The sequence below is a fragment of the Bartonella sp. W8151 genome, assembly GCF_016100385.1.
In the GTDB taxonomy this organism is placed as follows: Bacteria; Pseudomonadota; Alphaproteobacteria; order Rhizobiales; family Rhizobiaceae; genus Bartonella; species Bartonella apis.
In genome coordinates, this window is record NZ_JACFSO010000002.1 from 288358 (window position 1) to 346028 (window position 57671).

The following is a 57671-nucleotide window of genomic DNA, read 5'->3' on the forward strand; positions in this document are numbered from 1 at the left end:
ACGAGAATCTGAAAAGATAGAAGGCAGCGTATCCAAGAAGGCGCTGCCTTTAAATCGGGTTTGTCTATAAATCCTATTTTTCTTTTCCGTCACATTTTACTTTCATTTGTGACATCCCGCTCACGCCTACATCCCGTTTTGTCCAATAAGCCTTTTGCGATATTTCATTTTGTCGATATATTGGCCTATCTGGCAGATCGGCTTTCCGGTTGCGTTTCGCGAATTTGCAATCATGCTTTACAAAGTTAACTCATTCTGCCTTTGAAAGAGTCACGTGATAGTGCAATGAACAAGGATGACTTTTGCCAAAGCTGTTTCCCGCGAGGGCTTTTTCCCGTTTTTAGGTTAGGCAAAAAATGGTCTGCAAATGGCCGACGGTCGTGATCGGCGTATATTTTTAAAATTCCGGTTTTGAAAAACTCCGGTTCAGAGAAAACTTGAAAGCCATGTGAACAAATCTCGCCCAAAGAGCGGTATTTTTGTTTTGTCACATTTCGATGCAGCGGGGTTTAAGTAAAGGAAAAATAGAAAAGTGTTTTTCCGATAATCTCTTTTTTGATGGCAAAGCCGAAAACTAAGGGGCACTCAAAAAAAGTGTCGAGTGAAACAGCCGGAAACGGGGGGGATGGCAAAAAAAGGGAAATGGGGTGATTGCTTTGCTTTTTAAAAAGCGCGACGATTTTTATAAGCCAGTATGATTTTTAAAAAGCGTAGTAATTTATCTATAGAGTAGGGGGGATTGTTTTGAAGTTGGAAATTTTGATGGCGTGGCACATTTGTTTTTAAGGGCAGGGGCGCAAGGGTTAAAGGCACTTCATCCCATAAGTTGTCGGGAATCTTTCCGGAAAGATTTTGTCTGGCTTAGAATCAATCTTGTACCAAGTGCATTAAGATCGAAATTTTTTGCCGAATTCAACCATTCATGAAGGATGCCGCCCACCACACACACAAGCACACGCGCGCCATCTTCCGGTTCCCAGTCTTCGGAAAGCATGTCGCGGCTTCGCGCCACGTAGAGCATGCGCGTAAAAAGATCAAGCATGCTGTCATGGGCTTCCCTCAAGCGTAATATCATTTGCGAAAAATCATCGACATATTCGCAACGCAAAGTAATAATTGTCATGACACGCTGCTGGTGCTCGTCTTCAGCAAAACGGCTGAGCGAAGCACAAGCCGATTTTTCCAATACATCAATCGGATTGATCGAATCATTGCGGCTTACTTCATCAATAAGGTCTTCTTGCGGAAATTTGATGCGGTCGATAATTGCATTGTAAATGGCCGGTTTGTCGCGAAAATGGAAATAGATTGCGCCGCGCGTGACGCCAGCCCGTTCGGCAATTTCATTGAGCGAAGTTTTGGAAACACCTTTGGTTAAAAAAGCCATTTCTGCCGCATCAAGGATCGATTCACGTGTTTCGCTCGCTTCGGCTTTTGTCCGGCGCATATTATTTCCCCTTTTTGTCCCGTCATCACACTTTAAACATAAAATTCTGTTTTAAAAAAACAGGAAATCCTGTCTTGAAAAACGCGAAATCTTGATTGAAAAATGTTCAATTAAGTGTTTTCTGCCGGTTGTGACGCCTTATTATTGCTGCTATTAAGTGGTTATTAGCTGATTGGCTATTTACAAACATCCATGTATGTATATTTTACCGGACACGAAAAAAATATCAAGGTCTGACATCCTATGACACTATTAAGGAAATTATCGGCCGCTCTTGTTGTCGGCGTGCTGTCTTTTGGACTCGTTGCCTGTGGCAAACAGGAAAAGCATATGCCGCCTCCATCGCAGGCAAGCGGCAAGGTTATTCATCAGGCAGAGGTTCCGTTAAATTACGAATATGCAGCCCGTGTTGTTGCCTATCGTGAAACCGAAGTTCGTGCCCGTGTTGGTGGTATTCTCTTGCACCGCAACTTTGTTGAAGGCTCGGAAGTCAAGCAGGGCGAAATATTGTTCGAGATTGATCCGGACAAATACGAGGCTGCTGTTGCTTCGGCACGCGCACAGGTCGCGCAGGCGCAAGCCAATTACGACCAGTCGGTTCGTGATGCCGACCGTGCCGAGGAACTGGTCAAGCAAAAAGTCCAGTCAACTTCATTGCGCGATCAGGCTTTTGCCAAGCGCGATGCCGACGAAGCAACATTGATGCAGACGAAAGCCGAGTTGCGCACCGCCGAACTTAACCTCGAATATACAAAAGTGGCAGCGCCAATCAGTGGACTGACCAGTCGCGAGGCTGTTTCGGAAGGTTCTCTTATCGGAACCGACCCGTCATCGAGCCTGCTCACCACAATCACTCAGTTTGACCCGATCTATGTCAACTTCTCGTTTGCCGATGGTGAATATGACCAGATTCGCCATTTGATGGACGAAATGCAGCAACGCGGCGAAAAGATTGATAATCTGAAAGTTACCGTCCGTCTTGGTGAAGGGGTTGATTATCCCGAACAAGGTACGGTCGATTTTACCTCACCGACAATTGACAAGCAGACAGGAACCTTGGGTGCCCGTGCGGTTATCGCCAATCCCGATCGTCGTCTGCTTCCGGGTATGTTTGTACGCGTAACGGTTACCGGTATCAAAATGGCCAATGCCATGACCATTCCGGAATCGGCTCTGGTCCAAAACAGTGGTGGCCAGTTTGTCTATCTGTTGAAAAAGCCCGAGGCACCGAAAGCCGGCGAGAATGCTCCGCAAGGTGCACAACCTGCCGCACCGGCCGCCGCCAATGGACAGCCGCAAAAGGCGGCTGGCCGTTTGATGGTTGTCGAGCAACGTCCGGTCAAAGCCGTGCGCAAAATGCAAAACGGCGACTGGCTGATTGACAGTGTCAAATTCGATGAAAAAGACAAAAACAAGGTTGTTCAGGGGCTTCGTGACGGAGAGGAAGTTGTCACCGAAGGCCAGGTTTATATCGAACAGGGTCTGATGCGTATTCCTCAGGGGCAAAGCCTGATGGTCAATGTCACCGACGATGCGCCACAACAGGCACCTGACGGGGGCAATGCAAAAGCTTCGGGGCCCGCACAATGAGCTATAGTTTCTTCATTAACCGGCCGGTTTTCGCGTCGGTTATATCCATTATCATCGTATTGGCCGGCTTTATGTGTATGCGCATATTGCCGATTGCCCAATATCCTGACCTGCTGCCACCGCAGGTGGTCGTTTCGGCGCAGTACCCCGGTGCCAGTGCCGAAACAGTTGCCCAGACCGTGGCTGTTCCTCTCGAACAGCAGATCAACGGCGTTGAAGACATGATCTATATGCAATCGATCAGCAACGCGTCCGGTACATTGCAGATCACTGTTACTTTTGCGCTCGGAACCGATCCTGATCAGGCAACCATTAACGTCAACAACCGCGTTCAGCGTGCTTTGACAACTTTGCCGCAAGAAGTGCAACGTCTTGGTGTTGTTGCCGATAAACGGTCTTCATCCATCCTTGGCCTTGTTGCCATGCGTTCGACAACAAGCGCTTATGACCGGATTTATGTCGGCAACTACGCATTGCTTAACGTTGTTGACGATTTGAAACGTATTCCCGGTGTCGGCGATGCGCAGGTTCTCGGACACGTCGATTATTCGATGCGTATCTGGTTGCGGCCTGACAAGCTTGCCCAATATAATATGACGCCGACCGATGTTATCAATGCGGTCAAGGAACAGAATAACCAATATCCTGTTGGTCGTATTGGTGAACAGCCGGATATCAATGGTGCTTTCACCTATTCGGCAACGACGCAAGGTCGTCTTGTAACAAAAGAAGAATTCGGCGAAATTATTCTGCGCTCGGATGACACAGGTGCTTCTCTGCGTTTGAAAGATGTTGCGCGTATCGAACTCGGTACCCAGCAATATTTCATTGAATCCAATTTGAACGGCAACCCGATGGTGCCGATCCTGATCTTCCTGCAACCTGGTGCCAACGCGCTTGCCACCATGCAGTCGATCAAGAAACGTATGGATGAATTGAAAGTTGCCTTCCCTCCGGGGATCGAATATTCGGTACCTTACGATACCACCAAGTTCATTCAGGTTTCCGTCGAGGAAGTTGTCCACACCTTTATCGAAGCTATTCTGCTTGTTATCGTTGTTGTGTTCATCTTCCTGCAGAACTGGCGAGCGACGCTTATTCCGATTATCGCGGTGCCAATATCTATTATCGGAACGTTTGCGGGCATTTACGTGCTCGGCTTCTCGATCAATATGTTGACACTGTTCGGGCTGGTGCTTGCCATCGGTATTGTGGTTGATGACGCGATTGTGGTGTTGGAAAACGTCGAACGCGTTATGTCGGAAGAAAAGCTTTCGCCTCATGATGCTGCTATCAAGTCGATGAGCGAGGTTACAGGGCCGGTTGTCGCTATTGTGCTCGTTCTGTGCGCCGTGTTCATTCCTGTGTCATTCATGGGCGGCATGGCCGGTGTTATGTATCAGCAATTTGCTGTTACTATTGCGATTTCAGTCGTTATTTCCGGTACTGTTGCTTTGACACTGACACCGGCTTTGTGCTCGCTGTTGTTGAAGCCGCGCCATAGCGAACCGATTGCACCGTTCCGCTGGTTTAACGAGACATTCCAGAAGATCACCAATCTTTATGTTTCGGGCGTCAGCTTTTTCGTCCATAAATTCTGGTACGGCATTGTCTGTTTTGTGCTGGTTTGTGTTTTTGCTGTCTTCATGTTCGAGAAGGTTCCTTCCTCCCTCGTTCCGGATGAAGATCAGGGCTATGTGCTTGCGGTTTCGTTCCTGCCTTCGGCTTCTTCGCTTGAAAGAACACAAGGTGTGGTTGACAAGGCCTATAAAATTCTCAAGCAGAACCCTGCGGTCGAAAACATTGCAGAGCTTGCCGGTTATGACCTGCTTTCAGGTGGTTTGAAGACAAGTTCGGGCGCCATGTTTGTCATGTTCAAGGATTGGAAAGACAGACCCGATCCGAAGGATGATGCGCGTGTAATTGCCCCGCAAGTGATCGGCATGACGTCAGGCATCAAGGACGGTGTGACCATTGCTTTCAACCCGCCTCCGATTACCGGCCTTTCGACAACCGGTGGCTTTGAAATGTATCTGCAGGACCGTGCCGGTGGCTCGATTGATGACCTCTATAAGATGACGATGAAACTCGTTCAGGCTGCCAACCAGCGTCCGGAATTGAAGAATGTCCGCACAACCTTTGACCCGAATGTGCCGAAGTATGACTTCCATGTCGACCGTGTCAAAGCCCGTGCGATGGATGTGCCGATCAACTCGATTTACGATGCCCTTTCGGCAACATTCGGTAACATCTATATCAATGACTTCACCCTTTATGGACGTAACTATCAGGTTAAAATCCAGTCTGAAGGCGAGTTCCGTAAAAGTGCGGAAGACATCAAGCAGGTCTTTGTGCGGTCGAATTCCGGCGGCATGATCCCGTTGAACACGCTTGTCCAAACAACGCGTATTACCGGTTCGGATCAGCTTGAACGCTTCAACGCTTTCTATGCCACCAAGATCATGGGTGATCCGGGTACCGGCTTTACCTCCGGTGATGCGATCAAGGCCATGACGGATATTGCCGGCAAGGTTTTGCCGAATACCTACCAGATCGCCTGGACAGGTTCGGCCTATCAGGAAGTTGTGGCCGGTGGTGCCGGTTCAACTGCTATGATCTTCGGTATCATTATGGTGTTCCTGATTTTGGCTGCGCAATATGAACGCTGGAGCCTGCCTTTCGCAGTTGTGACGGCTGTGCCATTTGCGATTGCCGGCGCGTTGACATTCACCTATTTAAGGGGCTTGAGCAACGACGTCTATTTCCAGATCGGCCTCGTTACACTTGTGGGGCTTGCTGCGAAAAACGCTATTTTGATTGTCGAATTTGCTGTGCTCGAGCGTGAAAGCGGCAAATCGGCTATTGATGCGGCGATTTCTGCAGCACGTCTTCGCTTCCGTCCGATTGTGATGACATCTTTGGCGTTTATCCTTGGTGTTGTCCCCTTGGCAAGATCCACCGGTGCCGGTTCCGCTAGCCGTCACGCAATTGGTACCGGTGTTATCGGCGGTATGTTGGCTGCAACATGTATTGCAACCTTCTTTATCCCGATGTTCTACAGGCTGTTTAGCGGAAACCGTGCCGGAAGAACTGCTGGTGGAGAGCCGACAAATGGCGGCGATGCACCGGAAGCTCAATCCGCACCCGACAAACAGTCCGGCGATAATGTTCAGCAAGCCTGATTGCTTGTTGACAAAGCCAAAAACAAAACCCCGGTCTCCAACCGGGGTTTTTTATTGTCCGGTTAAAGTGTTGCAATCATTCCCATGGTCTAAAAACAGCAAACGGAACAAAGAAAAGCGCAGGACAAAGGCAAGGATCTGCGGGTAAAATTTGAAAGTGTCAAACAGAAGGGGAGACAGGAAAAGGCAAAAGCCGTTCGGGCCAGGCACGGTTTGATAGGCAAGGGATAGAGAGGCGAAGGAACAAATGAATGAAGGGACAGTAAGGAAAAGAGATAAAGAGACCAAGGAATAGAAGGGTGGCAGAACAGCTAGGCGTGGAAAAGGCACAAGCCATTCAGGACAGGCGCGCCTTGATAGGGGAGAAACGAAGGCGAAAAACAGACAGATGAAGGAACGGGAAGGAGAACGAATAGAAAAGCGAAGGAACAGAAGAATAAAACACGGGGAATGGCAACGCCATGAGAGCCGCGCGATGGCGTTTATAGAAGCTATTGAAGGCAAAGGCAGCCGAAAAAAAGCAAAACCTGAACGTTTTGCGTTGAAATGAGGAAAGGCAGCCTGAAATCAGGTAAATCCAAAAAATCTAAAGCATTTGAGCGTTATAAAGCCTTGCGCATTCGGGCGTTTTAAAGCCTTGAGCAATCGAGTTCTATAAAGATTCGAAAACCGTCAGCCAAACATTTAAGCCGATGGTTTGAAAGTTTTTATGAAAATGGTTGTGGGGGTTATGAAAGACCTTCAATATTCCCGTTTTCATCAAGATGGATTTTTTCGGCCATAGGGTGGCGGGGAAGCCCCGGCATGGTCATGATATCACCGCAAATCACCACAACAAATCCGGCACCGGCACAGAGTTTGACCTCGCGTACAGGAATAGTGAAATTTTCCGGTGCGCCCAACAATTTCGGGTCGGCAGAAAATGAATATTGCGTTTTTGCCATGCAGACCGGTAAAGTTCCATAGCCTTCCTCGTCCCAGGCCTTCAATTGGTTCAGAATATTCGTCGGAATATCGGCACCGCGCCCGCCATAAATCTCGCGCACAATGGTGTTGATCTTTTCTTCCAATGGCAAGTCGTCGGCATAGAGCGGGTGAAAGTTGCTTTTGTTTTCGGAAATCATCTGCACGACAGTGCGCGCCAGTTCCTCGGCACCTTCACCACCTTTTTCCCAATGGCGGCAAATAATGGCCTGATGTCCGGTTTCGGCAACAGCTTTCTTTAAAACGTCTATTTCCGCATCGGTATCGGAATTGAAATGATTAATTGCCACAATGGCCGGCACACCATATTTTTCCATATTGGAAATATGGCGCAACAAATTGGCGGTGCCTTTTTTCAATGCCGCAACGTTTTCATGGGCAAGATCTCCTTTTGCAACGCCGCCATTCATTTTCAGCGCACGGATTGTAGCAACAATCACAGTTGCGTCGGGCTTCAATCCGGCTTTGCGGCATTTGATGTCGAAAAACTTTTCAGCTCCGAGATCAGCACCGAAGCCCGCTTCCGTGACCACATAATCGGCAAGCTTCAATGCCGTTTTGGTGGCAATGACCGAGTTGCAGCCATGGGCAATATTGGCAAAAGGACCACCATGGATAAAAGCGGGATTGTGTTCGATTGTCTGCACCAGATTGGGCGCCAATGCATCGCGCAACAAAACCGCCATTGCGCCTTCTGCATGAATATCGGAAGCGGTGACCGGCGTTTTATCGTAACGGTAACCGATAATAATTTTACCGAGACGCTTTGTGAGATCGGCGAGGTTTTCGGAAAGGCAGAAGATTGCCATGATTTCGGACGCCACCGTAATATCGAAACCGCTTTGGCGGCAAAACCCGTTTTTTACCCCGCCAAGGGAAAGAACAATGTCACGAAGCGCACGGTCATTCATGTCGACCACGCGTTTCCATGTAATCCGGCGGGAGTCGATATTCTGTTCATTGCCCCAATAAATGTGGTTATCCACCATTGCAGCAAGAAGATTATTGGCTGATGTGATCGCATGAAAGTCACCGGTAAAATGCAAATTGATGTCTTCCATCGGAATGACTTGCGAACGTCCTCCACCGGCTGCTCCACCTTTTTGTCCGAAATTCGGCCCGAGAGATGGTTCGCGTAACGATGCGACAGCCTTTTTGCCGATATGGTTGAGTGCATCGGTAAGACCGATTGTTGTTGTGGTTTTTCCTTCGCCCGCCGGTGTCGGGTTGATGGCAGTCACCAGAATAAGTTTGCCGCTTTTATTGTTTTTGAGCGTCTCGATGTATTTTGCGCTGATTTTTGCTTTGTCATGACCATAAGGAACAATATCCTCGTAAGGAATATCAAGCTTGGCGGCAATGTCACGAATAGGCAGTTTGGTTGCTTGACGGGCTATTTCAATATCTGAAAGATTCATCAATATTCTCTATTATCAGGCGCAACAGGTAAAAATTGCGGTCATTCTTTTCGCCTTGGCAAAATGATCGCCATTTTGTCAATCAATGGGGGCTTTTTACCCCACATTTAACAATAATGCCATTTTTAACCGGCAATAAACATGACACTCCAATAAAAATTGTCTTTTCTCTTGGGCTTTAATCAAGACAAATTGCCTTTACAGGGCTTGATCGGCCGTACCAAGCTTAATTCGGCAAAACTATTGAATGGAAATAATTTTAAACAAAAACCGCAAGAAAACGGCCAAATGGCGCGAAAACCGCTTTGATATTTCGTATGCCAAAAATTTAACTCCGCCGTGGCACCGTTCTTTCCTGACAATTTATTTTTGAAGAAAACCGCTCTCTGGAAGAATCATATGTCAGACGGAAACAGGTCAAAAAATAGCTAGAAATCGGTGGAGAGAGAAAATCGGGAAAATAAGGGGATAGGGGAGAAAATGAAAGGTCAAAGGTTTTTCTCCCGAAGCGCATATTTTTGACGACAAACGAGGAAAACAAACCGAATCACAATCCGTCACATGGGGGGTGGGCAGAAAATGAGAGCAGCAGAAACAGAACAATAAGGCCATCCCGATTGGTTCATTCATTTTGCCGGTTTTTTATAAAAGATAATCTCAAGAATCTCGAAATTTAAGGTTTCAAGCTCAACACGCGCCTTTTTTTCAAGAAAACCGGATGAGCTGATTTAAAAGCTTAACAAAAGTAACGATAGACAGAAGGGAAACAAGCCGGAAATCGCATAATTGCAAGAAAGGTAGTGAATAGCGCCTCAATGCACAAATGGCGGAAAGCTTCAAACGGGAAATATCAAAACCAGTTGATTTGCCCCATAATGATACAAAGATTACTTAAAATTGATGAGGAAAGAAAATATCGGCAATTTTTCCATTCAAAAAAGAATACCGCTTTTTTGAATAGTTGAACGGATTTTTTAAGAGAGTTTTTAAAAGGACGTTTTAGCCGGATTTAATAGACTTCTCGTGCGGGAGACAAATAATCGCTCTGCTTTTTCGCTTAATGTTCAGATTTTTCGCTTAACACGCTACTTCTTCAATAACTGCGCCACTTTTTTGCTAAACGCGCTGCTTTCCCCATAAAGCGGATGAAATCTTGATGTGCCTCGGCTACCGGTTTTGTGCTTTCAACCGGCAAAAAGTACGGTGGCGCGGCATTTTTTAAGTTGAAACAGCAAGCATTGGAGGCAGCACCTCGGGACCAAATTTTTTAAAAAATCAAAAAAAACTGTTTCCCGAAACGAAAGCCGTCACCAGAGACTTTATCGTTATGAAGGAAGCGATCAAGCGGATAGCTATTAAAAGCGATTAAGCGGAAAGCGATCAAAAAAGGGGAAAAACGGCGGCTTTGGTAGCGGAGGAGGGATTTGAACCCCCGACACAAGGATTATGATTCCTCTGCTCTGACCTACTGAGCTACTCCGCCACAAAAAATGTCTTTTTAAAAAACATTTAGCCGTGGCGGCGATATAAGGGGTTCAATCCCACTCTGTCAAGCATCGTTTTTGAGCTTTTCTCTTGTCAATGGCGTTCATGACCGATATTGAACAGATAAGATATTGCTTTTTAGTTCAGCAATAAGGATAAGGCATAGACAATGGCTCCACGCGTAGCAGTTTTGGGATGTGGTTATTGGGGGAGCAATCACATACGTACCTTGAAAAGTCTGGGAGCGCTCGCAGCCGTTTCCGACGTGAATGTTCATCGTGCGGAAGGGTTTGCAGCAGAACACGATGTCGAGGCAATCCCCGTTGACGAGATTTTTACCCGTAAAGACATAGATGCAATGGTTCTGGCACTGCCGCCGCAGTTTCACGCGGAAAACGCTATCAGAGCGATAGAAGGCGGCAAGGATGTGCTGGTTGAAAAACCGATTGCGCTCAATGTCGAGGATGCAGAGCGTGAAGTGCGCATTGCAAAGGAACATAAGCGTATTTTTATGGTGGGGCATGTTTTGCGCTACCATCCGGCATTTGAAAAATTGCTTGAACTTGTCAATGAAGGGGCATTGGGCGAAGTGCGCTATATTCATGCCCACCGTCTCGGGCTTGGCAAATTCCATACCGAAAGTGATGCACTTTGGGATCTCGCGCCTCACGACCTTTCAATGATTCTGGCTATAACAAAATGCGAACCGTCGGAAATTCACGGCGAGGGCGCGGCGATTATCGACAACTTGTCCGATTTTGCCCATGTCCATATGAAGTTTCCCAATGGCATGCGTAGCCACCTTTTTGCTTCCCGCCTCAATCCCTATCGCGAACGTCGTTTGACGGTGGTTGGTACCAAAGCCATGGCCGTGTTTGATGATGTCGAGCCGTGGGGAAGAAAGCTTGCCATTTACCGTTTCGAGGTTTGGCAGGATAATAATCAATGGGCATTTACCGCAGACGAGCCGGAATATATTCCGGTTGAGGAAGCAATGCCGCTCACCCGCGAATTGCAGCATTTCCTGCACTGCATCGAAACCCGCGAAGAACCCCGCACCAATGGCGACGAGGCCATTGCCGTTCTGCGTATTTTGACTGCCGGCAGTGTCCATCATAAAGCAAAGGAAATTGCTGGTAAAACGCAGGCAAAAAATAAAGATACGGCAAAGAAATAATGTAAAAAGCTGTTACATGCGTCATAGAACTTTGATTACATATTGTTCGTCTAAGGCGTTATGTTAGGCAAGCCGTGCCAATGAATGATTCGGCCAGCTAAACAATTATAGCAACGGAGTGAATATGCAATTTATAGATCTTGGAGCGCAAAGGGCGCGTATTAAAGATAAAATCAATACGGCTATTGCCCATGTGATTGAAAGTGGCAAATATATTCTCGGGCCGGAAGTCGAAGAATTCGAAAAACGTATGGCCGATTATATCGGCGTCAAACATGTGATCGGCTGCTCGAACGGCACTGACGCATTGTTAATGCCGCTTATGGCTGAAAATATCGGACCGGGAGATGCTGTTTTCTGCCCAAGCTTTACATTTGCTGCAACCGCCGAAGTTGTTGCATTGACCGGTGCAGAACCGGTTTTTGTCGATATTCTGCCCGATACTTTCAATATGGATCCGGCAAAACTTGAAGAAGCCATTGCAATGATCAAAAAAGAAGGCCGCCTGACACCACGGGCGATCATTCCTGTTGATCTCTTCGGTCTTCCTGCCGACTTTAATAGAATTTCGGCAGTTGCTGCCAAAGAAAACCTGTTTGTTATTGAAGATGCCGCGCAAGCCATTGGCGGAAAACATGAAAATGCCATGTGCGGCGCTTTTGGCAATGTCGGCGCAACCAGCTTCTATCCGGCAAAACCGCTCGGCTGTTATGGTGATGGCGGCGCAATGTTTACCGATGATGATGACCTTGCAGAGCGTCTGCGTTCAATCTATTTCCACGGCAAAGGTTCATCCCAATATGACAATGTGCGCATCGGCTTGAACTCGCGTCTTGATACCATACAGGCTGCTATTTTGCTGCAGAAGCTTGATATTCTTGAAGACGAGATGGAAAAACGCGCCGTTATCGGCAAACGTTATAGCGACGGTTTGAAAGATGTTGTTAAAACTCCGAAAATTGAAAAAGGGTCGCGCTCGGCCTTTGCCCAATACACAATCGTTGTCGAAGACCGTAACGGGCTTCAGGCGCACCTCAAAAATGCCGGTATTCCATCCATGATTTATTACATCAAGCCGTTGCATTTGCAGACTGCTTACCGTCATTTTCCGCAAGCCAAAGGCGGCCTGCCGGTTTCAGAACATGCTGCCGATCACGTTTTGAGCTTGCCGATGCATCCTTATTTGCCGGAAAGCGATCAGGACAAAATTATCGGCTTGATCCGGGAATTTTGCGGCAAGTGAGAACAGCTTTGCTATCGCCGACCGAACGATTAGACATAAAGAAGAAGACCGGTTTCATACCGGTCTTTTTTATTCCCTAAAAAATTTATCGGGCTACAAATTTATCTGGTAACAAAATTATCGCGTAATGAATTTATTCGTCTCAAAAGCGTCTTTCTGATTGGGCTTGTCTTTTCAATTCCGCTTGATGATTTTCTCTTCACACATGTCTTTATCCAGTGTGAAAGGATAGGCGATGAAATCGCTTATTCAACAAAACATTGGCCGCAAATTTTGAGGCCCGCTTTTGGTCCCCCAAAAAAATTCGTTCAGCTTTATTGATTTCAGAATTCGGGCAAGCTGTTCAATGAATGGATGAAAAGCAAAAGCTTGGAAAAGACCAAGCACTCGAATAAAAACCTGCGCTTTCTGCCTGACAACCGGAACGACTGAACCGGCCATGATTGGCGAGCGCTCTATTGCAAAGAGGGGGAGAGGGCATCAGCCTTGTCGAATCCCCCGTCTCAATAAGGGATGAACGGCATATCCGCTCTTGAATCCTGTTGCCTTAATGACGGAAGAACGGCATAGAAGCCTTAGAACACTCCGCCTTCAATCAGAAAACGTATGATGAAGAGGAAAGCGATAATCCACGTTGCAGGGTGCACCTCGCGCCATTTTCCCGTAATTGTTTTCAAAATAGCATAGCTGATGAAGCCGAAGGCAAGGCCGTTGGCGATGGAATAGGTAAACGGCATCAAAAGAGCGGTAAGTGCTGCCGGCACCGCCTCGACAATGTCGTCCCAATTGATTTCGGCAAATTCACGCATCATCAGACAGGCAACAAAAATCAATGCCGGTGCGGTGGCATAGGCGGGGATTGAAAGCGCAACGGGTGCAAAAAACAGAGCAAGCAGGAAAAACACACCAACAGTTATTGCCGTGAGCCCTGTGCGCCCGCCGGCAGCAACGCCGGAGGCACTTTCAACAAAAGCCGTGGTCGAACTGGTGCCGATAAGGGAGCCGGCAAGAATGGCCGTGCTATCGGCAAACAATGCATGCCCGAGATTATTGGGTTTATCGTCGGGAATAAGACCGGCGCGTTTGCCAACGCCCACAAGTGTGCCGGTGGCATCGAATATTTCAACCAGTACGAAAACCAGAAGCACATGGAAAATACCGGTATGTAATACGCCCACAATATCAAGCTTTAAAAAGGTCGGTGCAACAGAGGGGGGAAGTGCAATTCCGCCCGAATGAACAAGCGCTTGAAAACTCTTGTAGCCGTCATCGGTAAAGATGAAAGAGAGAATGGTTACAGCGATAATGCCGATCAGAATGCCGCCGCGTATTTTGAAAGCATCAAGCGCAACAATAATAAAAAGCCCGATACCGGCAAGCACAGGACCTGCTTTGGTTACATCGCCAAGCCCCACAAGAGTGGCATCGTTATTGATGATAATGCCCGCACTCTGGAACGCCACAATAGAAAGAAACATGCCGATACCGGCGCCGATGGCACTGCGCAACGACTTCGGCACGCCGGCAATCAGCCATTGTCTGACGCCGGTTGCTGTTAAAACAAGAAAGACAACGCCCGAAAGGAAAACCGCTCCCAAAGCCTGTTGCCAGCTATAGCCCATAGTAATGACAACCGAATAGGCAAAAAATGCATTGAGCCCCATACCGGGCGCCATGCCGATCGGCCAATTGGCAAGCAACCCCATGATGAAACAGCCGACTGCGGCAGCAATACAGGTCGCAACAAAAACCGCCCCCTTATCCATTCCGGCAGCCCCCAGAATGGTGGGGTTGACAGCAAGGATGTAGGACATAGTGAGGAAGGTTGTAAGACCGGCGCCGATTTCAATGCCGATGCGCGTATTGTTCGCTTTCAAGTGAAATAGTTTCTCAAGCATCCTGCCGATCCCTATTTGATCACCCTTTAAAGGTGGTTTTGCCGTTTTATTGCCGCTACCTGTCCGGCTTTACGTTTATACCATTTTGTCGGCTTTAGGCTATAAGGGGAAAAGTGTTCAAGGCAAACATATCGGCTTTGATTCACAGTTTTCTCGCCAATCGTTGCCGGTTTCGGGAGGGGAAGAACATCTCCTCACAAAAATGCGGCTGCATGCGTACCAGTTGTGGCCTTCGCATTTTTTTAAAAACAGTTCGCCAAAGTTTAAAGCCGGCTAGCTGAACAGAAGGTTTTGATATTTATAAATCCGGACCTTCGTAATTTTTAATGCAGACTTCCTTGAAGTGTAACAAAAGGCTTCATTATCTGAAAAAACTGCTTCTTCCGGTTTTTTAAAACGAGCCTTCGGGCGCTTTTGGCAAATCGGGAAAAGCTTACGCCATGACGTTTTCAAAGCGCTGTGCTTTGTTTTTTCGGCAATTGGACACTTTTGAAACATAAGCCGGGGTGGATTTTATTTCAAAACCATTACGAGCAAAGAATTGAAGGCTTTCTGCTGACGGAAAGCCGGTTTTCCAAAATAGCGTAACAAGAGTTTTCAACAACGAAAAAGGCCACAACAACAAAATTGGGGAGCTTGCCGAAAATCATCGAGCTCAACCGGAATTCAAACCTGAAATTGTTTCAAGCAAAGATTTTATGGCTTCTCGCAGAACTCGAGCTTTCGGTTTGGAAACCATAAACAAAATAGTCATAAGGCTTGGCGAACAAACTAAGCTTCAGATGCGCGATGAGGCGCTATCTTTCTTAAACGATTTTGTTTGGTTGTTTCATACTATTTGCTTGGGGCTTCTCGGGCTTTCAGATTTTATTGGCTTTTGTTGCAGTTTTGCGTTTTGCAGGCTTTTTGGGGGCAGATCTTTTATTCTGTTTTTGTTTTTCTGCCTTCAAATCGTTTTTGATGCGGGCTGCAAGGCTTTTTTTGCCGCGAGCCTGTTTGACAAGGTCGGGAATGGGAGAAGATGCACCTTCCGATATTGCAACGTTGGCCGTAAATTTTGCCGCAGTATCCATGATCTCTTCGCGCAGCTTATCCATATCGGCTTTGGTGATTTTGTTTTGTTGCAAGTCTTGTGTTGCTTCGGCAAGCTTGCTTTTCAAAGTTGCAACTTCATCTTCCAGACGTTTGATTTCGTCGTCCTCGATACGGTTTGCCGCTCGGGCTTTACGCTCTTCAATCAATTGGTCGCGAATTTCCTCCACGGTCTTTCCCTTATTACTTTCGAGTGTGGCAACAAGCTGTTTTTCGGTTTCAAGTTCCTCTTGCCCGTCTGCCAATTGTTCCGACAACAAGTTTGCGCGTTCATCGGCACCGCTCAGGCGCCAAAGCTCTTCTTTTGCGTGATCGAGTTCGCGCTTTTGACTTGCATATTTTTCGCTAAGACGCTCGAATTTTTCGTCGCGCTTGACGAGTTCTACTGCCTGTTTTGCACGCAAAAAATCTCTATCTGCTTCGATTTCGGTGAGCGAGAGCGGCACACCCTGCGCGATCTGTTTGCGGGCAAGATAAAGCGCGCGCCGCCAGATTGCCGGAGCAAGCAGGATTAGAACGAGTGTCGTGGCAGCTATGCCAAGAATGAAAAACAGTACCGACTGGATAAGCATAAAAGGCCTCGGATGCCCGACAAATGTTTAAAACGGATTCCAGGTGGCTGCCGGTGTCAATTTCAGGTAACCGATATTGACCCCCAAACGTGCGCCAACACCGGTTCTGACCGGTACCAAAAGGATATTTCCTTTCTTAAGCACATGAAAGCCCACACCTGCAACAAAATAAGCAGAGCCGGAAATACCGGCATAACGTCCCCAAAGATTGTTGACACTGTCAAGCTCGTAAACAAGAATCATCAAGCGCGAGCCTTGGCCGCCAATATCCCAGCCGATTGTCGGCCCCTGCCAGAAAACCTTGTGATCGCCGACATTTTTTGTGTAAAGCGTGCCTTCACCATAGGTAAGCCCGCCGATAATGGCGCCGGAACCTTCTTCGCCGAGGATATAACCGTTCGGCAATCCATATTTGGCAAATACTTTTTCGATTGCGGTGGCCATACTGCCGGCAGCATCGCCGAAAAAGCGATGTCCGGAATCGATAATTTCCTGAGCCGTATAGCGCCCGTTTTGCTGTTGGGTTTGAGCTTGCAACGGGGTCAATCCGCCAATTGCGAACAATGTTGTAAACAAAGCCAACGCAAAGAGAAAAACGACTTTACGCCACTGAATACGGATGGAACCGGTCATAGTGTTTCACCTCTTCTGGTCACTCAATGGTTGGGTCTTTCATGATGCAAAGACCCGGTTTCTTCTGATTCTAACGGGCAAAGTTGTTTAAATTCTTAAAAACCATAAAAACGCTTAAAAATAGGCGGGATAATTTGCAAAAAGCCGGAGAATATGGGGATAAATGTAATTTTCAACGGTTCATATTTTTTTAAGTTCTGTCCATGGAATCTTAAGGGTTTTGATTTAGAGCAAAGCCAAAACGTAGTTTTTGGAGTTTTTCATTATGCCTTTAGCTGTCACTTTGAGCCCCGCCGATCTTGCCGCATTGTTATGCAGCCGCATTTGCCACGACCTTATTTCACCTGTCGGGGCAATCAATAACGGTGTCGAACTTTATGACGAAAGTGACGCACAGGAAGATGCCATAGAACTCATCCGCATGTCGGCGGTCAATGCATCGTCAAAATTGCAATTTGCCCGCATTGCTTTCGGTGCGGCCGGATCAGCCGGAAGCGAGATTGATAGCGGTGATGCCGAAACAGTTGCCAAAAATTACATGGAAAACGAAAAAGGCAATCTTGATTGGAAGGCACCGCGTCTACTTTTGCCAAAGAATGAAGTGAAGCTGTTGCTCAATCTTGTTCTGGTGGCTAACCTTTCCATTCCACGCGGTGGCGATATTGTCGTCGAGATCGGCGAAGAAAATGGTAAACGCGCTTTCCAACTCAAGGTAAGCGGAAAAATGTTGCGTGTGCCGCCGAAATTCCTTGAATTATATAATGGTCAGGTTCCTGAAGAACCGATTGATGCCCATAGCGTACAATTTTATTACACTTTGCTTTTGGCACAAATGGCCAATATGACAATCGGTGTTCAGGCCCAGCCGGAAATCATCACTTTTACAGTCGGCTGACAAGAGAACTGTTTGGACATTTCTGTATCGCATTTTGCACTGTTTTTGCAAAATACCGTTTTTTTAAAAAACATGCCGGTTAAAAAATCGGCATGGGCAAAACGTTTTTCTCTCATGCTATCATTCCCCTTTTCTTGTAGAAAAAAAGCAGATGTTGACGGGCGCTAAGCCGGGCGAGGGCGAAATAATTTTCCCGTGCCGAATGGTTTTTGCTTTGCCTATCAAATTTTTCTTTTGGTTCGATCTCCAAAGCTGCGTTTGCGAATGAATAAAAAGCTTCAAGCATTTTTCTTTTCCAGTATTAAAACTTGCGTTTTAAAAGTTGGAACAGCCAAGCAATTTCCATCCGTTGAACAATTGCCACTTAAAAATTGATTTGAAGAGTGCTTTCACGCGTTTTTTTAAAACTCCAGTTTGGAAATGCCGGATCGTTAAACAACTTCTGAGTTTTTATAAGAATTGATTAAAGGGATTTTCCTTCTTTAGGCGGAAGATCACCTTATTGATAAGCAGGATTGATAATGAGTGATAAAAAACAGAAAAATTTATAGCCGGGAACTTGAGGCAAAGGCAGAAATTTGGGTGCCGGAAAACAGAGCCTTAACACCGGCAAAAAATGATGGTGCACCAATATGATAGGTGAAACATTATAGGTGAAGCAAAAAAGAAAGCCGAAGACTTTTTTTAAAAACGGAAAAGTCTCCGGCGCATTTATTCAAATCATCTGTCGTGAAACCAAATTTTTAAGAAAAATCAAGCAGTTTCGCGCATCGGTTCTTCTGTCGGTTCACGCAGCACATAACCGCGACCCCAAACAGTTTCGATGTAATTGACGCCACCGGAAACAGCATCCAGCTTCTTGCGCAGTTTGCAGATGAAAACGTCGATAATTTTTAGTTCCGGCTCGTCCATGCCACCATAAAGATGGTTCAAGAACATTTCCTTGGTCAAAGTTGTTCCCTTGCGCAGGGAGAGAAGTTCGAGCATCTGGTATTCTTTGCCAGTCAAATGAACCGGATGACCGCCGATTTCAACGGTTTTTGCATCAAGATTGACAACAAGGTCACCGGTCGCAATCACCGATTGGGCGTGTCCCTTCGAACGGCGAACAATAGCATGAATGCGGGCAACCAATTCATCTTTATGAAATGGCTTGGTCATATAATCATCGGCGCCAAAGCCAAGGCCGCGCACTTTATCTTCAATGCCGCCCATGCCGGAAAGAATGAGGATTGGCGTTTTGACTTTGGAAAGACGCAAAGTGCGCAAAACTTCGTAACCCGACATATCAGGCAGGTTGAGGTCTAACAAAATGATATCGTAATCATATAATTTACCAAGGTCTACACCTTCCTCTCCAAGGTCTGTTGTGTAGACGTTAAAGCTTTCCGATTTGAGCATAAGCTCGATGCTTGTCGCTGTCGCGTGGTCATCTTCAATCAATAAAACGCGCATATCCTATATCCCCTTTCCACTAGCCGAATCAGGCGTTATCGCGGTCAATGCAAACAACTGCGCCATGAACGTGCACAGTTGATTTAAAAAACACCATAAAATCATGATTTTAACCGAAACCATGATTTTACATTTCGGCAGCACTCAGAACAATTCGTTGCCTCTTTAACCAATCTGCATCAAAATGGTTAACAAAATATGATTCTCGTTGGCAAGAAGTTAATAAAATTTTGTGAAAAAAACCTTGTATTACCTTGATTCAAGGTGATAAAAACTGAACAGATATGCTTAATTTTTACTTTAAGAAATTGCTCTAACCGATTCAACAGACTCACTGTTTCCGGTTTCAAAAAAGGCTTTTTTGTGTTGGAAAATGGCCTTTTGTTTACCGAGCTTTAAGGGACATCCGCTATAGTGCTCAAAGACCGTAAACAAATGGTTAAAAATCCTGCCCGATTTCGTTCGTTATAAGCGTCGGGTGAGGAAAGCCGTGAACAAACCTGCCATCTCTTCGGGGAGCGTTCATGGTTCCTTTAACAAATGGAGATAAACCGTTTGTCCGGTGAGTGTATGAGTATCAAGGTGTGAACGTGTTTTTGTTCACGGTAGTCAAGGAGTATTGCGTATGAAACCGCGTGAAAGTGTGGTTCGGTTGAAGATGTTCCAGGTGCGCGAAAAACGTCGCCAGATTTCTCAACTTGATATGATGATGGGCGAGTTCAATCGTATGGCAAGCGAGTTGGAAGCGCAGATTGTTAATGAAGAGCGCAAATCCGGTATTACCGATGTCAACCATTTTGCCTATCCCACTTTTGCACGTGCGGCCCGTCAACGGCGCGAAAACCTCATGAATTCCATCCGTGATTTGCAAATCCAGAAAGCATCCGGCGAAATGAAGCTGCATGAGCTTGAAGCCGAACTTGAGCGTGCAAAAGCTTTGGAAGAACGCGACGGCAAGGCATTGCCCGATGAAGATGCAGTGTTTGTCCAAAGCCGCTCGATGATCGGTTAAGACCGCGGTTTTAAATTCCACCTCGACGCCAATTCGACGGTCGTGGGCGAAAACAAACATCTTCAAGGAAACACGTTGCGAATATTTTAACCTTTCGGTCGTTAAGGGCACAGAGCGTTTTAACGGAAAACGGTTTTTCCCGTTTCTTTGACGATATTTAAAAATCGGGACCTTCGGCAAAGCACTAATTTTTCATCAAAACGCGCTTTCAACACAGCGTGGACGAAACCCGAAACTATTCTCCAGTGCCTACTGATGGCGGGCATGAAATGGTCGGTTGAAGAACCGGCCATTTTTTTCGTGCTTTCCTTATCTTCATGCTTTTCCTGATCTTTGCCCATTACATCCGGATTGTTCCTCGCAACAGTTTCTCACCTTTAGGCGGGCTTTGTGAGCACCCGAACATCATCATTCCGGTCATATCCCGTAACTTTTCCGATTATATCAACGTGTCTTTCCAACAAATCAGGCGATCAGCTGGGAACTTATTTCGATTTTGCGCTGAGGATTTTACCCGCCAAGCATTAAGCTCAAACAAGTGATTGCCTGCTTGATGTGCAAGGTTGAAAACAAGCCTCGCACTTAAATTAAGAAGAAGTTTTGAAATCACTTCTTTGTTACGGAAGCCTCGCACTTAACCGGAAATAGAGCTTTGGAATCCCTTCCGCCTGCCAAACAGGCTTGAGAAGAAAATGAGTCTTAAGCGCAAAAAGAGGATGTGGGGGACGACCCTAAGATGGAAAAGAACCGCTCACCCGTCCGGAGGAGCTTTAAAAAAGTTTTAAAAAAATGTGAAGAATTGCAATCTGCCAGAATGGTCTTTTCTTTGGCTCCAAAGCCGGCAGAGAAAACTTGCGCAATAATGACCGCAATAAAGACGAAGAGTCCTCAAGCGGGCAGAGAATGATATCCGAATTCTAAAAGTCAAGAACGAAAAGAATCTGTAAAAACAAGAAATGGGTTAAATTTTCAAAAAGTCGGGAAAACAGGCGATTTCAATGCTGCAACAATTGAATTTTCCAAGGCGTGTAATTTTTTTGCAGAATTGCGTCTTGCAAAAAGTGTTTTTTAAAATGTGGTAGCGAGTCTCGAAACAAGGTTTTGAACTTGCAGCCTCGTTTCCGCATGTGTTCATTTTCAGGAAAATTTTTATCCCGCATTCTTGAAATCGCCTTAATATAAAACAACCGTTTCTTAAAATGAAAGAAACGGTTGTCTTATTGATATTTCAAGGCAAGAAGGGTCAAGCATATCAATGCCGGTATTGCTGAATACGCGTTGTGCGTAAGCCCGCAAGACCATGTTCATCAATCGAGCATTGCCAGGATAAAAACTCTTCCACCGTCAAAGTATAACGTTGGCAGGCTTCATCTAAACTGAGCAGGCCACCTCTGACAGCGGCAACAACTTCGGCTTTGCGACGGATAACCCAGCGCCTTGTATTGCTTGGCGGCAGGTCGGTGATCGTAAGCGGACTCCCATCTGGGCCAATAACGTATTTTACTCGTGTTCTTACTAACTCGGTCATTGTACTCTCTACTCTTATTCAAGGACCTGAAGCGACAATAAACGCCGAGCTTTAAAAAAGAGCTAAACAGGTGGAAACGGAAATTTAACAAATAGCAAGGCGCGAAATTGTGTTTTTTATTTAAAATTGATAAATATCAGTAGGTTAACTAAAAAATGCGGTAATCAAACAAACTTGAACAAAAAACGCTACTTTATTTTTTTTTGTTTTTTTATAAACTGGAGAAAACGGGTTTTCATAAATTGCCCCGTTTTAGAGTTTCTTTTTTGAAGCGGCGGTTGCGTTGTGCGTTTCAAAACACAATATTATTTCAACAAGCCGCCAATGGGTTAGAAGGTAAGCTTATGTCTCTCAACAGTCTTGATCTTCCAAAACGTCCTGAAGACACACGCGTGGTCGTTGCCATGTCGGGTGGTGTCGATTCGTCCGTTGTTGCGGGATTGTTGAAAAAAGAAGGCTATGATGTGGTCGGCGTCACCCTTCAACTTTACGATCATGGTGCGGCAACCCATCGCGTTGGCTCTTGCTGTGCCGGTCAGGATATCGAGGATGCGCGGCGTGTTTCGGAAACTTTGGGTATTCCCCATTATGTGCTGGATTATGAAGCCCGCTTCCGTGAAGCGGTCATCAATCCCTTTGCCGATAGCTATGCTCATGGCGAAACGCCAATTCCCTGTGTTGCCTGTAACCAGACGGTGAAATTTGCCGATCTTCTTGTGACGGCAAAAAATCTTGGTGCCGATGCTTTGGCAACAGGTCACTATATAAGAAGCCGTCCGAATGGTGCGCACCGTGCATTATACCGGCCTGTTGATGCCAATCGTGACCAGAGCTATTTCCTTTTTGCCACAACGCAAGAGCAGATTGATTATCTGCGTTTTCCGCTTGGCAATCTTGCAAAACCCCATGTTCGTGAAATTGCCGCTGAAATGGGTTTGTCTGTTGCTTCCAAGCATGACAGTCAGGATATTTGCTTTGTTCCTCAGGGGCGTTATTCGGATGTGATTGCAAAATTGCGTCCCGAAGCTGCCAATCCGGGTGATATTGTCCATATTGACGGGCGCATTCTTGGTCGCCATGAAGGAATTGTCAATTTTACCATTGGCCAGAGGCGGGGCATCGGTATTGCAACCGGCGAAGCCCTCTATGTTGTCTATCTTGATGCAGAAAATGCGCGCGTCATTGTCGGACCGAGAGAAGCACTTGAAACCCGCAAATTGTTTTTGCGTGATGCTAATTGGCTGGGCGACGAAAATATCGACGAATTTCCGAAGGATGGTATCGTTGTTGCTGCAAAAGTACGCTCCACACGTCCGCCACGTCCGGCGATTTTGAAAGTCGAAGACGGTGTGTTGACGGTTGAATTGCTGGAAGGCGAAACCGGTGTTGCCCCCGGACAAGCCTGTGTTCTTTATGATAATGACAGCAATGATGCACGCGTTCTTGGCGGCGGCTTTATCACCCGTTCCGAACGGGATGCACGTGCCGAGGCAATGCTTAAAAACCTACTCGATCAAACACGTGAAAACACCGCGGCCTGATAGCTCAGGACGTTTCAAAGTAACAGACAAAAAACCGGCAGGCAAAACCATTTGCCCGCAGCAACATCTTTGCATCTCCAGGCTTAAGGCTCTTTGCATTTGTTATGGCCAAACATATCTGCTTTTCACAAAGCAAGTTTTCACCAACATGTATTGATGCAAGCCTTCCCGACTCTCACCAAGAAAGCCTGGCCGATTGTATAGGAAGAAAGCCCACCCGCGTCCGGATAAACTTTGTTGTCGGTGTTCACGGAAAACCGTGTGGCGTTGTTCGGGAAAACCTTACCGTCTGTGTCTGATGAAGGTTTGACGAAACGTGTTCAAGAAAGGTCTTGTTGCTTGTGCTTGCGAATGGCCTGTGGACTATGTTCAGCTTAGCTCGTGGCTTGTATTTAAGAGAAAACTCTATTGGACATGTCGGAGAAAACCTTGCCGGCCGTGTCCGAGGAAGGCTTGATGACTGTGTTCAAGAAAGCCGTGGCCGTCCCTCGTGATTTTGCCTGAATGTTTCGGGTTATTCTTATTTTTCTGCCGTTGTTGTGGAAAAAAAATGGCCGAAGCTGCTTTTTATCTTCTTGATGAAGAACAATTGCGTTTCAGGAGTAGAAAAACAATATTTTCCCGAAGCTCTCAATTCAGTTTGTCAAAGTCGGCAAAATGTTCAAGTGCCAATCCTGTTGCTGTAGCAACGTTCAGGCTGTCGAAATCATATGCAATGGGAATGCGTAAGGTCTCGGTATCTTTAAGCACGAATTCAGGAAGGCCTTCACCTTCTGTTCCGAAAACGAGAGCAGTTCTTTTTGCCACTTCCGCATCTTTCAAATAGTTCGGTGCTGATGGCGAAAGCGAGTAGATCCGGAAATCGGCTTTTTCGAGCGCGTCCAGAATATGCTCGATATCCTCGCCTTGAGTATAGGGCACTTTCAGTGCCGCCCCCACCGACACGCGAATGGCTTTGCGATAGAGTGGATCACAACAGGTTTTATCAATGATAATACCGTCGGCCGCAAAGGCCGCAGCATTGCGGAAGATCGAGCCCATATTATCATGGTTGGAAATGCCGCATAAAACCGGAACCAGTGCTTTTTCGGGTAAACTTGTCAGAAATTCATCAAGTGTCGGGGTGCTTATCCGTTCTCCGATACCAAGAATTCCGCGGTGCACATTGAAGCCTGCAATATCATCCATAATCTTTTGCGGTACACAATAGATCGGGCAGGTGGGCTTTGTTGCTTCCAATACCGGCATTAACCCCAAAAGCTTGGCTGCGGCAACAAGCAGTGATTGAGCCTGAAAACGGTCCGAACGCAAAAGCACCGAAAGCACAACCTTGCCTTCGGCAATAAAATGATGTTCGCGGCCGACCAGATCTCGTTCGCGAATATCCCGGTAAGGGAGCAGCCGCGGGTCATCAACATCGCTGATTGTCGTAATATCCAAACTCATAAAACACACCTATCACCGTTTCTGGTGTTCTGCCAGATGGTGGATAATGTCTTCCCCGGTTATCACACCGATGACACGTCCGTTTTCGGCAACGCCTATGGCGCCGTTTTTGCGGTCGCAAGCACTGATGAGATCGGGTAAACTGGTATCAGGTTTTGCCATGGCTGCAACAGAAATATCGCTATTTTCATAATTATAGGGGCGCATAACCTGTCTTGCCGTCAAGAAGCTTAAAGGATTGATGTGGCGCACAAAGTTGGCCACATGTTCATTGGCTGGCGTGAGCACAATTTCCTGCGCTGTGCCGCATTGTAAGATTCGCCCGTCTTCCATAATGGCAATGCGGTTGCCCATTTTGATGGCTTCATCAAGGTCATGGCTCACAAATACCAAGGTTTTATTGAGCCGCTTTTGCAGTTCCAGAAGCTCGTCCTGTAGATGGTTGCGAATAAGCGGGTCAAGGGCGGAAAACGGCTCGTCCATCAACAGCACCGGTGCACCGGTTGCGAAAGCACGGGCAAGGCCGATTCTTTGTTGCATACCGCCGGAAAGCTCGGTCACCATGCGGTTTGCCCATTCATTCAGTCCGACAAGATCAAGCTGTTCGGCAATAATGGCCTGACGTTGCTTCTTTGGCACTCCCGCCACTTCGAGGCCAAAACCGATATTATCGGCAACTGTACGCCAAGGAAAGAGGCCAAATTGCTGGAACACCATGGAAACAAGGCGGGTGCGCACATAACGCAATTCTTCGCTGGAAGCGGTGGTAACGTTGATTTCGTTTCCGACATCACCAACATAAATATTGCCTTCAACCGGCTTTATCAAACGGTTGATGGTGCGCAGCAAAGTCGATTTTCCCGAACCGGACAATCCCATTAAAACCAGCGTTTCACCCTCGGCAATGTCGAGTGAACATTCATGGACACCAAGCACCGTATTGGTTAAATCCTTGATTTCTGCCCGTGATGCACCCTGAGCAGCAAGCTCAAGCGCCTGCTTGCGCCGATTGCCAAAAACCACACTGACATGATCGATAATCACTCTGGCCATTAGCGTGCCTTTCCCGGACGGAACAGGCGGTCAAGGACAATGGCCACCACCACAATGACGCAGCCCGCTTCAAAGCCCATGGCAGCATCATGTTGTTGTAGCGCACGGTAAACTTTGACGCCCAGTCCGTTGCCGCCAACAGTTGCAGCAATAACCACCATAGAAAGCGAAAGCATAATGGTTTGTGTCATGCCTGCACGTATTTCCGGCATAGCATGGGGAAACTCGATTTTCCACAATATCTGCCGCCGGTTGGAGCCGAATGCCTTGCCTGCCTCGATCAGCGCTTTCGGCGTCGAAACAATACCCTGCTGGGTTAATCTTATAGGGGCGGGAAGCACAAAGATAATCGTTGCAATCAACCCCGGTACCATGCCGATACGGAAGAAAATGATCGCCGGTATCAGATAGACAAAAGTCGGCAGTGTTTGCATGAGGTCGAGAATAGGTTCGATTACACGATAGATTTTTGGCCGGTGGGCACAGGCAATGCCGACGGGAACACCTATTCCCATGCAAAGAATGCACGACCAGAAGAGCAGTGTTATTGTTTCCATCGTATCAATCCAGTAGCCCTGATTGATGACGAAAAGAAAGCCCAGTGCCGTGAGCACCACGACGCGCCAGTTTCTCTGGATGGCAAAAGCAAGAACACATAAAAAACCGATGAGCAACAAAGGATTTGGCCATAGTAACAGCGCCAGTGTTCCTTTAAGAAGGCTATCGAGCCCCAAACGGACAGCCGTAAAAAAGAGCCCGCCATGCTCTTTCAAAAATTGGACGATTGTATTTGCGCCTTTTCCGATAGGGATTTTATAGGAAAAATCCGTGTCCGCTTTTTGTAGTTTTAATGCATTGTCAACAGCTTCGCCTGCATTGCCACCGTTAAAAGCGGTAACACCCGAAAGCCAGGTTGCAACTTTCTCCCTATTGGCTGAAAGCCATGAACGGGCAGCATGTTCGGGATCTTCACCATGGTCAAGAACATTGACCATTAACCGGTTTTCCATGTCGACATCAAAAGCAAGATTGCCAAGAAAGCGCGTTACATTCGGGCATTCCCGACTGTAATTGCGGCGAATATTGGTGCCGACTTTGGCATTGCCGAAATTTTTCCCGAAATATTTGTCACCACCGGAAAGATAGGCCATTTTGAAGCGCAAATTCATCGGGTGCGGTTCCCAGCCCAAAAAAACGATTGGCCGGTTTTCGTGAATACGCGCTTCTACTTCGGCAAGCATGGCCTGTTCGGAGGTTTCGACAATGTGGAAATCTTTAAGCCCTAGATCTTTGTCATCAAGGAGCGACAGGATAAGCCTGTTACCATCATTTCCGGGTTCAACACCATAAATGGCGTAACCAAGCTCGGGCCCGAACTTTTTGATATCCTCAAAAGTTTTCAAGCCTTTCTCATAGGCAAATTGTGGCACAGCCAAGGTATATTTGGCGCCTTCAAGATTATAGCCTAAAAGTTCGACACTGCCGTCATCACGATAGGGGGTGAAATCCGGTGTCATGGAAGGGTTCCAATAGCCGAGAAAAACGTCGATATCGCCATTGGAAAGCGAGGCATAGGTAACCGGAACCGATAAAATGCGCGTTTCTGTTTCATAACCCAACGCTTCAAGAAGCGTGGTTGCTATCGCTGTTGTAATGGAAATGTCGGTCCATCCGGTATCGGCAAAACGGACTGTTTTACAAGCTTGCGGTTCTGCTGCATGCGAAGGAGCAATTCCTGCCTCTATTGTGAGAAACAGGCTGAAGAAAAAAATCGCTATGTTTTTTAAAATGCCTGACAAAGTTTCGGGCTACTCCATGATTACACATCATCCAGCTTAAGGACGGGGTTAGACTATTTCAACAAAGAATGAAATAAGGTTCACAAGAAAAGCCTTGTATAATGGAATCCTGCCATGCAACTTCCCGCTCAATTAAAAAGCGCGCTCGACGAAATTTTTCAAACGACCAATACGGCCGACCTAGAAAAAGCTTCAAGCCGTCTTACCAAACGTTACCGCGATGAAGTGCTGGACGGGAAAATGCATATTGGTAACAAAAATGCGGCTCTCGGTTATGTTGCTGCGCGTTTTCCTGCAACTTATGCCGCCGTGTTTTCAGCACTCCAACAAGTTCAGAATATTGTTCCATCCTTTTCACCATCAAGCCAGCTTGATGTCGGTGCCGGTCCGGGAACCGCAGTTTTTGCGGCTACAAGACTTTTCCCCGCACTTGAAAATGCAACGCTCATTGAACAAAGCAATGATATTATTGCTATCGGTAAAAAGCTGTTTTCAGCGACCCTTGCCCATGACGATAGCAGCCCGTCCGAGAAAAAACAGGTGACAACAGATTGGCAGAATATGGATATTTCTTCTGCCTATTTTGAAAATCTCGGCAAAGCGGATCTTGTCACAGCAAGTTACGTGCTCGATGAACTTTCCGAAAAAATACAGGATCGCCTTGTTGATGGCCTATGGAACAAGACCGGAGACATACTTTTCCTCGTTGAGCCGGGTACGCCTGCCGGTTTTCAAAGATTGATCCGCCAACGTGACAGGCTAATTGAAAAAGGCGCCCATATTGTTGCACCTTGCCCGCATGAATTGGCTTGTCCGATCGTGCCTCCTGACTGGTGTCATTTTTCGGTAAGAGTAGAACGCTCGCGCACCCACCGGCTTGCCAAACAGGCGATCGTTCCATTTGAAGATGAAAAATTCTGTTATCTCGCGCTTTCGCATAACCAACCAGATGTGCAATATTGTCGCATCCTTTCCCGTCCGCTCCGCTCGAGCGGAAAAATAAGCTGTTACCTTTGCACCCCTGCGGGGCAAAAGGAAGCCGTCACTTCCACGCGCAAAGACAAAAAAAATTATTCTGTGATGCGGCGTTCGGATTGGGGCGACAGTCTGAAAATCTAAAACCTAAGGTTGTAGAATTTTGTTGACTATTATAAACCCTCACCTATATTCGTGATTGCCGCACAACAGAACTTCAGTTCTTGCAGTGCAGGCGACAGGTGTCTAGGTCCCCCGCTATTTCCTACACCTGTGCCCCCCTTTCTTAAGAGGGGGAGAAAAGTCCGGGTTCCCAATGCCCGGACTTTTCTTTATCTTTCAATATTTTAAACAATTTGATCTATTGTTCTTATCTCGAGTATATCCAAGTTTTTGAAACTTCAGAATTTACGCCTTTCAAGTGTTTAAGTGGAATCATAAAAGCGAATCGAATTTCTATAGTTTTAAAAAATCCATAAAAATTTTAAGATCAAGCTGATCAGTTCGATAAAGTCGTCGTTAAACATTGAAAATTTTTTTAAGAATTATTTTTACAACAAATTCTAAGTAAGAATTTTTATTTATTAAAACTCTATTTGAATATAATGGGGCGCATAAAACGATGAGGGTAGTTCGAAAAACGGTGTTTGATGCGTTTGTCGGGCAAGTCAAGGACGTATCAGAGCAAGTCGTCGGGTTATGCGGTTTTGGAAAAAGACAGTCCGGTTTTTCGTTTCATTTATGACAAATGGGTTGGAACACCACGAAAATTGCCATGCCCGTTTCGGTTGCAGAAAAGAATAAGCGTTTTTCACCATAATGTTTTCTGTTGCCTTGATATGGCGGAAAGGTTAAAAGAATTTTTATGAACAATAAACGCACATTCATGATCTGGTGGTGGGGTTGCTTCTAGCGGCCCTGATTGCTTGTGCGTAAAATTCAAGACGAGGTCGCGACGGAAAAACCGGGCGGCCTTTTTTATATACTCCGTTCCGGTGGTGACCTTAAAAACAGAGCGGAGTTTAAAAATGGATAAAAACATGGTTGGTGGAAAGACTTTTGAATATCTCACGAAAGGGGACATAAAGGTTCGCCGTTCGTGTAAGGATATTGCCTATGAGGGTGCAATCGACAAAATGGTTGAAGCACTTGATAGCCGCCGCGGGGCCATTTTTTCTTCAAACTATGAATATCCGGGGCGCTATACGCGGTGGGATTCGGGCATTATCGACCCACCTATTGCTATTACGTCGCGCGGACGGGTTATGAAAATCGAGGCGCTGAACGAGCGCGGAAAAATTATCCTTGATATGATCGAGCCGCGCCTAGAGATTCTTGACGCGGTGGAAGCAACCGAACGCACTGCCAACAAATTGACACTTACGGTCAAAAAACCGGGGCGCGTCTTCAACGAGGAAGAACGTTCCCGTATGCCGTCGGTTTTTTCTCTTTTACGGGCAATTTGCGATATTTTTCGTTCAACGGAAGATCAGAGCCTCGGGCTTTACGGAGCCTTCGGTTATGACCTTGCGTTCCAGTTCGAACCCATCGAATTTAAAATCAAACGACCTGAAGACCAGCGCGATCTGGTGCTTTACCTGCCTGATTCCATTCTCATTGTTGACCATTATTCGGCGCGCGCATGGATAGAAAATTACGACTTTTCTTTTTCCGATATGTCGACTGCAGGTTTAAGCCGCAAAACGGTTGAACAGCCATTCAAAGCGGCAAACACCATTCCGCAAAAAGGCGATCACAAAAAGGGCGAATATGCCGCTTTGGTAAGAGAAGCCAAGGAAAGTTTCAAGCGCGGCGATCTTTTTGAAGTGGTACCGGGGCAGACATTTTACGAGCCATGTCCGGCAAGTCCTGCGGCAATCAGCAAAAGGCTGAAACTCACCAATCCTTCGCCCTATTCGTTTTTTATCAATCTGGGGCAGGAAGAATATCTCGTCGGTGCTTCGCCTGAAATGTATGTTCGCGTGACCGGAAGGCGGGTTGAAACCTGCCCGATTTCCGGAACAATCAAACGCGGGCAGGATGCCATTGCAGATTCCGAGCAGATTTTGACATTGCTCAATTCCAAAAAGGATGAATCGGAATTGACTATGTGCTCGGATGTTGACCGCAATGATAAAAGCCGCGTTTGTGAACCGGGTTCGGTCAGGGTGATCGGGCGTCGGCAAATTGAAATGTATTCGCGCCTCATTCACACGGTTGATCATATTGAGGGACGCTTGCGCAATGGCCTTGATGCATTCGATGCTTTTCTGTCGCATGCATGGGCAGTGACTGTGACCGGTGCACCGAAATTGTGGGCAATGCGTTTTATCGAAAATCATGAAAGAAGTGCGCGCGCATGGTATGCCGGCGCTATCGGTATGATCTTCTTTAATGGCGACATGAATACGGGGCTAACACTTCGCACCGTGCGCATCAAGGATGGTGTGGCATCGGTGAGAGCCGGCGCAACTTTGCTTTACGATTCCAATCCGGAAGACGAAGAAAAAGAGACGGAATTGAAAGCGTCTGCCATGATTGCTGCTATTCGTGACAGCGCCAAACCGTTACCGAAAGCCGTAAGGCAGGAAAAAGAAAAGCCGGGTACGGGGGTCAATATTCTGCTTGTCGACCATGAGGATTCATTTGTGCACACGCTTGCCAATTATTTCCGCGAGACAGGCGCGAAAGTGACAACGGTGAGAAGCCCTGTCGATGAAAAGGTGTTTGAAACGGTCAATCCCAGTCTCGTTGTTTTGTCACCGGGGCCGGGAACGCCAAAAGATTTCAACTGTGAAGACACAATCAATAAGGCAAGGGCGCGTAAAATTCCGATTTTCGGAGTTTGTCTGGGATTGCAAGCTTTGACAGAAGCGTTCGGTGGAAGCCTTCGTGTTCTTGATAAACCGATGCATGGCAAACCCTCGCGCATTAATATCATTGGCAAAAGCTTGTTGTTTAAGGATCTGCCAAAAGAAATAACGGTTGGCCGCTATCATTCGATTTTTGCCGACCCGAGCCGTCTGCCTGCCGAATTCGATGTGACAGCAGAAACCGCTGATGGTGTTATCATGGCAATCGAACATAAAAGCCTGCCGATTGCGGCTGTCCAGTTCCATCCTGAATCAATCATGAGTCTTGGTGGCAATGTCGGTATGGCAATCATTGAAAACGTCGTTTCAAAATTGGTCAGGAAAGCATGGCGATGACAGATGCGGATTCAAGGCTGAAACAATTGGCAATATGGTCTATCCCTGTTGCCATTGTTGTTTTTGCGCTCAAATATTTCGCGTATTATGTAACCGGTTCTGTAGCTCTCTATTCGGATGCGCTGGAATCGATTGTCAATGTCATTGCGGCAATTGCTGCTTATGTTGCCATCCTTATCAGCATGAAACCGGCCGATAACGATCACCCGTTCGGCCACACCAAGGCAGAATATTTTTCGGCAATTCTTGAAGGTGCGATGATTTTTGTCGCGGCCATCATGATCTTGCGTGAATCATGGCCTTTACTGACGTCTGGCCATTTGCCGGAACAACCCGGATATGGGCTCGCGATCAATCTTGCAGCGAGTGCCATCAATGCAATCTGGGCTCTCATTCTGATAAAACAGGGTAAAATTTCGCATTCACCGGCATTGAAAGCCGACGGTATGCATTTGATGACCGATGTTTTTACTTCTTTCGGCGTGCTTGCAGGCCTTCTTGCGGCGATTCTGACAGGGTGGGCCATTCTTGATCCGGTGCTTGCCATTATTGTGGCCTTGAATATTCTCTGGCAAGGGTGGAAGGTCATCAACAATTCGGTACAAGGGTTGATGGATGTCGGCGTCGAGCTTGAAGAGACGATGCGCATCAGAGACACTATTTCAAGCCATGCGGCCGGTGCCATTGAAGCGCATGATTTGCGCACACGTGTGGCCGGTCAGGTCACCTTTATAGAATTTCATCTGGTGGTTCCTTCAAAAATGACGGTGGGAGATGCCCACGATATATGCAACAGAATCGAAGATGCTCTTAAAAAAGAAGTCGAAAACGCACGTATCGTTATTCACATCGAGCCGGAAGAGGAGGCAAAACTGCCAAAGGGGACGACTGCCGTTCCCATTGCATGAGGAGCATTATGTTAAAAATCAGAAATTTGAAAGAAACTGTTTTGTCCGATCATTGGACAAAACTGACAGCCGTTTCCTATGAGCAGCAGGATGCGGATGGCACGTGGAAAACGCTAAAGCGCGAGACCTATCATAATCGCAATGGCGCTGCGGTTCTGCCCTATGACGCGGAAAGAAAAACTGTGCTTTTTGTCAAGCAGTTTCGTGCACCTGTCTATCTTGCATCCGGTTCCATGTATGTTCTGGAAGCTTGTGCCGGCCACATAGAAAAAGACGAATCGGCCGATGAAACCATGCTGCGCGAGGCAAAAGAGGAATTAGGCTACCAGATACACAATCTCGAACTTGTTTTCAAAGGCTTCACAACACCGGGATTTTCAACCGAGCAGCTTTGGCTTTACCTTGCGCGTTACCGCCCGCAGGATCATCATTTTGCTGGCGGCGGGCTTGTTCAGGAAGGCGAAAATCTCGAAATTGTCGAAATGTCCGTTGAAGAGGCAATAAAGCTTAACGACAAAGGACAGATCAACGACATGAAAACAGCTCTGCTTATAAACCTGCTGCGCCACCGCTTGAAACTTTGATCGGTCACAAGGCTTTTCGAGCCTTAAAGGAAGGGGGACGAGGCTTTGTAATGAGATTATGTGCGGCTTTGAAGCCGCGTGGGCACAACTTTTCAATAATCGCCGACAAAGCCTTGATTGCCACAAGCGGGATATCAAGAAAAGTGTAATCATCCGGATAAGGGTAATAAAAGTTATCAGGGCTTTGAACCAGCGTCGGCATGACTGTCGTCTAGCGCCAAGCTTATGAATAAGAACCCTGATTGCCAAAATCTCGCCATCCTGACAAGGGTAACGAATCTTTTAAGACAAGGGTTATCAAAGCTTTGATGAAGAGCATGTGCGTGTTTTATAAAACGGGTTGCGCTTGAAAAAAAGCTATGTCATATTTTCAACCATGGAAAAGTTTGATTCACAAAAGCTGTTTGATTTTTGCCGCGTCACGGATGCGGGCTTTTGTGCATTGCCATCAAACTTGCTTCTTCTCGGGCTTATGAGCGACTGCCGGGGCCGGTGAGGGGCGCCCGGCGGTCGTTTCCCGCCGGCGTAAATGCTCCTCTTCAACAATCTTCATTTTAAAATATCAACCGGTAACCGGTATTTCAGACGAGCATAAACCATGAGTATTTCACCAGAATTTTCACAAAAAGGCATGCCGACAGCATCGCAAAAATATCAACCTTACCCGCAAGTTTCATTGAAAGACCGCACGTGGCCTGACAAGCGTATTGAGAAGGCACCAATCTGGTGTTCGGTGGATCTACGCGATGGCAATCAGGCTTTGATTGACCCGATGGGTCAAGACCGCAAGGAGCGTATGTTCCGCATGCTTCTTGAAATGGGCTTTCCGGAAATCGAGATAGGTTTCCCATCAGCCTCACAAACCGATTTCGACTTTGCGCGTTGGTGTATTGAACAAGGCAATGTTCCGGAAAATGTAAGTTTGCAGGTGCTGGTGCAATGTCGTCCGGAATTGATTACCCGTACATTCGAAGCATTGGAGGGCGCCAATCATCCGATTGTGCATTTTTATAATTCGACAAGCGAATTGCAGCGGCGGGTAGTGTTTGGCAAAGATGTTGCCGGTATCAAGAAAATAGCAACCGATGCGGCAAAAATGGTCATGGATATGGCTGCAAAAGCCGGCAAACATTACCGTTTTGAATATTCGCCGGAAAGTTTCACCGGTACCGAACTTGAAGTTGCATTGGAAATTTCGAATGCAGTGATCGAAATTGTCAATCCGACGCCTGACAACAAAATGATTTTGAACCTGCCTTCGACAGTGGAAATGTCGACGCCCAATATTTATGCCGACGAAATCGAATGGATGGGGCGCAATATTGACCGCCGTGACAGTGTTCTGATTTCCTTGCACCCGCATAATGACCGTGGTTGTGGCATTGCGGCAGCCGAGTTGGGGCTGCTTGCCGGTGCCGACCGCGTGGAAGGCACACTGTTTGGCAATGGTGAACGGACAGGTAATGTTGATGTTGTCGCGCTTGCATTGAATATGTTTACCCAAGGGGTCGACCCTGAACTTGATTGCTCGAATATAGAAAAGATCAAGGAAGTTTATGAATATTGCAATCAGCTCAAAATTCCGGAACGCCACCCCTATGTCGGTGAATTGGTCTATACCGCTTTTTCGGGTTCGCATCAGGATGCGATCAATAAAGGCATGAAGGCAATGAAAAAGTCGAACAAGACTTTGTGGGAAGTGCCTTATCTGCCGATTGATCCGCAAGATGTTGGCAGAAGTTATGAAGCCATTATCCGCATCAATTCGCAGTCGGGTAAAGGTGGCATCGCCTATATTCTGCAATCCGATTACGGTCTTAATCTGCCACGCGCCCTGCAAATCGAATTTCGTGATGTCATCCAGCACATTACCGATAAAGAAGGTAAGGAACTGCCTTCCAAGCGGATTTATGACGAGTTTGTCAAAACTTATGTCAAACAGAATAATGGGCGCTTCGGCTTTGTCGACTACAAAACCAAAGCAGATCCGAATGAAAAAGGACGCATTAATGTGACGGCAACAATTACCGATCATGGAAAAGAACAAACCATTAAAGGAACGGGTACCGGTCTGGTTGATGGCTTTATCGACGCTTTTTCCAAATATCTGAACGAAAAACTTTCGGTTGTTGATTATTCGGAACATTCATTGCAACGCGGTTCAGATGCCAAAGCCATTTGCTATATGGAAATAGCCTATCCGGAAGGCAAAATCTTCGGTGTTGCCATTGATGAAAATATCGCAACCGCATCGCTTGATGCCATTGTTTCGGCAGTAAACCGGTTGGAACACTAAGCTTTTTAACAAAGTTGAAGATTTTTAAAAAACCTTCAATGCAAAGTGTTGAAAATTTAAAAATCGGGTGAGGTGGGGAACACCAAGCCCGATTTTTTATGTCAACAAACCTTATAATTCATGTCTTTCGGAGAACCGCTTTGCAGAAAAATGAAACGCTGATATTTTTACCTTCGCTTTAAAAAAGCGGGATATTTTCAGTGCAGTTGATTTCGTTTTCGCTGTTTACCACCGTATAGCGCTCAAGCCCGCAATGCCAACTTTCGCAGTCACCATCAATTGTAAACCAGTTGTAATTGGCAGGCGGCTTTTTGCCTCCGAATGCTTGCGAGGCAGAAGCAACGCCAACCACCGGTACATCACGGTCTTTACCATCTATATGTTCAAGCGACGGAACATGGGTATGACCGTGAAGAATAAGCTCGGCACCATGTTGCTTGATAACGCGCTGGAAACGTTCAATACCCCATAATTTTTTATACCAATAGGTTGCATTCTTGTATGGCGGATGATGAATCATCACCACTCTGAAAAGATTGCGTTCCTTGGCTTCGCGTAAAAGGTCGGCCAAATGATAGGCTTGCGCGCTGTCGAAACGGCCGGTAGCAAAAAAAGGTGGCGTGGCGATTGCCGAAGAAACAGCAATAATGGCAACTTGACCGCGAATGCGCATATAGGGAAAAACAGCACTCCAAGCATGGGCTTCTTCGCTCGTAATCCAAGGGCGAAAGGTTTTGCAAGCTTTTTTGAATGCACCCCCGACATAGGCATCGTGATTGCCGAATGTAAGCGAGATATCGCTTGCAGGACCTTGCGCTACAAGCCAGTCCTTGGCAGCAGCAAATTCTCGTGGCAAAGAAAGATTGACAAGATCACCCGAAATAACAAGATGGTCGGCTTGCTTCTGTTTGAGACTTTCCATCAAAGCATCAAGCGTTTGCCTTCCCATTTCACCGGTGCGGTTTTTCTTCCAGTTTATATAACCGGTTAAACGCTTGCCCATAAGCTCGTAGAGACGAGGGGTAGGTAGCGGCGACAAATGAATGTCGGATATATGAGCCAACTGAAACATCCCACAGAACATAGCGAGACAATAAAAATAGGCAACAAAAAAACAAAAGAGCTTGAAAAACAAGAGGATAGAAAGGAAAAAATGGCAAATTTATTGTAAAGCTTTGTAAAAAAGTGGGAAAAATAACAAAAAAGAGACAAGTTTTTCGACTATCAAGAAATCACGATACCATTCGGATGGATGAAACAATCAAAGGTGAAGGGCAAACCGGTCAAAGCAATGGGTGGGAAACATATTCTACAAAACAAAACGTGTTGCCAAAACTGGCTTAAGCATTTTCTTGAAAACTTGACTAAGGCGAAGAGGCACAAGGGGCACGCCCAAGCGAAGGAGTTTGCCCAAGCGAAGGGGCACGCCCAAGCGTTTTTGCAAGCGCCGGAAAAAGCGCATTGGAGCACGCTTTTATGCAAGTACATGCATTTATGCAAGTACATGCATTCGCGACAATAAAGCATGGTCGTCATTCTGTTCCAGACACAAGAAGATAAGTGATAAAAATCAGCTTTAGTCGGTTGATGAGGTCAATGACCGACTGAACTTCAGGAAATGAAGAAATCTTCCTATTCAATCTGCGGATCGAGTATCGCGACACAGCCGACCAAACAACGATAGGGGCGACTTATAACATGAAACGGCAAGGTTAATAAGGAAGAGGGGAACGTTGGGCAACAACCGACGCCAAGCGGGATAGCGAAGGAAAATAGAAGCCTGAACGTTGCTTGTACATCAAGTAACGCTTCGCTTTCCGATTATCAATGCATATGACGGAGCAGATAAAGGGGCAACCTATCGGAGGAGAGCGCGTAAATTTACGCCATATAGTGTCACCATTCTACCCGGATAAAAGCTGCATTCTACCCGGGTAAAAGCTGCTTTATCGCGATGGAAAAAGCAATTGGCTAAAACCGGAATGTGCTTCACCTCTTATGCCGCTCAAGGCTGATCAGGCATTCAAAAGGCAACAAAAAGGCATCGGACAACACTAGAGAACAGACAAGGCCAGAACAGCCAATAATCGAACGAGAACCAAAAGGCTCGGGCACCAAAGGCTCAGGTAACAAAAAGCTTAGGCAACAAAAAAGGACGCTAAAAAGCGTCCTTTTTTTGTGAAAAGTAAACCAAGCCCCCTCAATTTACTTTTTCAAGCCCCCGCCTTTATTAGAAGCGATAGGTTACACCAGCGCCGATCAGCCACGGATCAAGCTTTGCTTTACCGCTGATGTGCTCATCCATACCCAAAGCGGCAGAAGTTGCATTGTTCAGCTTGGCATCGAAATCCGGACGGAGGTAAAGCTTCTTGACATCAAAGTTGAAGCCCCAGTGTTGGTCGAGCATGTAGTCGAAACCAACTTGAAGAGCGCCGCCCCATGTATTGTCGATGTCGAGGTCTTTCAAACCAACGCCAGCGGAGTTGTGGTCGGAATCCTGATTGTAGAAGATTGTGTAGTTAACACCGGCACCAACATACGGCTTGAATGCGCCGAAGTTTGTGAAGTGGTATTGAACAGTAAGTGTCGGAGGCAAGAGCCATGTTTTACCAAGCTTGCCAGCACCTGCTGCATGCAATGAACCTTTACCGTCGATTGACGAATAGGTTGTGCCCAAAATCAATTCGGCAGCGATGTTGTTGGTGAAATAGTAAGTGATGTCGAGTTCAGGAATGACAGTGCTCGAGAAATCCATTTCAGAGCCAGGGATCTGGTGAACACGGCCTTTGTCACGCGGAACAACGCCAAGAGCGCGAACGCGGATCTGCCATGGGCTTTGGGCTTCCTGAACAACAGGCTTGGCACTCTGAACATCGGCAGCCGAAGCTGAACCTGAGAAGCTGAGTGCTGCAGCGATCGCAACGATACTGCTACCGATCAATTTCTTCATATTTACGTCTCCTAAATCAATAAGTGGTGCGTTATTCACATCAGTAGTTGGGTTACTTTCAAAACCATTTAAGCCAAAATATCCATTGATTTGAATCAAACAATAGCCTTTTTGCCGCTTTATCGCCTTGTTTGAAGGCCCACTGTATCATTATTGCAACAAAAACCGCTACCTGTGGAAAAACAACGGCGAAAAACTCGGTTTATGTTAAGTCATTATTAACCAAGTCGAATCAACGCCAAGTTATAAAACCGGTTTTTAAAAGAATGTTTCTGTTCCAACTTTGAACAAATGTGACAGTTTAGAAATATATCATTGTGTTCGAGTGGCGCACCGGCTCGCAATAAACACAATAAAACGCTATTTTTTACTTTTTCTGCTCTTCCAATAATTTTGTTGTTGCATATTTTGCTTCTCTTCTTTCAATTGGATCGGGCTTAAGGCGTCTTTTTTTTCAAAAGACGCCAAAGAAGCTGACGGTAAAATAGCTGCCCGAACGGGCTTCAAAAAAACAGGTTGAAATTTATGTTTTTTCCGGTTCAACGACGATGAACAAGTTTTGATTTCTGCTTCTCGCCCTATTGATTTTGTTCGCGTTTTTTTGCCGGTAACAAAAATGGAAAAACATTCAAACGTTTGCGCAGTTTCATCCTCGTCCCCGATGTCCCGAAACGATATTACAATCATTTCCGAGACTCCGGATTATCAGGACATTATCGAAACTATGAATAGCGAGGCTTTCGGCCCCGCCCGTTTTACGCGTGCTGCCCATCTTATTCGTGAGGAAGGGGGGCACGACATGGCTCTTTCGTTCATTGCACTCATAGATAGTAAACTTGTCGGAACAATCCGCATGACGCCAATTACCGTGGGAAAGGTTGATGCCTATCTTCTGGGGCCAATTGTTGTTTCACCGAAATTCAGAAGTCTCGGGCTCGGAGGCCTGCTCATGAACCACACAATAGAGCAGACCAGAAAAGCGGGTGTGCCATTTATTCTGCTCGCAGGGGATGAGCCCTATTACCGTCGTTTCGGTTTTTCCAAAGTATCGGCTGCCGATTTTGTTATGCCTCGTCCGGTCAATCCCGAACGTTTATTGGCTCTTGAACTCGTTGATGGAACAATTGCAGGCGTAAAAGGCCTTGTGTGCCATAAAAGTCAGGCAAAGCGGAGAGGCTGATTTTTTTAAGAGACATGGAAATTCAAAGTTATGTTTCTATTTGACCTTGTGAAAAACGTTTTCTTGGCCTCGACTATTTTGACCTTGATTAAAAGAGCAAATTTTCGAGAGATCTTGCCTTCATTTGATCGTTAGAAAAAGGCATTATTTGCAACTATAACGCGTGCTTATTCAAAAAGCATAAGAGCAATTTTTAATTGTCTTGGCCTTCAAGACCATGGGGTGTGTTTTAAAAATCATTGCTTCAAGTTTTATCAGGCTGAGGAGAGAAGGCGGGTGGGATGAGCCCCTAGCGGCCTTCTCTATACCAGAGACTTGCGAGCAATAGCAGCGAAGCGACAAGTGCCAGAATACCATTAAAAAGCGGGAAGGCAGATGTGTTGGTAAGCCTCGTTTCCGTCGGCGCATTGAGCAAAATGCGGTTTTGCTTATTTGAGGATTCAATGCTTTTACCCTTTATAATGTCGATGGCGGGCAGTTTGATTGTGGCACCCGCTTTCTGGTGGAGTCGCGTGATTGCGCCGCCGGTTGTTTCGGCAAGGGGTGAAAGCTTTTCGCCTGTCGAAATCAATTCGGCATATTCGGGTGAGTTGATCGGGCCAATATGTGTCAAAGCTTCCTTGTCGCCATTGGTAACCTTGAACAATCCGGTTTCATCCGTGTCGAGGTTTGCTTCAAACACGCCCGGCTCGACTTTATTCAAAGTAACGTCGACAGTTTTTCCGGAGGGAAAATAGACTTTTGCAATTTCCGGTTTGTCAGCCATGGTTTGACGGCGAATGGTAAGGCGGTTTTCTTCACCCGATGCTGTCAGCGCTTCTTCCTCAAGCTCCGGTTCTTTCATCAACCAATGGGCCATGCGTCTATAAAGCGCAGCATAGGGGCCACCACCTTCAAAACCGCGTGCCCATAGCCACCCTTCATCCGATAGCAACATACCAACGCGTCCCTTTCCCATATGGGAAAGCAACATAAGCGGGCGGTTATCTGCGCCATTCATGACAACAGTGCTTTTCGAGGTGTCCTGGACAGCAAGCTGGCGTAACCAGCGCCCCCAATTGCCCTTTATGGCATCCTGCGTTTTGGAAGATTCGTCTTTTGCCGTCACTCCGGTGAGACCGCGTGTAACAGGGTGGCGCATTCCGGCTTTGGTAACGGCCGGAGTAAACGGTTTTTCTATCACCTCGCCGCTTGGCAATGCCGGTAAAACGCTCAACAGTGGTGTACGGGCAAGAGAATTTTCGCCAGCAAATTCAGGCCCTGTTGCCATCAGCAGTGCACCGCCATTTTTCACATATTGGGCGACATAGTCGTAATAGATCAAAGGCAATACATTATAGTGCTGGTAACGGTCGAAAATTACCAGATCAAAATCGTTGATTTTGTCGACAAAAAGTTCGGTCGTCGGAAAGACAATCAGGGAAAGTTGGCTTAGCGGCGTATTGTCGGCTTTCTCCGGCGGGCGTAAAATTGTGAAATGCACAAGGTCGATACTGGGGTCGCTTTTTAAAAGGTCGCGCCATGTGCGTTCGCCATTATGCGGTTCCCCCGAGACAAGGAGGACGCGCAAATTTTCGCGCACGCCGTCAATAATTGTAACTGCCGCATTGTTGACACTGGTGAGCTCGCCTTCAAGCGGAGATGTTGAAACTTCGATAATGTTCTTTCCGGCATGCGGAAGCGTAATTTCGGTTTCAATTTCCCTGTTTGTTTCTTGGGCTTGATGGAGAACAACATTGCCGTTGACTTTAAGTTCCACCATTGCCTTATCGGCGGAAGAGGGGACCTTCCCTTTATCGTCTATTGCAAACCTGATTTTGAACGGTTTGTTGGTAATTCCGAAACGTGGCGGATCGACAAACCTGATCTGCCGGTCATATTCGTCGGGTTCACCGGTAATAAGGGCGTTGACAGGTTTTTCACCCGACGTATTGGCGTTTGCCGCCTCTATGTCGTGGACTTGTCCGTCAGTAATCAGGATTGTGCCGGCATAACGGGAAGGTGGTACATCGGAAATTGCCTCGTTTAACGGCGTGAACAACCTTGTTTCACTACCGTTACTATTGTCGGAAACGGTTTTTGTATCAATGTAACGCGGTTCGAATTCCGGATGTTTTGAAAATTCTTGTTTTAAGGCTTCGAGTGCCTCTTCACTATCTTTGGTGCGGTTGCCGAAATTCTGGCTCTGGCTCTTGTCGACCACCACGCCGACAATGCTTGTTAGTGGCTCTCTTTGTTCTTCGACCATGACAGGGTTGAGGAGGGCAAGTGCAAGAACCGCAAGCGCAAGAGTTCGCAAAATTGCACCGCGTTTGCGCAAAACAAGTGCCACAACGACAAATAAAAATGCCACGCCGATCAGTGCGAGACTTGATGTCCAGGATAAAAACGGTTCAAACGCAAGTGACTGGTTCATTGTGATTTTTCCTGTCCCAAACGTTCAAGAAGTGCCGGCACGTGCACCTGATCGGCTTTGTAGTTTCCGGTAAGAATATACATAACAATATTGAGCCCCCCGCGGAAAGCCCAGACGCGTTGCATTTCATCATCGGGTACAAGCGGGTATTTCCATGCGCCTTTGCCATCATGTGCCCAGGCACCGGCAAAATCATTGGCGGTGATAAGAATCGAGCTTACGCCATCGCCTGCATGGATCGGGCGCTTGTCGTTGCCTCCGAGCGCCGATGATAGAATCCACAAAGGCGAGCCCCTGTAACGACCGGGAAAATCCGGCATAATGAAAAACGAGCGCGAGATTACATGGTCGGGCGGGGCCTGTTCGAGTTCGGGAATGTTGAGACCATTGAGAATATCGCGCAGGCGCTGGTTATTGGCAGTGGTTTTACCACTCAAATCCATGCCGGTTTCAATCTGGTCATGGGTGTCAAACAAAACTGTGCCGCCCTGACGCATATAAGTGTTGATTTTGTCGATGGCTTTTTGTGTCGGCATTGGCGAATTTGCGTCGACCGGCCAATAGATGAGTGGATAAAAGGCAAGCTCATCCTTATCAAGATCAAGACCGGCAACAGGACCCGGATCAATTGTGGTACGCGTTTGGAGAAATTGGCTCAACGCTTCAAGACCGGTTTTGCTTGTGTCATCAATTTCATCAAGGCCGGTTATGACGTAAGCAAGGCGGGTTTTGCCTGCCGATTGCACCATGGCCGCATCATTGGCAGAAAGCTTTTCGGCAAAGACCGGTTTGGAAACAAACATTTGGCCGATCGCAAAAAGAACTGTTACGGCAAGAGCAAGAACAAGAAATTTGCCTTTGCTAAAGCGCAAGCCCGATTTCGGGCTAAACAGTCTCGAAGCACCGAGCGTGACAAGCGTATCAAGTGCAAAAAGCGCAATAGCAATTGCCAAAAGCGGACCGGTCAGGTGTTTTTCAACATCATCCGAATAGTCCATCAAACGTACTTTTCCAGCAAAAATTTCGGTTTCAAGCGGCATGAAACTGTCTTCTTTATCAAGGAGATTAACCGCATAGAGATTGTCTTTCTGCCCATAAAAACCGGGGGGATGGTTGAAAGAGGGGAGAGCTTCCGTTTTATCATTCAAAGTAAGCGGAGAGACTGTCGAGGGTGCGGGAACAAGTTCGCCGTTTATATCAATCACCTGCCACGGTTCACGCGCGATATTTTCATCGTTTTTCTTGGCACTGTTGTCGTCACCGGTATGACCGCCGGTTTCTGTAAGTCGCTGCATCATATCGACAAAAAAGCCGGAAAGCGGCAGCGTTGACCATGTCGGATCGGCTGAAGTATGAATAAAAATCAACATACCTTTACCGCGCGCGCGAGCGGTAACAAGAGGCGTGCCGTCGGCAAGACTGAGCCATGTATGATCAAAAAGTTCGGGGCTTGGTTCGGCGAGAATTTGCCGCGAAACAGTAACATCCTCCGGATAGGCAAGATCGGCAAAAATGCCTTTTTTCGGCAAAGGCGCAAGTTTTTGTGGTGTTGCCCAAGACATCACCCCGCCCAATTGCCTCTCACCATGGCGCAATTTTACCGGCAGCAATATGTCTTCATTATCGTTGCTTGCAAGATTTTGACCGGCAAAGCGGATAAGCGCGCCACCGTCTTCGACAAATCGGTTCAGTTTTTGCTGTGCCGCTTCGGGCATATTGACAACATCACCCAGAATAATTGTCGAGGGATGCTGGAGCGTTAGTTTATTTATAGCCTCGTCGAAACTGGCGCTATTGACCGCAACAATATCGACATGTCCCTGAAGGGCTTTATCGACATAATAGAGCGGCGATAGCAAGGGTTGTGTCAATTCATTTAAAGAAGGGGCAACCATTCCCACCCGATAGACGTGGTTTCTTGTATCGGAAAGGAATGTGCTTGCAACGTCCTGTTGGCCGTTTACCTTGATTGCAGCGATATCGTTTTTCATTTCAAGCGGTAAATTGAAAGCCGAAACAGTTGAGGTTTCTCCGTCTTCAAAACGGGATTCTGTGTCTGCAATCATCCGCCCTTCACGGTCAAAGGCGCCAAGAGAGAGAATTTTTTCACCATCCGCTTTTCCGCGCACAAGGTCGACAGACAATGATCCGCTTTCGTTCTTGGCTGATGTAACACCGACAAGGTTTGAAATGCTTTCCTCATAAAGCAAGATATTGCTTTCGGCATTGGCCAGAAGTTTGTGAAACGCATCGCCATCTTCAACCATGCGCAATCCGTCCGACAGATAGGCAATATCGGCTTTTTCACCCTTAAGCGCGGCTTCAAGCCGCTTGATGACAGATAACCGGTGGGTGGGTAAGGGGAGCGGGCGCATTGTGTAAATGCGTTTTGTTGATTCTTCGCTATTGAGAGGGCGGATATCCTGATTGTCATTGTCGGCAGTCGCCGCAATGTAGATTGTCTTTTTTGCCGCTTCCGCCTGTTTTACAAGATCAAGTGCAGCATTGACGCGTTTTTCCCAGTCGTGAACCGATGACCAGCCATTATCAATAACAACAACAAGGGGGGCATTGCCTTTCAAAACAGTTGTTGACGGACGCCAGATCGGGTCGGCAAAGGCAAAAATAACAATCGCTACCATCAAAAGGCGCAACAAAAGCAACCACCATGGCGTGCGGTTCGGTGTTTCCTGTTTATTGGCAATTTTTAACAAAAGCTGAAGCGGCGGAAATTTTTCCTCCGTCGGAGCCGGTGGTGTGACATGAAGAAGCCACCAGATTGCCGGTAGAGCAATCAGAAAAAGCAGGAGAAACGGTGCAGCAAAGCCCATGCCTATCCTCTCCTGTAGCCGGAAGCCTGACCGATCATGGTGGCAAGCGCCAGAATGACTGAACTCGGTTTTTTGTCGGTTGGCGCGACATGATAGCTTGCACCGGTGTTTTTAGCGAGATCGGCAAAACTCTGGCGGCGCGCTTTATAACTCAGCAAATAAGCGTCGTGAAATGTTTCCGCACGCCCTGCAAGGAAACGCTGGTGGCTTTCCGGATCAATGAATTCGACCCGTCCATGATAGGGAAAACGTTCTTCGGCAGGGTCGCAGACTTCGACAAAATGTGCAGTGACATTGGCGCTTGCAAGTTTTGCAAAATTTCCGGCAATTTTTACCGGATCATCCAGAAAATCGCTTAATATGATAATATGCGAATGGCGGCTTACGTCCGGAAAATTGCCAAATGTCAATTGCGTTTTGAGCGTTGTAAAGTTGAGTGCCATTTCCTCGGCTGCATTGCGCGAGCGTGTCGGTGCCATGAGACCGGGCACGGCAACACGTTCGCCGGAGCGGGCAAAAAGCTCGCAAAGAGTCAGCGCCATCAACATGGCATAACTATCCTTGGGCATGTCGGAAAAGCGTGATTGATAGTGCATTGATGGTGATTGGTCAGGCAATATCCACACGGTTTGAGCTGCGGCCCATTCCTGATCGCGAAGATAGATATGATCGTCGCGCGCCGAACGGCGCCAGTCAATGCGTGAAACCGGTTCGCCTTCCACATAGGGGCGGAACTGCCAGAAATTATCGCCGTTGCCGCGTTTTTTTCTGCCATGATAGCCGCTCATCAGTGTATTGGCGATGTGGCGTGCCTCGACAAGCAGATCAGGCAATCTCGCTGACTGGATGCGGGCTTTCACCGCAAGGTCGGTTGGTGCTTCCACATTGATGTCGCGAGCAATAGCCATTATTTGTTTTCGCTGTCCGTTCTTTTCGGGGGGTAATGTGTCCCGTTATCTTCTATTCCTGTTATTCGATGTTTTTAACAAGATCGTCGATCACTTCAAAAATTGTAAGCCCGTCGGCACGTGCCGTGAAGTTCAAGGCCATACGGTGTTGTAAAATCGGAAGTGCCAACGCTTTGACATCATCAACCGAAGGGGCGAGCCTTCCCTGATAAAGCGCGCGTGCCCTTGTGCACAAGGAAAGCGCCTGCGAGGCACGTGGCCCCGGTCCCCATGCAATATGCTTTTTGGCATGCTCGTTATCGGCATCGGGACGGGCAGAACGCACCAGTTTCAAAATGGCATTGACGACATTTTCGGAAATCGGCATTTGCCGTACCATGTTCTGAATGACTTTTAGCTTTTTGCCATCAAGCACCGGTTTGACAGTTTCTTGTCCGGCGCCGGTTGTTTCGATGATAATGCGCCGTTCGGTATCAATATCGGGATAATCGACATTGATCTGCATCAGAAAACGGTCAAGCTGGGCTTCCGGAAGCGGATAGGTTCCTTCCTGTTCAAGCGGGTTCTGTGTTGCAAGCACATGAAAGGGGCTCGGCAAATCATATTGTTCACCGGCAACCGTGACATGATATTCCTGCATGGCCTGTAAAAGTGCCGATTGGGTTCTGGGTGAGGCACGGTTGATTTCATCAGCCATCAAAAGCTGGGTAAACACCGGACCCTTGATATAGCGGAAAGAACGTTTGCCACTTTTGTCGGTATCCATGACTTCCGAACCGATAATATCGGATGGCATCAGGTCGGGGGTAAACTGGATGCGTTTTTCATCCAGTCCCAAAACAGTGCCCAATGTTTCGACAAGGCGGGTTTTTGCAAGCCCCGGCACGCCAACAAGAAGTGCGTGCCCGCCGGAAAGAATGGCAATAATGCTGTTTTCGACAACATCGCTTTGACCAAAAACCACTTTGTCGATGGTGGCGCGCAAAGTTTCAAAAAGCTTTCCGACATTGTCAAAATCGGCGACTATCTCTGCCGCATCTTCAGTTGCAGTCTTTTTCGCTGCAACCGGTTTGGGAGCTACTTTCTTTCGAGGCTTGAGGGCGGATGCGCCTGTTTTATTCTTTTCCAGCCCGGCTGTTGTTTTAGAAGCGCTTCTCATGGCTTTTCCCCAGAACTTTTTGGCTACGTGGCCAAATGCGATTGACGGTGAGAGAATTTGTCACCACCTTCATCTCTGAACAATGACTATTTCAAGGCTTGTAACAGAAAAATAACAGAAATGAAGCGTTTAAACGGTCCTCACAGACAATTTGAAGAAAAGGTTTTTTAAAATTGGTGGCCGAAAGCATAGCAATTCAAATTGCTGACATTGTCAAAAAATTCAATGAACCGGAAGTTCTGTCGCCAGCACCAGAGGCTTTGAACGGCGATCAAAACTTGAACCGGCCATTTTCAAATTCGCTTATTCTGCGCCAAAAATCCGATCGCCCGTCATGGCAGCGCTCGGCTGTCCTTATCGGGATTATTGAAAAGTCGAATGCCCCGCATCTCGTTTTGACGAGACGAACATCGAAACTTCATAACCATGCAGGCCAAATTGCTTTTCCCGGTGGCAAAAGAGAAGATCAGGATAAAAGCGACGAGATGACCGCACTGCGCGAGGCGCGCGAAGAAATCGGCCTTCAACCGGATTATTTTACAAAACTCGGTGAACTTTGCTTCCATTATACTTCGACAGGATTCGAGATCCGTCCGGTCGTCGGTTTAATCGGGCAAGGGGCACAATTTGTTAAAAATGATAACGAGGTTGATGAAATATTTACTGTTCAGTTATCTTTTGTGCTTGATTTAAAAAATTATGTGATCGTTTCAAAGACGGCTGGCGCTGAAAAGCGGAGCTTCTATGCACTTTCCTACGAGAACCATTATATATGGGGTGCGACGGCTGCAATGATTCGTTCGCTCGCAGAAAGGTTATCCCGGTGACTACGCTTAATATCGCCAAAAAAGCCTTGTGGCTTCACGATGAGGGGCTGCAACAACTGCTTCATTGTCTTTCGGAAAATGGCGAGGAAGCGCGCGTGGTCGGCGGTGCTGTGCGCAACCAGCTTTTGGGCTATCCGGTGAACGACATTGATATTGCAACAACCTGTGTGCCCGATGAAATTATCAAGCGGGTAAGCGAAAAAGGTTTCAAAGCGGTGCCCACAGGCTATGAACACGGCACAATCACGGTGGTGGTGAATGGCCACTCCTATGAGGTGACGGCACTTCGAGCCGATATCGAACCCGACGGGCGTCGGGCAAAGGTCATATTCGGCCGCGACTGGAAAACCGATGCTAAAAGGCGCGATTTTACAATCAATGCCATTTATGCCGATGCCAACGGTAAAATTTATGATGATGTCAACGGGCTTGCCGACATTGAAAGCGAGACATTGCGTTTTATTGGCACGGCCGAAGAGCGTATTCGCGAGGATTATTTGCGCATTTTAAGGTTTTTCCGCCTTTATGCGTGGGTTGGTAAGGGGCGTCCCGATGCCGAGGCTATCAAAGCATGTGCACGCCTAAAAGATGGACTTTTGCAATTATCTGCCGAACGGGTGTGGTCGGAAGTTAAAAAAATGCTTTCCGCTCCCGACCCGACGCGGGCGCTTTTATGGATGCGGCAAGCTGCGATTTTGGGAATTATTCTTCCTGAAACAGAAAAATGGGGGATTGATGCGTTCCGCCCGCTGATTGAAACCGAACGTGTTATGAGGCTTCCGCCCGATCCGTTATTGCGTCTTTTTTCCATTGTGCCGCGCGATGAAGTGCGTTTGAAAAAAATGGCCGAGCGCTTGCGTTTTTCCAAGTTAGAAAAAACGCGATTGATGGATTTTGCCCGTATTTCTCCGATCAAATATAATTCTTCCGATATCGAAATTAAAAAACTTGTCTATCATCATGGCAAACAGGCCGTTCTTGATGAATTGACATTGGCGCTTTCCAATGCACGTGCCCATGCTTTGAGTAATGATAATGCACTTGTCGAGGCCAGCCATTATACACGGCTTAGAAAATTGGCCGAGCATTATGAGGTTCCGGTTTTTCCGTTAACAGGAAAGGATCTGTTACCTCTTGGCATTACCGAGGGGCCGGCTATCGGACACAAACTTAAAGCGCTGGAAAAACGTTGGGTGGAAAGCGGCTTTTTACTGGACCGGAAAGCGCTCCTTGATTTGGCAACAGCCTGACCGGCTATTGCGCAATTGTCATGAAGCTTGCTTTCATGCTTGATGTGATGACAATGCATTTCAAGCGTGTTGTTTTATAAAATAGTGAAAGCCGTTCAGGTCGTTTTGTTTATTTGTGGCTAAACCGATTTGGTTTTGTTCGGTTAAATGACTAAAGCCATTTCGGGTTTTCATTTTGTTAAATGACTAAAGACACTTAGCGTTTTTATTTGGTTAAATGGCTAAAGCCATTTAACGGTCGGCGGCAGGGAAGACAGAATGCTCTCGATATTTCCGCCGGTTTTGAGCCCGAAGATGGTGCCCCTGTCATAAATAAGGTTGAATTCGACATAGCGGCCACGCTGGACAAGCTGGGCATTTCTTTGTTTGTCCGTCCATGGCTTATTGAAATTTTCACGCACAATAGAGGGATAAACAATGTCGAAAGCGCGTCCGACATCCTGCGTAAAGCTGAAATCGGCTTCCCAACCACCAGCTTCCTTGCTGCTGTGGAGCCAATCGTAAAATATGCCGCCAACGCCACGCGGTTCTTTGCGGTGTTTCAAATAAAAATATTCGTCGCACCATTTTTTGAATTTCGGATAATCGGCAACAGTGGGGTGGCGTTCACAGACATATTGGAACGCCTTATGGAAAGTTTGAGTATCAACATCCGACTGAGTGCGCCGTTCGGCAAGCATCGGCGTCAAATCGGCACCGCCGCCAAACCATTGGCGGGTTGTAACGATCATACGTGTATTGAAATGGACTGTCGGTACATGCGGGCTTTGCGGGTGCACAATAAGCGAGATGCCACTTGCCCAGAAACGCGGGTCATCTTCCGCACCGGGAATTTCTCTTCTGAATTCGGGCGAAAATTCACCATAAATGGTTGATGTTTGCACTGCCGCTTTTTCAAAAACCCGCCCTTTCAACACCGACATGACACCGCCGCCATTCATGCCACCAGGTTTTTCCCAAGGTGTTCTGACAAAAGAACCGGCGGAAAAATTGGAAAATTGGCCGGTCAGTTCCCTTTCAAGTTTTTCCAGTGAATTACAAATTCTATCGCGTAATGATTGGAACCACTCTTCTGCCCGTTTTTTCTTGTCTTCGAGATCGGAAGGCATGTCATCGGGAATATCTCTATTCGTCATAATCCGTCTTAAATCTGTAAACTCGTTTAGAATAACTCTAGAAAAGAGATAAGGGGTGAAGACTGCTTTGTCTACCTCTTAATCACGAGATGATAAATTAACCACCTTATGCCGCGTTAGTTGGCGCAATGCTTCGCTGATGCCGATTGCAACGCTGACCGCAAGGTTGAGAGAACGCGCAACTTTGACCATTGGAATCGTCACTTCGGCGTCCACCGTTTCATGGACATAATCGGGTGCACCCGCTGATTCCCGCCCGAAAAGAAGCACATCATTGTCTTGAAAAGAAAAATCGGTATAGGGAGCATCTGTCTTGGTCGTAAAAAGGATAAGACGGCGGTTTTCGGCCTTTTGCTCTACCAGAAAATGCTGCCAGTCAATGTGCCGCTTCAATGTTGCAATTTCGAGATAATCCATTCCAGCACGCTTCAAATGGCGGTCGGAAAGGTCAAAACCTGCCGGTTCGATAATGTCGACAGGTACGCCGAAACAGGCGCCCAAACGCAAAATCGTTCCGGTATTTCCGGCAATATCAGGCTGGAAAAGTGCAATACGAAGTGTCATGTCTGTTGAATAGGCTTGTCACCCTGCCGTTGTAAAGGGGGAGCGGGCATTCAAAACGTGAACGATTCTATCAATCCTCAAAAATTTGGACTTCCCGCCGATTTGTTTTCTTTTGCGCATCATCTTTCTTTGCAAATTGTCTTCCGTCGCCAAGCGCGCAAACGTCTTTCTTTGCAAACGATATTCGATATTTTTTGAAGCGCAAAATTGTGAATGGCATAAGTTATATGTGCTTGTTTTCGCTATTGAAGGGGGAAAATAATAAATTATCTTGGGGGAGCGAACTTGAGTGAGGCATCCGGTTTTGTAGTTGTCATCAAACCGGTTTTCGTATGTCTTTTTTTAAAAATATCTTTGCCCTCAACAAAAGTCACAATTGAACAAAAGTCGCAATTGAACAAAAGTCGCAATTGAATAAAAGTGGTCATCAGGCAAGGTGCGGACTTTGAAAAATTTGCCCTCTTATGGCAGAAAAGAAATGCCGCATTCTATCGGATGCAACACATTAACGTCAAAATCGTTGCATTTATGACGCGTTCCGGTTTTACCGGACACACACTACCGGACAGCTAAAAAGCAATAACGAGGAGCTCGACCATGTTTGGATGGTTTGAACGAAGATTGAACGCTTTTCCCGAAAAGGAGCTGAAACGCCCACCGCAAAATCTGTTGGGTTTCTGCCTTTATTATACGGAAGGCGTTTGGCCCTGGTTGATCTTCATGGCAATTTTTACCGCTCTGATTGCGGTGACAGAAGTTTCGCTTTTCGGTTTTTTGGGAAGTATTGTCGACTGGCTCAATGCCAATTCGCGGGCAACATTTTTTAAAACGCAAGGCGTAAAACTTGCACTCATCGGTGTGCTGGTCGTTCTCATCCTGCCATTTTTTGTCACCATGCACAGTATGGTGATGCATCAGACATTGCTTGGCAATTATCCGATGCGGATACGCTGGCTTGTGCACCGTTATCTCCTTGGCCAATCCATGAGCTTTTTCCAGAACGAGTTTTCCGGTCGCATCTCGGCGAAAGTCATGCAAACGGCCTTGTCGGTGCGCGAAACGGTCATGAAGCTTTTTGACGTTTTAAATTATGTGATTGTCTATTTCCTTGGCACACTGGTGATTGCCGCCTCATCCGACTGGCGGTTGATGGTGCCCTTTCTTTTGTGGATTATCAGCTATATCGGGCTGCTTAAATATTTTATCCCGAAATTGCGCGACGCATCCGAAGCGCAGGCCGACGCGCGTTCGCTTATGACTGGGCGCGTTGTTGATTCTTATACCAATATTGCAACCGTCAAACTCTTTTCCCACCACGCAAGGGAGGAAAGCTTTGCGCGTGAAGGATTCGAGCATTTTCAGGGCACGGTTTACAAACAGATGCGGCTGATCTCGAAATTTTCGATCAGCGTTTATGTGTCGAACTGTATTTTATTGTTTGTTGTGGGAGCACTTGGCATCTGGCTATGGCAAAGGGATGCCATTCTTGTCGGCGCTGTTGCGGTCAGCATCGGCCTTGTCTTGCGGCTTAATGGCATGGCGCAATGGATTATGTGGGAAATGGCTGCACTTTTTGAAAATATCGGCATTGTCGAGGATGGAATGCATTCCATTGCACAGGAAAGAATGGTCGAAGACAAGAAAAATGCTAAAAAACTTGTCGTCAAAAAGGGCGATATCCGGTTTGAAAATGTCGGCTTCCATTATGGCAAGGGCAAAGGAATCTTGAAAGATTTCAACCTTCATATCGAGCCCGGGCAAAAGGTCGGTGTTGTGGGGCGCTCCGGCGCCGGTAAATCCACCCTTGTCAATCTTCTCCTGCGTTTTCACGATGTCGAAGAGGGCGCCATATTGATTGACGGGCAAAATATTGCCGATGTCACACAGGAAAGCTTGCGCGCGGCCATTGGCGTGGTGACACAGGATACCTCGCTTTTACACCGTTCGCTCAAAGACAATATTCTCTATGGCCGTCCTGATGCCAGCAATCGGGAACTGCTTGATGCGGTGAGGGATGCCGAAGCTGCCGATTTTATCGACAGTTTGCGCGACCAGAACGGCAAGACCGGATATGATGCCTTCGTTGGCGAACGGGGTGCGCGCCTTTCCGGTGGCCAGCGCCAGCGCATCGCCATTTCGCGGGTCATGCTCAAAGATGCGCCGATCCTTATTCTTGACGAGGCCACTTCGGCACTCGATTCGGAAGTCGAAGCGGCCATTCAGGAAAATCTTGCGCGCCTGATGAAAGGAAAAACCGTTCTTGCCATTGCCCACCGCTTGTCGACAATTGCCGAAATGGATCGCCTCATCGTGATGGATAAGGGAAGAATTGTCGAAGATGGAACGCATGAAGAATTGCTTTTGAAAAACGGTATCTATGCCCATTTGTGGAACCGGCAGGTTGGCGGCCATCTTGATCTTGATGAAGAGGCTTGAAAAATGAGATCGGATTTCTTGAAAAGTTTGAAATCACGCTGAAATTAGCCATCCGCAATAAACCTAGCTTTTCGTTGCGGGTGGCAAGAGAGCAGATCTCGCTTTTTGCTTACGGTTTTGTCAATGAAGTTTTGTCAAAACGCATTTAAAATTTACGCTTCTTATGTCGTTTTTTATATGGTATTTTCGGTTGAGCTTATCCGCATAGGCTTTTTGGGGGTAAGCTCGCTTCATCACAAAAAACCCGCTCTAACAAAACCTTTTCATTGCCGGAAATAGTGAAGACACACGCAATCGCAATGAAGAAAAAGAAAGCCGAAACATGCTGCTTGTTTTTAATGCGTGCTCCATATTTTTAAAAACTTGTCACTGTTTTTAAGGGCGATAAACAACAAGCTGCCGTTATTTGAAACAATTGAAGAAAAGTTACTCATAATCGTGCAGCAATTAACCGTGAAAGTTGCAAAAACAGTCGCGTTCCGGCTATCATTATTTTAAAGCGTGGACAAATTGGTGCTGTGTGTTAAAAAACATACGTTTGACCAACAGGCACCAACCTTTTTCCGACAGGTTAAAAACCTTTTACAATGAGCAGCGAAAAGACACGACGCGATTTTCTTTTTCTTGCAACCGGCGTTGCCGGTGCGCTTGGCGTCGGTTCTGTCGCATGGCCTTTTATCGACCAATTGCGCCCCGATCAGAAAGTTTTGGCAAGTGCCACAATCGAGGTTGATATTTCCGGCATTGAAGAGGGAATGTCGGTTACCGTCAAATGGCGCGGGCAGCCGGTGGTCATTCGCCACCGTACCGAAAAAGAAATTGCCGATGCCCGTCAAGTCGACTTGGAAAAGCTCAAGGATAAGGATGCGGCAAATCCCAATCTTGAAGGACACCAACCCGCCACCGATCTTGCCCGCTCGGCTGGAAAGGGGCGCGAACAATGGCTTGTTCTCATCAATATTTGCACACATCTTGGTTGTGTGCCGCTCGGGCAATCGGGTGCTTTTGGCGGCTGGTTCTGCCCCTGTCATGGTTCGGTTTACGACACAGCCGGAAGGGTGCGCTCCGGCCCCGCCAATCGCAATCTTGAAATACCGCCTTACCGCTTTCTGTCTGACAGCCTGTTGCAGATCGGATAGATATGATGACCAAACCTTCATCCTATAATCCGAAATTTGCTCTGACACGCTGGCTTGACGCAAGGCTACCGATTTTGCGTTTTCTTTATAATCTTGGTGTTTCGTTTCCGGTGCCGAGGAACCTCAATTATTTCTATACCTTTGGCGGCATCCTCACATTGATGATGGTATCGCAGATTTTGACCGGCATTGTCATGTCGATGCATTATATACCGGATGTGACATTGGCTTTCGATGCGCGCGAACGCTTTATGCGCGACGGCCAGTTCGGTTGGCTGTTCGAGCCATGGCATGCTGTCGGCTCGTCATTCTTTTTTATTGCAGCCTATATCCATCTTGCCCGTGGCCTTTATTATGGCTCGTATAAAAAGCCGCGAGAGCTTATCTGGATGATCGGTGTTCTGATCTATCTGGTGATGATGGCAACCGCATTTTTAGGCTATACACTTGTCTGGGGTATGATGTCGACATCGGCAGCTTCGGTTATTTCCGGCCTTTTCAAGGCCATTCCGGTTATCGGCCCATGGCTTCATGAAACATTATTGGGCGGTTTCAATGTCGGCCAGCCGACACTCAACCGCTTTTATTCACTGCATTATCTTTTTCCCTTCATTCTGGTTTTTCTTGTCGGTTTGCATATCTGGGCTGTCCACCATGTCGGGCAGAACAACCCGACAGGTGTAGAGGTGAAATCGCCCTCGGAAACTGTACCTTTTACACCCTATGCAACGATCAAAGATATTTTTGCAATCAGCGTATTTCTGATTTTCTTTGCATGGTTTTTGTTTTTCATGCCCGATTATATGGGGCACCCCGATAATTATATCGCCGGTAACACCATGACCACCTCACCGCATATTGTGCCGGAATGGTATTTTCTACCCTTCTACGCTATGTTGCGCGCAATTACGTTCGATTTCGGGCCGATCAGTTCGACATTCGGCGGTGTGCTGATATTGATGGCAGCGGTTCTCATCTGGTTATTCGTGCCATGGCTTGACCGCTCGAAAGTGCGTTCCGCGCGCTATCGTCCGGCTTTCAAACTGTTTTATTGGCTCTTCATTGTTGATGTGGTGGCACTTGGAACATTGGGGGCAGCACCCATTACAGAAAGCAGCGTATTCTGGTCGCAGATTGCCACACTTTATTATTTTGTATTTTTCCTCGTCATCATGCCGTTCTTGCCGAAGTTTGAAAAAACTTTGTCTGTTCCTTCTTCCATTAGCGAAGATCTCGCAAAAAGGGCCGCAAAGGCAAAAACAAGGTGGCGGCTATGGTAAGAAAACTCACTCACCTTTTCCTTGTTGTTATCACCTTTGTTCTTTCGCCTTTTGCTGTTTTTGCGGAAGAGGGAGGAGAGGCGCATTACCCGTTGAAGCTTCCCGAAAAACAGAGCTGGAGCTTTTCCGGCCCCTTTGGCACTTATGATCTTCAACAATTGCAACGCGGTCTCAAGGTTTATAAAGAAGTTTGCTCGACCTGCCATTCCTTGAAATATGTTGCTTTTCGTGACCTCAAGGCACTTGGCTATAGTGATGAACAAATAAAAGCTTTTGCCAAAACCTATGACATTCAGGACGGGCCGAACAGCGAAGGGGAAATGTTTGTTCGCAAAGGCTTGCCGACTGATTATTTTCCTTCACCATTTCCGAACGTCGAGGCGGCAAAATTTGCCAATAATGGTGCCAATCCGGCCGACCTTTCGCTCATGGCAAAAGCCCGTGCAGTGCCTTTGCCGTTTCCTGCCTTCATTGCCGATATTTTTACCAACTATAACGAAGCAGGGCCTGATTATATCACGGCACTTCTCACCGGTTATAGCGACGCGCCAGAGGGAGCAGAAGTAGCAGAAAATAATTGGTATAACCCTTATTTCAATTCGGGAAATGCGCTTGCCATGCCGCCCCCTTTAAGTGATGGCATGGTGGCGTATAATGATGGTACAGAAGAAACAATTGAAAATTACGCCCGTGACATATCGGCCTTTTTGATGTGGACTGCCGATCCGCATATGGAAACACGCAAGAAGACCGGTTTTCGTGTCATCTTGTTCTTGATAGTTTTTGCCGGCCTTACCTATGCCGTGAAAAGACGCATATGGAATGAATTGGATTGAAAATTGATGACAAATGAAACTCTTGAAGAAACACTGAAAAAAGCGATCCGCACTATTTCGGATTATCCGAAACCGGGAGTAAAATTCCGCGATATTACAACGTTGATGGGCAATGCCGGTGCCTTCCGGCGCACCATTGATGCGCTGGTTTACCCCTATATAGGACTTAAAGTCGATAAAATTGCCGGTGTGGAAGCACGCGGTTTCATTCTGGGCGGGGCTGTTGCCCACCAGCTTTCAGCAGGCTTCGTGCCAATCAGGAAAAAAGGCAAATTGCCTTATGATACGGTGCGCATTGCCTATAGCCTTGAATATGGCATTGACGAAATGGAAATGCACCGCGATGCGGTCAAACCCGGTGAACGTGTGGTACTGGTCGATGATCTTATCGCCACCGGCGGAACGGCCATTGCTGCAGCCGAATTGTTGCACCAGATAGATGCGGAAATTGTTGCAGCCTGTTTTGTCATCAATCTGCCCGACCATGGTGGCGCCGACAAGCTTCGCCAATTGGGGGTTGATGTCCATACACTCGTTTCTTATGAAGGTGATTGAAGCTTGACCTCTTGAAAATGTAGTTCGCTTCTAAAATGTGGGGACGCATTTAGAAGTAACCACAGATGCTTTCAGCGAAAGCTGTTTTTTGCATCAATTTTTCAGGCAAATTGTTGTTGATAGAGCAGGCGTTTTTTAAAACGCCTGAGTGCTCTTGATTTTCTTTCTTTCAAGCCGGTTTTGAATTTCTATTCGTGGGTGGCTAACGGCCGGTCACCTACGGAACAATCAAATCCAACGGAACAATCAAATAATGCCGGTTTTTGATTTTTACCGCATTTTCAATATGTTTTTGGCTTCGCTTTGAAGCTCTTTTGCAATGTTTACCGGTGGGGTTTAAAAAAATTAAACGGTGAGAGAACCGGACGTTCCAAGCCGGACGGTCTTAAAAAGATATAACGTTCAAAACAGAAAACGTTTGAGGAGCTTGTTTTTAAAAAACAAAGATTGCCCACAAAGCCGAAGACTAGTGTACGGAAAATACTAAAACCTGTTCCGAGTATAACTTCCATAAAATGCAGTAAAAAAATTCCAAATAAAAAATGCTATAATGAAATACTCATTAAAAGAATTATTATAATGAAAAATAAATCGAAAAATTAAATAAAAATTGGAACCATTCGAATTTTTATACGTTTCATTAAAGTAATTCAATTTTTTTAATGAGGCGTATTAAATGAAAAGACTGGCACTTATCACTGTTTTAGCTGCAACACTCGCTGGAACTGCATTTGCACAATCTCCAAAAATTACAATCGAAGCACCGAAAGAACCGGCTTCGG

At 46.8% G+C, this 57671-nt stretch carries 41 protein-coding genes, 1 tRNA gene and 1 pseudogene (1 of these 43 running past the window's edge); 21 read left to right on the forward strand and 22 right to left on the reverse strand.

Going from position 1 to position 57671, the window contains the following annotated elements:
• Window positions 1-814 precede the first annotated feature (814 nt).
• Entirely contained in the window at window positions 815-1447 is a 633-nt protein-coding gene (locus tag H3V14_RS04185) for a TetR family transcriptional regulator (protein ID WP_075916569.1), read from the reverse strand.
• Between the two features lie 243 nt (window positions 1448-1690).
• On the opposite strand from H3V14_RS04185, the gene H3V14_RS04190 reads away from it, so the two are divergent.
• Window positions 1691-3037, forward strand: a complete 1347-nt coding sequence (locus H3V14_RS04190) for an efflux RND transporter periplasmic adaptor subunit (RefSeq protein WP_198226861.1) — start codon at window positions 1691-1693, stop codon at window positions 3035-3037.
• Window positions 3034-6219 (forward strand): efflux RND transporter permease subunit, encoded by a 3186-nt coding sequence (locus tag H3V14_RS04195; protein ID WP_198226869.1) that lies wholly within the window; start codon window positions 3034-3036, stop codon window positions 6217-6219. Before H3V14_RS04190 ends, H3V14_RS04195 begins: the two co-directional genes overlap by 4 nt.
• Before the next feature lie 728 nt (window positions 6220-6947).
• On the opposite strand, the gene H3V14_RS04200 is transcribed toward H3V14_RS04195, so the two are convergent.
• Window positions 6948-8621 (reverse strand): formate--tetrahydrofolate ligase, encoded by a 1674-nt coding sequence (locus tag H3V14_RS04200; protein WP_198226871.1) that lies wholly within the window; start codon window positions 8619-8621, stop codon window positions 6948-6950.
• 1406 nt (window positions 8622-10027) lie between these two features.
• Window positions 10028-10104: transfer RNA gene (locus tag H3V14_RS04205), tRNA-Met, on the reverse strand.
• A gap of 171 nt (window positions 10105-10275) precedes the next feature.
• Here H3V14_RS04205 and H3V14_RS04210 point away from each other — a divergent pair.
• Together H3V14_RS04210 and H3V14_RS04215 are read left to right on the forward strand one after the other, a co-directional pair.
• Window positions 10276-11283, forward strand: coding sequence for a Gfo/Idh/MocA family protein (locus H3V14_RS04210; RefSeq protein WP_075868948.1), 1008 nt, complete (start codon window positions 10276-10278; stop codon window positions 11281-11283).
• Between the two features lie 124 nt (window positions 11284-11407).
• Window positions 11408-12526 (forward strand): DegT/DnrJ/EryC1/StrS aminotransferase family protein, encoded by a 1119-nt coding sequence (locus tag H3V14_RS04215; protein ID WP_198226873.1) that lies wholly within the window; start codon window positions 11408-11410, stop codon window positions 12524-12526.
• Window positions 12527-13101: 575 nt separating this feature from the next.
• Here the strand turns inward: H3V14_RS04215 and H3V14_RS04220 are convergent.
• From H3V14_RS04220 to H3V14_RS04230, 3 genes are all read right to left on the reverse strand, one after another.
• Window positions 13102-14424 (reverse strand): NCS2 family permease, encoded by a 1323-nt coding sequence (locus H3V14_RS04220; protein ID WP_198222557.1) that lies wholly within the window; start codon window positions 14422-14424, stop codon window positions 13102-13104.
• An 860-nt stretch (window positions 14425-15284) separates the two neighbouring features.
• Entirely contained in the window at window positions 15285-16088 is an 804-nt protein-coding gene (locus tag H3V14_RS04225) for a hypothetical protein (protein WP_198226875.1), read from the reverse strand.
• Between the two features lie 27 nt (window positions 16089-16115).
• Complete coding sequence (locus tag H3V14_RS04230) at window positions 16116-16721, reverse strand: DUF1134 domain-containing protein (protein ID WP_198212108.1); 606 nt, start codon at window positions 16719-16721, stop codon at window positions 16116-16118.
• 265 nt (window positions 16722-16986) lie between these two features.
• On the opposite strand from H3V14_RS04230, the gene chpT reads away from it, so the two are divergent.
• Window positions 16987-17616, forward strand: a complete 630-nt coding sequence (chpT, locus tag H3V14_RS04235; RefSeq protein ID WP_198212110.1) for a histidine phosphotransferase ChpT — start codon at window positions 16987-16989, stop codon at window positions 17614-17616.
• Between the two features lie 753 nt (window positions 17617-18369).
• On the opposite strand, the gene ctrA is transcribed toward chpT, so the two are convergent.
• Window positions 18370-19071 (reverse strand): response regulator transcription factor CtrA, encoded by a 702-nt coding sequence (gene ctrA, locus H3V14_RS04240; protein WP_075868939.1) that lies wholly within the window; start codon window positions 19069-19071, stop codon window positions 18370-18372.
• A gap of 625 nt (window positions 19072-19696) precedes the next feature.
• On the opposite strand from ctrA, the gene H3V14_RS04245 reads away from it, so the two are divergent.
• Window positions 19697-20083, forward strand: coding sequence for a flagellar export protein FliJ (locus H3V14_RS04245; protein ID WP_075868938.1), 387 nt, complete (start codon window positions 19697-19699; stop codon window positions 20081-20083).
• Between the two features lie 119 nt (window positions 20084-20202).
• Here H3V14_RS04245 and H3V14_RS04250 read toward each other — a convergent pair whose 3' ends face one another.
• Together H3V14_RS04250 and H3V14_RS04255 are read right to left on the reverse strand one after the other, a co-directional pair.
• Window positions 20203-20424 carry a hypothetical protein gene (locus H3V14_RS04250; protein WP_198226877.1) on the reverse strand — a complete coding sequence of 74 codons (222 nt, stop codon included), beginning with the start codon at window positions 20422-20424 and terminating at the stop codon, window positions 20203-20205.
• Between the two features lie 911 nt (window positions 20425-21335).
• A complete protein-coding gene (locus H3V14_RS04255; protein ID WP_075868936.1) occupies window positions 21336-21611 on the reverse strand; it encodes a DUF1153 domain-containing protein in 276 nt (91 codons plus the stop codon).
• A gap of 344 nt (window positions 21612-21955) precedes the next feature.
• Here H3V14_RS04255 and mnmA point away from each other — a divergent pair, with 344 nt between their 5' ends.
• Window positions 21956-23152, forward strand: coding sequence for a tRNA 2-thiouridine(34) synthase MnmA (gene mnmA / locus H3V14_RS04260; protein WP_198226879.1), 1197 nt, complete (start codon window positions 21956-21958; stop codon window positions 23150-23152).
• Window positions 23153-23782: 630 nt separating this feature from the next.
• On the opposite strand, the gene H3V14_RS04265 is transcribed toward mnmA, so the two are convergent.
• The 4 genes and pseudogenes from H3V14_RS04265 to choX all read right to left on the reverse strand — a co-directional run.
• Window positions 23783-24598, reverse strand: a complete 816-nt coding sequence (locus H3V14_RS04265) for an RNA methyltransferase (RefSeq protein ID WP_198226881.1) — start codon at window positions 24596-24598, stop codon at window positions 23783-23785.
• A 12-nt stretch (window positions 24599-24610) separates the two neighbouring features.
• Complete coding sequence (locus H3V14_RS04270; protein WP_075868932.1) at window positions 24611-25651, reverse strand: glycine betaine/L-proline ABC transporter ATP-binding protein; 1041 nt, start codon at window positions 25649-25651, stop codon at window positions 24611-24613.
• Window positions 25651-26463: a choline ABC transporter permease subunit gene (gene choW / locus H3V14_RS10835; protein WP_369522674.1), complete on the reverse strand. Its 813-nt coding sequence runs from the start codon at window positions 26461-26463 to the stop codon at window positions 25651-25653. Before choW ends, H3V14_RS04270 begins: the two co-directional genes overlap by 1 nt.
• Before the next feature lie 30 nt (window positions 26464-26493).
• Window positions 26494-27450 (reverse strand): annotated as a pseudogene (gene choX, locus H3V14_RS10840) (choline ABC transporter substrate-binding protein); the annotation flags it as partial.
• Between the two features lie 114 nt (window positions 27451-27564).
• On the opposite strand from choX, the gene H3V14_RS04280 reads away from it, so the two are divergent.
• The 4 genes from H3V14_RS04280 to H3V14_RS04295 all read left to right on the forward strand — a co-directional run bounded on the left by H3V14_RS04280 (window position 27565) and on the right by H3V14_RS04295 (window position 33126).
• Window positions 27565-28569: a small ribosomal subunit Rsm22 family protein gene (locus H3V14_RS04280; RefSeq protein ID WP_198226885.1), complete on the forward strand. Its 1005-nt coding sequence runs from the start codon at window positions 27565-27567 to the stop codon at window positions 28567-28569.
• 884 nt (window positions 28570-29453) lie between these two features.
• The gene (locus H3V14_RS04285; RefSeq protein ID WP_198226887.1) at window positions 29454-31634 is read left to right on the forward strand and encodes an anthranilate synthase; all 2181 of its coding nucleotides are present in this window, start codon (window positions 29454-29456) and stop codon (window positions 31632-31634) included.
• The gene (locus H3V14_RS04290; RefSeq protein WP_198222573.1) at window positions 31631-32542 is read left to right on the forward strand and encodes a cation diffusion facilitator family transporter; all 912 of its coding nucleotides are present in this window, start codon (window positions 31631-31633) and stop codon (window positions 32540-32542) included. The genes H3V14_RS04285 and H3V14_RS04290 overlap by 4 nt, the downstream gene beginning before the upstream one ends.
• Before the next feature lie 8 nt (window positions 32543-32550).
• Window positions 32551-33126: an NUDIX hydrolase gene (locus H3V14_RS04295; RefSeq protein ID WP_198226889.1), complete on the forward strand. Its 576-nt coding sequence runs from the start codon at window positions 32551-32553 to the stop codon at window positions 33124-33126.
• Window positions 33127-33130: 4 nt separating this feature from the next.
• Here H3V14_RS04295 and H3V14_RS04300 read toward each other — a convergent pair whose 3' ends face one another.
• Complete coding sequence (locus H3V14_RS04300; RefSeq protein WP_198226891.1) at window positions 33131-33328, reverse strand: hypothetical protein; 198 nt, start codon at window positions 33326-33328, stop codon at window positions 33131-33133.
• 396 nt (window positions 33329-33724) lie between these two features.
• On the opposite strand from H3V14_RS04300, the gene leuA reads away from it, so the two are divergent.
• Window positions 33725-35422, forward strand: coding sequence for a 2-isopropylmalate synthase (gene leuA / locus H3V14_RS04305; protein ID WP_198226893.1), 1698 nt, complete (start codon window positions 33725-33727; stop codon window positions 35420-35422).
• 178 nt (window positions 35423-35600) lie between these two features.
• Here leuA and H3V14_RS04310 read toward each other — a convergent pair whose 3' ends face one another.
• A complete protein-coding gene (locus tag H3V14_RS04310) occupies window positions 35601-36506 on the reverse strand; it encodes a metallophosphoesterase (protein ID WP_198226900.1) in 906 nt (301 codons plus the stop codon).
• 1146 nt (window positions 36507-37652) lie between these two features.
• Complete coding sequence (locus H3V14_RS04315) at window positions 37653-38372, reverse strand: OmpW family protein (RefSeq protein WP_075868925.1); 720 nt, start codon at window positions 38370-38372, stop codon at window positions 37653-37655.
• Window positions 38373-38988: 616 nt separating this feature from the next.
• Between H3V14_RS04315 and H3V14_RS04320 the strand changes: the two genes are divergently transcribed.
• Window positions 38989-39552 (forward strand): GNAT family N-acetyltransferase, encoded by a 564-nt coding sequence (locus H3V14_RS04320; protein ID WP_246785008.1) that lies wholly within the window; start codon window positions 38989-38991, stop codon window positions 39550-39552.
• 289 nt (window positions 39553-39841) lie between these two features.
• Here the strand turns inward: H3V14_RS04320 and H3V14_RS04325 are convergent, their stop codons facing one another.
• The 4 genes from H3V14_RS04325 to H3V14_RS04340 form a co-directional block, all read right to left on the reverse strand.
• Window positions 39842-41968, reverse strand: a complete 2127-nt coding sequence (locus H3V14_RS04325) for a glutamine amidotransferase (RefSeq protein WP_075868924.1) — start codon at window positions 41966-41968, stop codon at window positions 39842-39844.
• On the reverse strand, window positions 41965-44799 hold the full coding sequence (locus H3V14_RS04330; RefSeq protein ID WP_075868923.1) for a DUF4159 domain-containing protein: 2835 nt from the start codon (window positions 44797-44799) through the stop codon (window positions 41965-41967). The genes H3V14_RS04325 and H3V14_RS04330 overlap by 4 nt, the downstream gene beginning before the upstream one ends.
• 2 nt (window positions 44800-44801) lie before the next feature.
• Window positions 44802-45707, reverse strand: a complete 906-nt coding sequence (locus tag H3V14_RS04335) for a DUF58 domain-containing protein (RefSeq protein ID WP_075868922.1) — start codon at window positions 45705-45707, stop codon at window positions 44802-44804.
• Window positions 45708-45768: 61 nt separating this feature from the next.
• On the reverse strand, window positions 45769-46866 hold the full coding sequence (locus tag H3V14_RS04340; RefSeq protein ID WP_083639719.1) for a MoxR family ATPase: 1098 nt from the start codon (window positions 46864-46866) through the stop codon (window positions 45769-45771).
• Between the two features lie 176 nt (window positions 46867-47042).
• Between H3V14_RS04340 and H3V14_RS04345 the strand changes: the two genes are divergently transcribed.
• Both H3V14_RS04345 and H3V14_RS04350 read left to right on the forward strand, forming a co-directional pair.
• Window positions 47043-47693, forward strand: coding sequence for a CoA pyrophosphatase (locus tag H3V14_RS04345; protein WP_158025428.1), 651 nt, complete (start codon window positions 47043-47045; stop codon window positions 47691-47693).
• A complete protein-coding gene (locus H3V14_RS04350) occupies window positions 47690-48943 on the forward strand; it encodes a CCA tRNA nucleotidyltransferase (RefSeq protein ID WP_075868921.1) in 1254 nt (417 codons plus the stop codon). Before H3V14_RS04345 ends, H3V14_RS04350 begins: the two co-directional genes overlap by 4 nt.
• Window positions 48944-49164: 221 nt before the next feature.
• Here the strand turns inward: H3V14_RS04350 and hemF are convergent, their stop codons facing one another.
• Window positions 49165-50079, reverse strand: coding sequence for an oxygen-dependent coproporphyrinogen oxidase (hemF, locus tag H3V14_RS04355; RefSeq protein ID WP_198226902.1), 915 nt, complete (start codon window positions 50077-50079; stop codon window positions 49165-49167).
• Window positions 50080-50157: 78 nt separating this feature from the next.
• Complete coding sequence (locus H3V14_RS04360) at window positions 50158-50643, reverse strand: tRNA (cytidine(34)-2'-O)-methyltransferase (protein ID WP_075868919.1); 486 nt, start codon at window positions 50641-50643, stop codon at window positions 50158-50160.
• Window positions 50644-51240: 597 nt separating this feature from the next.
• On the opposite strand from H3V14_RS04360, the gene H3V14_RS04365 reads away from it, so the two are divergent.
• The 6 genes from H3V14_RS04365 to H3V14_RS04390 all read left to right on the forward strand — a co-directional run.
• Window positions 51241-53079 carry an ABC transporter ATP-binding protein gene (locus H3V14_RS04365; RefSeq protein WP_198226904.1) on the forward strand — a complete coding sequence of 613 codons (1839 nt, stop codon included), beginning with the start codon at window positions 51241-51243 and terminating at the stop codon, window positions 53077-53079.
• Between the two features lie 587 nt (window positions 53080-53666).
• A complete protein-coding gene (petA, locus tag H3V14_RS04370) occupies window positions 53667-54218 on the forward strand; it encodes a ubiquinol-cytochrome c reductase iron-sulfur subunit (RefSeq protein ID WP_198226906.1) in 552 nt (183 codons plus the stop codon).
• A 5-nt stretch (window positions 54219-54223) separates the two neighbouring features.
• The gene (locus H3V14_RS04375) at window positions 54224-55498 is read left to right on the forward strand and encodes a cytochrome bc complex cytochrome b subunit (RefSeq protein ID WP_198227144.1); all 1275 of its coding nucleotides are present in this window, start codon (window positions 54224-54226) and stop codon (window positions 55496-55498) included.
• Entirely contained in the window at window positions 55492-56334 is an 843-nt protein-coding gene (locus H3V14_RS04380; RefSeq protein WP_198226908.1) for a cytochrome c1, read from the forward strand. The genes H3V14_RS04375 and H3V14_RS04380 overlap by 7 nt, the downstream gene beginning before the upstream one ends.
• 6 nt (window positions 56335-56340) lie before the next feature.
• Entirely contained in the window at window positions 56341-56889 is a 549-nt protein-coding gene (locus tag H3V14_RS04385; RefSeq protein WP_075868915.1) for an adenine phosphoribosyltransferase, read from the forward strand.
• Window positions 56890-57565: 676 nt separating this feature from the next.
• Window positions 57566-57671, forward strand: partial view of a PRC-barrel domain-containing protein gene (locus H3V14_RS04390; protein WP_075868913.1) — the start only. It continues 335 nt past the right edge of the window; only the first 106 of its 441 coding nucleotides appear in the window; its start codon is at window positions 57566-57568; its stop codon lies off the right edge, out of view.

Bases quoted from the DNA above. Each gene is read 5' to 3' on its own strand.
- H3V14_RS04225 (WP_198226875.1), bottom strand. From the start codon at position 16,088: ATGCTTATCCAGTCGGTACTGTTTTTCATTCTTGGCATAGCTGCCACG.
- H3V14_RS04185 (WP_075916569.1), bottom strand. From the start codon at position 1,447: ATGCGCCGGACAAAAGCCGAAGCGAGCGAAACACGTGAATCGATCCTT.
- H3V14_RS04325 (WP_075868924.1), bottom strand. From the start codon at position 41,968: ATGAACCAGTCACTTGCGTTTGAACCGTTTTTATCCTGGACATCAAGT.
- H3V14_RS04210 (WP_075868948.1), top strand. From the start codon at position 10,276: ATGGCTCCACGCGTAGCAGTTTTGGGATGTGGTTATTGGGGGAGCAAT.
- H3V14_RS04360 (WP_075868919.1), bottom strand. From the start codon at position 50,643: ATGACACTTCGTATTGCACTTTTCCAGCCTGATATTGCCGGAAATACC.
- H3V14_RS04380 (WP_198226908.1), top strand. From the start codon at position 55,492: ATGGTAAGAAAACTCACTCACCTTTTCCTTGTTGTTATCACCTTTGTT.
- H3V14_RS04255 (WP_075868936.1), bottom strand. From the start codon at position 21,611: ATGACCGAGTTAGTAAGAACACGAGTAAAATACGTTATTGGCCCAGAT.
- H3V14_RS04230 (WP_198212108.1), bottom strand. From the start codon at position 16,721: ATGACCGGTTCCATCCGTATTCAGTGGCGTAAAGTCGTTTTTCTCTTT.
- H3V14_RS04330 (WP_075868923.1), bottom strand. From the start codon at position 44,799: ATGGGCTTTGCTGCACCGTTTCTCCTGCTTTTTCTGATTGCTCTACCG.
- H3V14_RS04320 (WP_246785008.1), top strand. From the start codon at position 38,989: ATGGAAAAACATTCAAACGTTTGCGCAGTTTCATCCTCGTCCCCGATG.
- H3V14_RS04285 (WP_198226887.1), top strand. From the start codon at position 29,454: ATGGATAAAAACATGGTTGGTGGAAAGACTTTTGAATATCTCACGAAA.
- chpT (WP_198212110.1), top strand. From the start codon at position 16,987: ATGCCTTTAGCTGTCACTTTGAGCCCCGCCGATCTTGCCGCATTGTTA.
- H3V14_RS04310 (WP_198226900.1), bottom strand. From the start codon at position 36,506: ATGTTCTGTGGGATGTTTCAGTTGGCTCATATATCCGACATTCATTTG.
- H3V14_RS04195 (WP_198226869.1), top strand. From the start codon at position 3,034: ATGAGCTATAGTTTCTTCATTAACCGGCCGGTTTTCGCGTCGGTTATA.
- H3V14_RS04215 (WP_198226873.1), top strand. From the start codon at position 11,408: ATGCAATTTATAGATCTTGGAGCGCAAAGGGCGCGTATTAAAGATAAA.
- mnmA (WP_198226879.1), top strand. From the start codon at position 21,956: ATGTCTCTCAACAGTCTTGATCTTCCAAAACGTCCTGAAGACACACGC.
- H3V14_RS04220 (WP_198222557.1), bottom strand. From the start codon at position 14,424: ATGCTTGAGAAACTATTTCACTTGAAAGCGAACAATACGCGCATCGGC.
- H3V14_RS04295 (WP_198226889.1), top strand. From the start codon at position 32,551: ATGTTAAAAATCAGAAATTTGAAAGAAACTGTTTTGTCCGATCATTGG.
- petA (WP_198226906.1), top strand. From the start codon at position 53,667: ATGAGCAGCGAAAAGACACGACGCGATTTTCTTTTTCTTGCAACCGGC.
- H3V14_RS04335 (WP_075868922.1), bottom strand. From the start codon at position 45,707: ATGGCTATTGCTCGCGACATCAATGTGGAAGCACCAACCGACCTTGCG.
- ctrA (WP_075868939.1), bottom strand. From the start codon at position 19,071: ATGCGCGTTTTATTGATTGAAGATGACCACGCGACAGCGACAAGCATC.
- H3V14_RS04365 (WP_198226904.1), top strand. From the start codon at position 51,241: ATGTTTGGATGGTTTGAACGAAGATTGAACGCTTTTCCCGAAAAGGAG.
- H3V14_RS04300 (WP_198226891.1), bottom strand. From the start codon at position 33,328: ATGCCGACGCTGGTTCAAAGCCCTGATAACTTTTATTACCCTTATCCG.
- H3V14_RS04340 (WP_083639719.1), bottom strand. From the start codon at position 46,866: ATGAGAAGCGCTTCTAAAACAACAGCCGGGCTGGAAAAGAATAAAACA.
- H3V14_RS04245 (WP_075868938.1), top strand. From the start codon at position 19,697: ATGAAACCGCGTGAAAGTGTGGTTCGGTTGAAGATGTTCCAGGTGCGC.
- H3V14_RS04270 (WP_075868932.1), bottom strand. From the start codon at position 25,651: ATGGCCAGAGTGATTATCGATCATGTCAGTGTGGTTTTTGGCAATCGG.
- H3V14_RS04375 (WP_198227144.1), top strand. From the start codon at position 54,224: ATGACCAAACCTTCATCCTATAATCCGAAATTTGCTCTGACACGCTGG.
- H3V14_RS04200 (WP_198226871.1), bottom strand. From the start codon at position 8,621: ATGAATCTTTCAGATATTGAAATAGCCCGTCAAGCAACCAAACTGCCT.
- H3V14_RS04190 (WP_198226861.1), top strand. From the start codon at position 1,691: ATGACACTATTAAGGAAATTATCGGCCGCTCTTGTTGTCGGCGTGCTG.
- hemF (WP_198226902.1), bottom strand. From the start codon at position 50,079: ATGACGAATAGAGATATTCCCGATGACATGCCTTCCGATCTCGAAGAC.
- H3V14_RS04290 (WP_198222573.1), top strand. From the start codon at position 31,631: ATGACAGATGCGGATTCAAGGCTGAAACAATTGGCAATATGGTCTATC.
- H3V14_RS04385 (WP_075868915.1), top strand. From the start codon at position 56,341: ATGACAAATGAAACTCTTGAAGAAACACTGAAAAAAGCGATCCGCACT.
- leuA (WP_198226893.1), top strand. From the start codon at position 33,725: ATGAGTATTTCACCAGAATTTTCACAAAAAGGCATGCCGACAGCATCG.
- H3V14_RS04280 (WP_198226885.1), top strand. From the start codon at position 27,565: ATGCAACTTCCCGCTCAATTAAAAAGCGCGCTCGACGAAATTTTTCAA.
- H3V14_RS04250 (WP_198226877.1), bottom strand. From the start codon at position 20,424: ATGGGCAAAGATCAGGAAAAGCATGAAGATAAGGAAAGCACGAAAAAA.
- H3V14_RS04315 (WP_075868925.1), bottom strand. From the start codon at position 38,372: ATGAAGAAATTGATCGGTAGCAGTATCGTTGCGATCGCTGCAGCACTC.
- H3V14_RS04265 (WP_198226881.1), bottom strand. From the start codon at position 24,598: ATGAGTTTGGATATTACGACAATCAGCGATGTTGATGACCCGCGGCTG.